Origin of the sequence: Kangiella japonica, from assembly GCF_039523535.1 — a bacterium.
Lineage (GTDB): Bacteria > Pseudomonadota > Gammaproteobacteria > Enterobacterales > Kangiellaceae > Kangiella > Kangiella japonica.
The window spans coordinates 461,372-519,042 of record NZ_BAAAFM010000001.1; the positions used below are offsets into that span (position 1 = coordinate 461,372).

Consider the following 57,671-nt stretch of genomic DNA (forward strand, 5'->3'; position numbering starts at 1 on the left):
TTCGTTGATGCCTTCTTCCAAGATTTGACCTTTCTTATCTTCGCGGTAGTACATGATTTGATCGGAGTCTACCGGATCATATAACTGACCTACTGAAGAATAAATTCCGATTTGACGGAATAGACCTTCCATACCGAAAGTACGCGCTTCATCAGGGATAATAGGTACGATTCGATCTTTCAACGCCTTGTTCTTTAACAAAATGTTCAAGAAGCGCACAAAGGCCATAGTAGTTGAGATCTCACGATCGCCACTCGACTTTAGTAATGGCTCAAAAGCGTCTAATGAAGGAACATCAAGGCTTTCACACTCGACACGACGTGACGGCAAGTAACCACCAAGTTTTTCACGACGCTCCTTTAGATACTTTATTTCTTCACTATCTTCACCTGGGTGATAAAGAGGTACATCTTCTAGCTTATCGTCAGGAATCGGTACATTGAAACGATCACGGAAGTGTTTCAAGGCTTCCAAATTCATATTCTTAACTTGGTGCGCTGCGTTCTTACCCTCGCCAGAGCTACCCATGCCGTAGCCTTTGACAGTTTTCGCTAAAATAACTGTCGGTTGGCCTTCGGTATTAACCGCTCTGTGGTAAGCCGCATAGACTTTGTGTGGATCATGACCACCACGGTTAAGACGCCAGATATCTTCATCTGACATATTCGCGACCATTTCTTTTAACTTAGGATCTTTGCCGAAGAAATGTTCACGAGTATAAGCACCACCTTTAGCCTTACAGTTCTGGTACTCACCATCAACGGTTTCTTCCATCACTTTACGCAAACGACCTTCGGTATCACGAGCAATAAGTGGGTCCCAATAACGACCCCAGATGACTTTTAATACATTCCAGCCGTTACCACGGAATTCGCCCTCAAGTTCTTGGATAATTTTACCGTTACCACGAACAGGGCCATCTAGGCGCTGCAAGTTACAGTTAACAACAAAGATCAGGTTATCCAGTTTTTCACGACCGGCTAAACTAATAGCACCCATCGATTCTGGCTCGTCCATCTCACCATCACCAAGGAAGGCCCAAACCTTACGGCCTTTAGTATCCGCTAAGCCACGGTTTTCTAAATACTTTAAGAATCGTGCTTGGTAAATTGCTTGGATTGGACCTAAGCCCATCGAAACCGTCGGGAACTGCCAGAAGTCAGGCATAAGCCATGGGTGTGGGTATGACGAAAGACCTTTACCATCAACTTCTTGACGGAAGTTGCTCATCTGCTCTTCACTGATGCGACCTTCTAAGAAAGCGCGCGCATAAATACCCGGCGAAGAGTGGCCTTGGTAATAAATCAAGTCGCCTTTATCGTCGTCGTTACCTTTAAAGAAGTGGTTAAAACCTACATCGTACAAGGTAGCGCTCGAGGCGAAGCTTGATAAGTGGCCACCAAGCTCTAATTTTTTGTTAGATGCTTGTAGTACAATCGCAATCGCATTCCAGCGAATGATGGCACGCAAGCGTCGCTCCATTTCCTGATCGCCAGGCATATGAGCTTCTTGTGATGGTGGAATGGTATTGAGGTACGCCGTAGTTAAATCGAATGGCAAGTTTGCGCCAGCACGACGTGCTTTAGCGACGAGTTTTTCAAGTAAGAAGTGTGCGCGCTCCACACCTTCTTCAGCCATAACCGCGTCTAGTGCGTCGATCCACTCTTGAGTTTCTATCGGATCCACGTCTGATGCTAGCGCATTATTGGTTACATCGTTTTCAGACCTATCTTTTGACATAATTATCGCCTTATGACAGCCAAACGCATTTATTTAACAGGTGTTAAATAGCAATGCTAGAATTCATAAAGCCAATATCTTAGTCAAAAAAGCATTAAAAAGATACCGTTTTGCCAATTTCTGGGCGAAAACACACATCTGGTCTGACCATAATGCAAAACGATTTATTGGTTAACATATGTTAATTATATGCTACACAAAACTCCAACCTAATAATGAGGCTACAGCAACAAGTGCAAATAATATCACACCAGAGCGTTGCGACAAACTAATAGCACAGCGGTTGGCAGCACACGGACTGTTTTTATCATCTACATTTAATCCCATGCTTGCTGTGGCTACGGTATTAAGCAGATCTTTGCCACTCACCTCCAGATCAAAAAATTGACCTTTGCCTTGCTCTATACCACTAGCCATATCCCCTGCTAGCAAATACGTTAGTGCTGAGATTCTAAATGCCAACCATTCCATGGCATAGTGAAGCTTTTTTCCTAGCGCGCCGAGCCTATTCTCTTGTTGTTGCCACAATAACATTCGATACAGTAACGCGCCTGCAGGACCTAACAACACAAACCAGATAGCGACGCTAAAGTATTGGCTCTCAACCTTATAGAAAATGGATTCAGTGACGTCTTTAACCATTGTCGCTTCGTTCTCTGACTCCTTGCCAGTAAAAATCATGGCATACTCGTAGGCAGCTTGCTTTTCACCATTTTCTACGGCTCTGAAATAACCCTCGAGTTGCTTGCTTGGAAGTTGCGGGCCAAAGGTGTGAACCAAAATTAGAACCATCAAAGCCAATACGGTAAAAGATGCAACAAAACCATCATCAAAAAATTTGAATAGTACAAACGCTAGAAGCGCAGGAAGCACCGCTTCAACAGCATCTTTTACCCAGCCCTGATACCATTTCTTATCTGCGAAGGACTTATCGCAAAATCTTAAATATGAAAAGTACCAGTTATCACTGCTCAGTTTATCCCGCGCTGCGGACTGATTGCCGTGATAATAACGTTCGATTAATATTGCAATGACTAGTGCCAATAACGCCATACTTTGTTCCAATTCTTGGTTGAATCATTCAATACTTGTAGTTATACCATAAGCCTAGAAAGTTAAACACGTTTCTCCAGTGACTCACTAAATTACCTAGCCAAAAGGCTTCGGTAATACTCCCAGTCGAAAGCAGGTCCTGGGTCAGTTTTCCTCCCCGGAGCAATATCCGAATGTCCCGTGATTCTGTCTTGAGACATTTTTGGATAAGCCTTCAATAAGAGCATCGTAATTTTTGCTAATGCCTGATACTGGTCTTCTTCGTAAGGTATCTCGTCCGCGCCCTCAAGTTCAATTCCTATGGAAAAGTCATTACACTTTTCTCGCCCCTGAAAACTCGATACCCCAGCGTGCCATGCCCGCTTGTTCAAAGGGACGTATTGAACAACTTCACCGGTGCGCCGAATTAGCAGATGGCTCGATACTTTTATATCAGCAATTTCCTCGAAAAAAGGATGCTCTTGTGGATTCAATTCACCGCCAAAGAACTGATCGATATAAGGTCCACCAAACTGATTAGGTGGCAGGCTAATATTGTGAATTACGAGTAAATTAATTTCATCAGACTCACGATCATCGAAGTGACAACAGGTAGATAAACGCGCACCTTCAACGAAACCAGTGTGTAAATTCAAACAAAAATTGAACTCGGCAGTGCTCATGCTATTCCTAAAGTACTTTTTTGAGATTACAATAGCACAGATTAATCACAAATAGTGTACGACCTAAACTCATCAATCTTCTTACGGAACACAACATGATCGATATTCCTTATCAAGCCAAGCTACAACAAACCATTGAATTCCAAGTGAAAAAAGCTCTTGAAGAAGATCTTGATGGAATTGATGGTGTCGATGTGACGGCTGAGCTCATTGAACAAGATAAGATTGCCAAAGGTCGATTAATCACAAGAGAAGATGCCGTTGTCTGCGGAATTGCTTGGTTTAATGGCGTATTTAAGGCGCTTGACCCTAGCATAAAACTCGATTGGAAATGTGCAGACGGCGATAAAGTTTCAGCAAACGACACTCTTTGCGAAATTGAAGGCAACGCGCGAAACATTTTGACTGCAGAACGCAGCGCCATGAATTTCCTGCAAACCCTATCAGGTACAGCCACCATCACGGCACGTTATGTTCGTGAGTTAAAAGGAACTGACTGCCAACTATTAGATACTCGTAAAACCATCCCTTTGATGCGCCTAGCTCAAAAGTATGCCGTATATTGCGGTGGCGGTAAAAACCATCGTATGGGGCTGTACGACGCTTTCTTGATTAAAGAAAACCACATCATCTCAACCGGCTCGATTAAAAATGCTGTTGCCGTAGCCCGACAAAATCACCCTAATACTCTGGTCGAAGTCGAAGTCGAAAACTTTGCGCAGCTGGATGAAGCCTTAGACGCCGGCGCAGACGTGATTATGCTCGACAACTTTAGTGTTGATGAGTTACGCACCGGTGTTGCGATTAATCAAGTGCACTCGCACACTGCTAAAATTGAAGCTTCTGGTAACGTCACCATCGAAACCTTGCGTGACATTGCCGAAACAGGTGTTGATTTTATTTCTGTAGGCGCCTTAACCAAACACGTAAAAGCCATCGACTTATCGCTTCGTTTAGAAATGTAAGTGAGTGAGACCGTAACGAGTCCCTGTCATAGCAAGCGAAGGCAATCCCTCCTAGCGTCGTTGCGAGGCCTTTAGGTTGCGGTAACCCCTAACCCTATCTCGTTATTGCGAGCGACATGAAGTGCGTAGCAACACCTTAACCCTATCTCGTCATTGCGAGCGAAGGAACTGAGCGCGGCAATCTCATAAAGGCGCCCGTGCACTAATTCTTGCAACCATAACGGCTTAGCAACATACACCTTAAAGTAATCCTTCACAAACTCGACTTTCACAGTAAACGAATAGGGATTACCACGTCGTCCTTCGGACTCCACGGCAATAGCTCCTGCATTGCTCTAACCCCTATACCTGACCTGCAAGGACGCAGGGAATGCAATAGCAATGCTGGGAGCATTGCTTGCCATGCAGTCGTCGTAATGACACACTATTCCTCATTGAGAATGTAGGAACCAGACACTTCAACACCAACTAGCGTCGTTACGAGGCCTTTAGGCCGTGGCAATCTCGCTTTTAAAATCATCGATATAGAATAAAGAACGCGACCACTTTAGCCTTAACTATCAACAGATAGCCAACTCAAATGAAATATCATCGGCTACTGGCCTAATGTCGTCCTCTACCTGTTCCATAAATCGGATACTAAAGTAGTGTTTCGAGCCACTAATTCCAGGAAAGTAACATGAATCTTTAGGTAGCCTAACTCGTAATAGTTGCGGGTTACCTTTATTGGATAAGCTAGTTTGAAAAACTCCCTTCTTACACTGTACGACTTCGAACTCACCGTTTTCGCGGAATAGCCTTAATAGAATCTTGATACACTGGGCCAAACCCTCTAAATGTGAAAACCAGCCTTTTAGACTATCAAGGCGATGCTCAAAGGGACGATTTAAGAATTGATGCAGTTCGGGCAAATCAAAACTACAAGTTCCACCAGGCATTCGAATACGGTTTTTAAGCATATCGATAAAACGAATTGAACGTAAGCGCGCGCCAAATTTTCCGCGATAACCGCCGACCCATTCTAATAATTGATCTAACTGCTCTAGGAAACGTTTTAGCTTGAAGTCATCAATGTAAGGACTTTCCTGTAATTGTTGAAAGTAGGCTCTTTGTACCTCCAGCTCCTTGATAATTTCTCCCTTAATATCACCGCGATCAAGGCAATCTAATATCTCCCAAAGATTTCTGAGCGCACTGACGTGACAAGCTGTAGAGTCTTGCTCGCGTAAATGTAGCTGGGTCGCGAAAAGCTGCTCTAATCTGAGGTATGTTCTGACCTGTTCACTTAAAGGGTGCTCATACAGTATTGTCTCAACCGCCTTGCTCATTCCGCCCATTCCTTGCTAAATCACGATAATGACTGTCTAAACTTATAACTTGTTGTTTTAATGAATGCAAATCTGAATTATTGTTTATGATGTCGTCGGCTATTGATAAACGCTTTTGGCGTTTAGCCTGACTAGACATTAATGACTGCGCTAATTGCAAATTATCACCATCTCTTTTCATTAAACGTTCTAACTGAGTTTCTTCACTGCTATCAACTACCAATACCCTGTGATAGTTTTGAGCTTCAGCAGTTCCGTGAATGGTTTCAAAATATAAAGGGATAACGCTAACGGTGTAGAGCTCATCACACTTTTCTGCTTCGGTTCTAAGCTCGGTCATCCGATTGCGAATCATAGGATGAAGTAAACCATTCAGCCACTCTCGCTTTGCATCGTCATTAAAAACAATTTTTCTAAGAGCTTGTCGATTTAAAGCGCCGTTATCCAAAAGAACAGTGTCACCAAAATGCTCAGAAATTTGTTTTAAACCTGATGAACCAGGTTCAACAACTTCTCTAGCAATAATATCGGCATCAATGACCTTAACACCTAACTCCTCGAAAAATCGACTAACAGCGGTTTTACCACTGGCTATACCGCCTGTTAAAACAATATGAAGAGTCATAGAGCACCTAGTTTGCTAAAAGGGCTATTCTAACTTTAAGGTCAACAATATAAAAGAAGGAGAGTGAATGGTTTATCGAAGAAACAGAGCGTGGTAATACTAGCCATCGCCTTTTTGAACGACGCAAGCAGCGCGGCAATCTCGCTCTTAACAACCATCGTCGTTGCGAGTGATCATATATTCTCGTCATTGCGAGCGAACACAGTGAGCGCGGCAACCTCGCTTTGCACAGACAAACAGAGATTACCACGTCGTGCTCCGCACTCCTCGTAATGACGAGCTATTTGTCATTGCGAGTGAAGGAACTGAGCGCGGCAACCCCAACCAGTGTCGTTGCGAGCCACATAAGGGACTTGCTACTTAATCCTATCTCGTCATTGCGAACGAAGGAAATGAGCGTGGCAATCTCATAAAGGCCCCGCGCACTAATTCTCGCAAAAAAACACAACGGTCAACTGACATACTCGATGAGCAATCCTTGCAAACTCGACTTTCACAGTAAATGAAAAGGGATTACCACGTCGTCCTTCGGACTCCTCGTAATGACGATCTAAGAACATTACAAGCAAGGAACTGAACACCGCCTCCCAACCAGCGTCGATGCGAGCGAACATATATACTCGTCTTTGCGAGCGAATGCAGTGAGCGCGGCAACCTCGCTTTGAGCAGACGAACGGAGATTAGCACGTCGTGCTTCGCACTCCTCGGCAATAGCTCCTGCACTGCTCTAACTCCTGCATCTGACCTGCACGAATGCAGGGAATACAATAGCAATGCCGGGAGCATTGCTTGTCCTGCAGTCGTCGTAATGACGAGCTATTTGTCATTGCGAGTGAAGGAACTGAGCACCACCCCACCAACCATCGTCGTTGCGAGCAAAGTAACCTTGCACGCACTGCACCCTACCAACCATCGTCGTTGCGAGGCCTTTAGGCCGCGTCAATCTCGCTTTTAGAACTAGGGCTGCAACCAGCTCAAATAAAGCTCTGTCAAAGGCTCACCCCAAATCAAGGTAATCCAGCCAGCTATGGCCAGAAATGGCCCAAAGGGAATAGTATGATCACGACCTTTCTTAGTCACTATCATAGAAATAATTCCAAGAACAGCGCCAGTAACTGTAGATAAAATAATCACCAACGGCAGCATTTTCACCCCAACAAAAGCTCCTATTGCCGCAAGTAGCTTAAAATCACCATGCCCCATACCTTCCTTGCCAGTTACTAACTTAAAAAGCCAATAGATTGACCAAAGCACAAGGTAACCACACAGCGCACCTATTACTGCCGACTCTAGACTGGGCGCAAAACTTAGCTGTAAAGTTTCCGGCTTGATAAACAGGTAAACGCTCAAACCAATCCAAACCAATGGTAACGTCATTTGATCGGGTAGAATTTTATGATCATAGTCGATAAAGCTAGCAATTATTAAAAAGCTGGTAAAAATAATGCCAAATAACAATAACCAACTAAAGCCAAAATAATAAGCACATACAGCAAATGTTGTAGCGGTTAAAAGCTCAACGAAGGGATAACGAATTGATATAGGTGTTTTACAGGAACGACACTTACCCCGAAGAAATAACCAACTAATTACAGGGATATTTTCTAATGCCGTAATATTATGCCCACATTTAGGACAAGCTGAACGAGGCGTAATTAAGTTATATTTCTCACCTTGCTTAGTCTCAGGGAAGCTTACCGTACAGTTAGCTTCTTTGAGTATTTCTGTTGCTGTAGCCTGCCACTCACGATTAAGCATTTTTGGTAGGCGATGAATAACAACATTAAAAAAGCTACCAAAAAGTAACCCTAACACAAAAACAAAACCTGCTAATAAAGGCAGGTTATTTGATAATAATTCAATCATATTTATTCTAATTAAATTTTAGGGAGATTATTTTCTTAGAATGCATTACCCATCTGGAAGATTGGTAAGTACATTGCAACAACAAGGCCACCAACAACAACACCTAAGAAAACAATGACGAATGGCTCAATGAGGGAGCTGATACCGTCAACTGCATCGTCCACTTCTCCTTCATAGATATCTGCTACTTTAGAAAGCATAGTATCCACAGCACCGGATTCTTCACCTATAGCTACCATCTGATTGACCATATTTGGGAACACGCCGGTCGAGGTCATCGCCATATTGATTTGCAATCCACTGGTAACATCTTCTTTAATTTTCATGATTGCCTCTTTATAAACCGCATTACCGGAAGCTCCTGCAGCGGAGTCTAAAGCATCAACTAACGGTACACCAGCCGCGAATGTAGTCGCCAGTGTGCGAGAATAGCGAGCAACTGCAGCTTTTTGAACTAAAGGACCAAATATTGGAAATTTCAGGAGCAGTCTATCTTTAGCTGCTCTAAACCCTGGAGATTTTTCATTAAGCTGAGAGTAAGTAATTACAGTTCCAACCATGACAATTAAATATAACCACCAGTACTCCTGGACATTCTCAGACATCCCAACAACCATCTGAGTAAAAGCAGGAAGATCAGCTCCAGCACCTTGGAAAAGGCTGGCAAACATGGGAACCACATAAATCAATAAGATGGCTGTAACTGCGATAGACACAACTACAACTGCTGCAGGGTACATGAGAGCCTTTTTAATTTTTGACTTTAAAGCTTCCGACTTTTCTTTATAAGTGGCAATTCTGTCTAGCATTTGTTCGAGCGTACCAGACTGTTCACCCGCGTGAATCAAATCACACACCAAATCATCGAAGTGCTTAGGGTGTCTTCGCAGTGCAGTTGCGAAAGGATTACCCGCCTCAACTTCTTCTTTTATTTTCATGACAAGCTCTTGCATACTAGCATTTTCATGACCTTTGCCTATAATATCAAAGGATTGTACTAGAGGTACGCCAGCCTTCATCATAGTAGCTAATTGTCGCAAGAATACTGCAATATCAACAGGCTTAATTGCTTTTTTTCCACCACCAACTGATCCGAGTAAATCAGCATTCACTGATTTGGGTGTAATCCCTTGTTTTCTCAAAGCAGCCTTTACTTCTTCCGCATCAATAGCGGGCATTGAGCCTTTAACTTTTTGCCCCTGTTTGTTAACCCCTTTATACTGAAAGACTTTTTGCTTCTTCTTTTTTGGTGAAGCTTTTCTTTTTCTAACTGCAGTCGCCATCTTGCTGTACCCTATCGCTCATAGTTCTACCAACCAATATAGCAAATAAAGGCGTATTTACTCAATAAATAATAAAAACAGTGACTTATTGCTAATAGTTATTACTATTCTTGAGTTACGCGGTTTACTTCTTCTAAGCTGGTAGCCCCTAATTTAACTTTGTTTAAGCCAGTGCGTCGTAAATCTGGAATATTTTCTTTTCTCGCTTGATCGGCAATATCAATCGCATTACCGCCCTCCATTATTATTCGCCCCATTGCATCAGACACTGGCATTACTTGGAATAAACCCACACGACCTTTATAGCCTAATGTACACTTATCGCAACCAACAGGCTCATAAACTGTGAGCTCGTTCAGTTCTTCTTTAGTAAAACCTTCCTCTAATAAGGCTTCGTCAGGTAATTGAGATGGCTTTTTACAATGTTCACACAGCCTTCTAGCTAAACGCTGAGCCACAACTAGGTTAACGGTGGTCGCAATATTAAATGGTGCAACCCCCATATTAACTAGACGAGTTAGCGTTTCAGGAGCAGAGTTAGTATGTAGCGTAGATAACACTAGGTGACCCGTTTGCGAGGCTTTAATGGCAATTTCAGCAGTTTCCAAATCTCGAATCTCACCAACCAGTACAATATCCGGATCCTGACGCAAGAATGCACGCAGCGCAGAAGCAAACGTTAAACCTGCTTTTACGTTCACGTTAACCTGGTTAACCCCTGTCAGGTTAATTTCCACAGGGTCTTCAGCAGTCGAAATATTCTTATGTTCATCATTTAAGATATTTACGCCGGTATAAAGCGTTACCGTTTTACCAGAACCCGTAGGACCTGTAACTAATACCATACCTTGTGGCTTGCTTATCGCCTCCATAAAATGTTTTTTCTGCTGCGCTTCAAAGCCTAAAGCATCAACCCCGAGCATGGCGCTAGTCGGATCCAAAATACGCATTACAATTTTTTCGCCAAACAAAGTCGGCAGGGTATTTACACGGAAATCAATAGCTTTAGTCTTAGATAATTTTAACTTTACACGACCATCCTGAGGTACACGACGTTCTGAGATATCCAGATTTGATAAAACTTTTAAGCGTGCTGAAATACGTGAGGATAGTTGAATTGGAGGACTAGCAACCTCGTGTAACAAACCATCGATACGAAAGCGTACTCGATACTTTTTTTCATAGGGCTCAAAGTGCAAATCCGAAGCGCCCTTACGAATTGCATCGACCAACATTTTCTTAACGAATTTCACAACTGGAGCATCGTCGCGCTCCGCCCCTTCCTCTATATCACCAGCTTGACTTTCATCGACGGCATCAAGATCAATGTTATCAAGATCGGCATCATCAAAGTCAGATAAAGACTCGCTTTCCTTTTCGTCAATTAACTTATCGACAAGAGAGTCTAGTTTTGAGGGCTCTACTAAAACCGCTTCAACGGAGCAGTTAGTTTGAAACCGGATCTCTTCTAAACTTTTGAGATTTGTCGCATCAGCCACCCCAACAAAAAGCCGAGTGCCACGCATATAAAGAGGAATAACCCGATGCTTACGCATCATTTTAAGGTCGATTATATCTTTTGGTAAATTATCAGAGTTAATGGCATTAGCATCGAAGTAAGGTGCTCCAAAGTTCACACCTTGCGCTTTAACTGCATCCGCCCCCTTTACCCAACCAGCATTAACCAACCAATCAATCAGGCCTACCTTTTCTTCTTTTGCACGCTCTATAGCTTCTTTAACCTTATCTTTTTCTATCAATCCTTCAGCCACTAACATGTGAGCAAGACCTGTTAATCCAGTTTCAATTAATGCCATAACTTAACTACTCATTTAATATATTTTTTAAGATATATTAATATACTTGATTAAATTTCTTCTGTTGTCAATTAGTCAAAATTAAAATAAAAAAAGCGGGCTAAGCCCGCTTTTTCTTTTCAATATTTAATTATCTACAGTTAGCTGGACGGTACTTATCTGGGAACGTACCACCTGTACAATCCCAACTAACACCATTGTCTGTTGCCGTAGGTGCAAAGATAAACGTACCTATCGCGTCCGCTGATCCCAAATTACCAAGAGTATATGTCACTGTTCCGCCTGCTACAGCTGTATCGGCTGTTAAGTAATCACTTTGTGCAGCAGATACGTTTATACCAGCTTCCGCAGCGTCAGCAGGTAAAGCACCTGTTGAAATATAAAACTCTGATACTGACGTCTTGTCTTTACCAGCGATTACTAGTGCTTCAGATACTTTTGAGCGAATTGTAAAATCTTGGTAAGCTGGAATAGCGATTGCTGCCAAGATACCGATGATCGCAATTACGATCATTAATTCAATAAGGGTAAAACCCGCTTGTTTTTTAGTTTGCATGAGACTCTCTCCTATACATTTTCAATAAAATCGTTTGGAACTGTGTTTACATATATCTTCTTGTGATGCTTTGCTGTCCCTCAAAGGTCTATGTAAGCTTGGCTTCATAAGTCGTTTTCAATATTAGAATCGTTAACTGATATATGTGAACAAATTCTGTTAATCAATATAACTTTGGCAAAGCAAGATAGCAACAAGGGATTGTAAAATATCTCGACATACCAACTAAAACAATGACTTAAATCACACTTATATGCAAAATCGCATCAGCAAAAGGTTAAAATGCGGTTAAATAACAACCAAAACGAGAGGCTATTGACATTTTTTGTCACTTTAAAGGTGGCTATTAATGTTCATTAATATCTGTTTTTTCAATTAAAAGTAAGAACATCTAACTAAAGTATTGATTTAAAGAACTTTTACAGCTTATTAGTAGATGAAGATTATGCAATTTAAAGTTTAGACTTTAAAACCATACTCTAATTCTCGATTTTTATTTATTCAACGAGTATCCTGTCGCTAATTCTTTTAATTTATTTTTTACTATGTCGAATACGATGATTGTTAAGTGTCCGACTTGCTCTGAGTCCGTTGCTTGGAATAAGTCTAGCGAATATAAACCGTTTTGCAGTAAACGCTGTAAATTGATTGATTTAGGCGAGTGGGCAAGCGAAGGGCACAAGATCGCCGGTCAACAGTTAGATCCTCATACCGTTGAGGAGCTGGCAAAGTTGAAAGATAAATAAGAGTAGTTGCTTTCCGGTTTGGTATTAAGAGCGAGATTGCCGCGCTCACTATGTTCGCTCGCAACGACGTAGGGTAGGATTATCGCATTCCTTTCGTCACTCGCAATAACAAATGTCCGTCATTACGACGACTGAATGACGAACAATGCTCCCGGCATTGCTATTGCATTCCCTGCATCCGTGCAGGTCAGATACAGGAGTTAGAGCAATGCAGGAGCTATTACCGTGGAGTGCGAAGCACGACGTGGTAATCTCGCTTTATTAATACGTTATGTACTCTTTAATGCGTCACAGGCGTTTTCTAGGGATTGCCGCGCTCCTTTCATCGCTCGCAATGACGATGGTTGAGGATTGCCGCTCTCACTATGATCGCTCGCAACGACGTAGGGTAGGATTGTCGCATTCCTCTCGTCACTCACAATGACAATTGTTCCGTCATTACGAGGGAGTGGAGCGACCGAAGTAATCTCGCTGTATTAGTTCGCTCAGTGCACATCAATAGGTCACAGGCGCCTTCTAGGGATTGCCGCGCTCCTTTCGTCGCTCGCAATGACGATGGTAGGATTGTCGCATTCCTTTCGTCGTTCGTAATGACGACTAAAAGCAGTCTTAGTTAGCTACCACGCCAAAAGCCCATCGCAATGACGGTGAGATAGTCTTAAGTTAAGCTGTAATAAAGGTCTTTCCAGCTTGGGTTCATACTATTAATGAGTTTTTCTTTGTTGGCGCGTGAGCCAGCTTTAATTTGCTTTTCCCGCTGTATGGCAGCTTCAATGCCGTCAATGACTTCGTAATAGACAAGAAGGTTACAGTTATATTTGTTTGAAAATCCGCTGCTTCGTTTAGATTTGTGTTGGTGGACTCTTTGAATTAAGTCGCTGGTGACTCCAGTGTAGAGTACTGTTTTAGCCTTGTTGGTTAAGATATAGACGTATCCTTGTAGCATTGTTACTCCATTTTGTAATTCATACGGCAAAGGCAGGCGTTACTATAATGCTGAGGTTGTCGGCATTCAGTGTTTGCTTTCACAGTTTGCAAATCTGCATTACGATTAGTTTTGACTTAATAATTCCATTAGCATCTTTCAAATAAAGAAATACCGATTGTTATTGATAGTTTTTAGCTAACTAGTTCACTCTAGCTCTTGATAATTAAAAGCGAGATTGCCGCGACCTAAGGGCCTCGCAACGACGCATAGTCCGTCATTACGCGGAGTCTGAAGGACGACGTGTTAATCCCCTATTCGTTTACTGTAAAAGTCGAGTTTGAGTTGAATTACTTTAATGAATATGTTGCTTGACTGTTCTCTTCTTTTTGCAAGAATTTGTCCACGGGTGCCTTTATGGGATTGCCGCGCTCCTTTCGTCCCTCGCAATGACGAGGTTTGGGGTTGCCGCGCTCCTTTCGTCGCTCGCAATGACGAGGTTCGGGATTGCTACGCTCAATACCTACGTTCGTAATGACGGAAGAGGCTGTAAATAATACTGAGTTATAAAAGGCTAGGGATTTCTATATTGGCCGCGGGGAACTGGTAGTTATTTAATTCGGTTTTATGTGCCCAAGTTATTGGCTGACCTTCTTTGCCGTAGGGAACGCCGAGGTAGTCTCTGACTAGGCAGACATGGAGTGATACTGACTTATCGGGATATTGATGGTGAATTGTTGTAAGAGGCGTTATTGATATTGGGAGGATATCAAGCTCTTCGTGGCACTCTCTTTGTAGCGCATTAAGAAGCTCTTCACCCTCTTCAATCTTACCGCCAGGAAACTCCCACAAGCCTCCTTGGTGCTGATGATTAGCTCTTTTTGCGATAAGGACGCGGTCGGCAATTTTTATTACTGCGACCGCGACATTAACTGTTTTCATTGCTTTTAGAAGTTAAGAAGCTTTACCGTGACAGTGCTTAAACTTCTTGCCAGAGCCGCATGGGCAAGGTTCGTTACGCCCTACTTTAGGCTGTTCGCGCACAAAAGTTTCAGCTTGGCGTTGTGTTTGGCTTTGCTGTTCTTGTGGTAAAGCAGACGCTGACTCATGTTGAGCGTTCATCTTAGAAGCATCTTGTTGCGGACGCTCCATCGCTTCAACTTCTTCCGGTAAACGGAATTTAACTTTAGACAACACCGTCACCACGTCATGCTTCAAGTTATCAAGCAAGCCTGAGAATAGCTCAAAAGCTTCACGCTTATACTCTTGCTTCGGGTTTTTCTGTGCATAACTTCTAAGGTGGATACTTTGGCGTAGGTGATCCATATTGCCCAAATGTTCTTTCCAGTGCATATCCAAGTGTTGCAGCATTACTTGTTTCTCAAGCTGTCGCATCATGCTTGGCTCAGGTAGCGCCGCTTCTTTTTCAGCGTAAGCAGCTTGAATTTCGTTATAAACTTTCTCCCGAATTTCTTCCTCGGCAAATTTATCGTCTTCGTCTAACCATTTTTGTACTGGCAATTCTATGGCAAAATCTTGCTCAAGGCGTTGCTCAAGACCTTTTATGTCCCACATTTCTTCAATAGACTGTGGTAGAACATATTGACTGATCACGTCTTGTACTACGTCATAACGCATATCTTCGATAGTTTCTTGGATATCGTCAGACTCCATCAATTCATTACGCTGCTCGTAAATCACTCGACGCTGATCGTTAGCCACATCATCATACTCAAGCAGGTTTTTACGCATATCAAAGTTGCGTTGCTCAACTTTACGTTGTGCATTCTCGATAGCTCGAGAAACCATTTTGTGCTCAAGCGCTTCGCCTTCTTCCCAACCAAGACGCTGCATCATCATACCAAGACGCTCAGAGGCAAAGATACGCATTAAGTCATCTTCAAGCGATAAGTAGAAACGGCTAAGACCTGGGTCACCCTGACGGCCAGCACGACCACGAAGCTGATTGTCAATACGACGCGATTCATGACGCTCTGTACCGATAATGGCTAAACCACCGGCAGCCAGAACTTCGTCATGCCGTTTCTGCCACTCTTCTTTTGCTTTGGCGATCTGTGCTTCGCTTGGATTTTCACCGAGTGCATCAATGTCGGACTGTAGGTTACCGCCCAAGACAATATCCGTACCACGCCCCGCCATATTGGTAGCAATAGTTACCGAACCAGCACGACCTGCCTGAGCGATAATATCCGCTTCTTTTGCGTGGAATTTTGCATTTAAGACCTGGTGCTTGATCTTAGCTTTTTTAAGAGCATTAGAAATTAACTCTGATGACTCAATCGAAACGGTGCCGACTAATATTGGCTGCCCCTTCGACTGTAGTTCTTTAATTTCCTCAATAATCGCCGCGTATTTTTCTTCTTTACTGAGGTAAATAAGATCTGGCATATCTTGACGCTGCATCGGCTTATTGGTTGGGATAACCACAACCTCAAGGCCATAAATCATGTGTAATTCAGTAGCTTCCGTATCGGCGGTACCCGTCATACCAGACAATTTATTGTAAAGACGGAAGTAATTCTGGAAAGTAATCGAAGCAAGCGTTTGGTTTTCATTTTGGATATTAACGCCTTCTTTAGCTTCAACCGCTTGGTGTAAGCCATCTGACCAACGACGACCCGGCATAGTACGGCCCGTATGCTCATCAACAATAACTACTTCATTGTCTTTAACCACATAGTCGACGTCTTTTTTGAATAAAGTATGAGCACGCAACGCGGCATTCACATGGTGCAACAGCATAATGCTTGCTGGGCTGTATAGGCTTTGGCCTTCTGGCAGTAAGCCCGACTGACGTAGTAATTCCTCTACGCGCTCTTGACCTAATTCCGTTAAGTTTGCCTGCTTCCCTTTTTCATCGATGGTGTAATCACCAGTGTCTTCAACACCTTCTTCAGATTCTTTTTCTTGAATCGTTAGCTTTGGGATAAGCTGGTTAATCGCACGGTACATTTCCGAGCTATCTTCAGCCTGTCCTGAAATGATAAGCGGAGTTCTTGCTTCATCGATAAGAATCGAGTCGACCTCATCGATAACGGCAAAGTTTAGTTCACGCTGAACACGTTGCTCTTTTTCAAAAGCCATGTTGTCGCGCAGATAATCAAAGCCGTATTCATTGTTTGTGCCATAAGTGATGTCGGATGCATAAGCAGCTTTCTTTTCCTCATGCGACTGCCCCGAAAGTATCACCCCCACTGACATTCCAAGGAAGTTATAGACTGGTGTCATCCACTCGGCATCACGCTTAGCTAGATAATCGTTAACGGTAATAACGTGGACACCCTGCCCAGTTAATGCGTTGAGGTAAACAGGGAGAGTCGCCACAAGGGTTTTACCCTCACCTGTACGCATTTCCCCAATCTTACCTTGGTGTAGAGTCATACCACCGATAAGCTGCACATCAAAATGACGCATGCCAAGAGTACGTTTACTGGCTTCACGAACCGCAGCAAAAGCTTCTGGCAGTAGATTGTCTAGCGTTTCACCCTTTTCAAGTCTCGCTTTAAATTCTGACGTTTTATTTTTTACTTCTTCGTCACTTAATGCTTCAAACTCAGGCTCAAGTTGATTAACTTGCTCCACAACTTTACTGAATCGTTTGATGATACGCTGATTTCGACTACCGAAAATTTTGCTAAGAAAACTCATGCTATTAGTTCTTCTATCAAGTTATTAAACAATTGCTGTCTATTTTTTAGGCAATAGGCTGTTTGTTTTAACGCAACAATTGCTTAGGGAATTATGATTAAGCACTCGATTGTACCGATATTACAGAAGCTGTAAACGCCTGATCGGGATTTTCTAGTGAGTACTTGAAACAAATTGGGGCTTTAGAAGGATATTTCAATGGTCTAAGCCATATTAAGCAAGCTCTAACTATTAGCCGGAGACATAGCTTACTAGGACATAAGCTTTGCCCCATAGATATTCGATGGTGTATTTAGATAACAATCATAAAAAAGCCGAGCTACGTGCTCGGCTTTATTGAATAGTAAAAGTCTTTCCTTTACGACTCTTTAAGGTAGCGCCAAGGATTTACACGTTTACCGTTACGAGTTACTTCGTAGTGAACGTGTGGTCCTGTCGAGCGGCCTGTACTACCGACTTTTGCAATAACTTGACCTTTCTTAACGAGATCACCTTTTTTCACCACCACAGTTTTATTATGACCGTAACGAGTGGTGTAACCGTCGCCATGGCTTACTTCTACGAAGATGCCATAACCAGCTTTACGCTCTACTGTGGTAACGACACCTGCGGCTGTAGCGACAACGTCAGAGCCTGCTAACGCAGAAAAGTCAATCCCCGCATGCCAAGCTCGCTTACCTGTGAAAGGATCTGAGCGGTATCCGTATGGCGATGAAAGCCAACCGGTATTAACAGGGCGACCAGTAATTTTTTGCTCAGCACTGATATTTTTATCGAGTAATAAGGATTCTAAAGCGAACAACTGCTGTTCTTTTGCTTCTATTGAGCTTTGGATACTGTCTAAAGAAGATACTACGTCTTGGTAGCTCGCTTTGTCAGTATCTTCTTCCTCAGAAGGGCCACCCATAGCTGGAGCAGCTCCAAAACCGAATTCATCACTGATACCGGCTTCTTCAGCTAGACGTGATCCTGTAGCGTCTAAGCGTAGGATATGCGCCTGCATAGAAGCAAGACGACTGGACAAGGCCTGAACCTTATCTTCAGATTCTTTTTTAGCTTTCTCGAGCTCTTCTTTTTGCTGGGCGAGCTCCATTTGCCATTTTTGGATCGCAGTTTCACTGACTAAGTCTTGCTGTAACACCCACTTAGTAGTGTAAAAAGTAGCACCAACAATCATGAATATGCTGAACATACCCAGTGCAATTGTCATTGCTAATTTTGTCTTTCCTAACTCTAAAGCTTTGATTCCTTTCTGATCGCTTTTAATAATCGTAATACGCATAATTAACCAAAAGTACACAGGTCATATATTTATAAGAACCGAATTCTTACAAACTTTAACGATATTCAGTACCGATAAAGATGACAATTTAAACTCTGTCGGCTTACAATAGTAAACTAACACCAACTAAGCCCAAAACCTTGAGCATATGAAGCGTCCCTCTCGCGCCAAATCCGTGGCAGATATTTTGAACAAGCCTGCTGGCAAGTTACAAAGTCTATTGAAGCAATCCAATAGCTTAAAGTCTATAAACGAAAGCGTGCAAAAACTCCTACCCGAGGAGTTAAAGGGGCACTGTACTGTATCGGAATACAATCAAACAAGCCTAATAATTACTGCTGAATCTGCAGTTTGGGGCACTCGCCTTCGTTATATCACATCGGATTTACTGGCCGACTTACGTCAAGCAGGCCATTATTCACTGGCTAATATTCAAATAAAAGTTAAACCAAGTCAATCCCGATAAAACGCTTCTTACTCCTGCGTTACTTATTATTTGCTTGTCTTTTATACTGACAACGCAGGGTTCATAATATACGAAATTGGTGCAGCTTTTGCATCTTCATAAGTCGCCAGCTCCCAAGTTGATTCGTCAGCCATAAGGGTACGAATTAACTGATTGTTTAAAGCATGACCTGACTTATAACCAATGAATGAACCAATTAAGCTATGGCCTAATAAGAACAAATCACCAATCGCGTCTAATATTTTATGTTTCACGAACTCGTCATCGTAACGTAGACCATCTTCATTTAAAACCCGAAAATCATCCATAACAATCGCGTTATCTTGGCTTCCGCCTAACGCTAAGTTATTTGCTCGTAAAAACTCAATATCTTTCATAAAGCCAAAAGTACGGGCACGACTCACTTCTTTCACAAACGATGTGGTCGAAAAGTCGATAACCGATGTTTGACTACTTTTCTTAAATACTGGGTGATCAAAATCAATCGTAAAGGCAACCTTGAAGCCATCAAAAGGCTCAAACGTTGCTTTCTTATCACCGTCTTCAACGGTAACTTTCTTTTTGATTTTAATGAATTTTTTTGGTGCATTCTGCTCGGTAACACCAGCAGATTGCAACAGGAATACAAATGGGCTCGCACTGCCGTCCATAATAGGAACTTCAGGTGCTGAGACATCAATATAAGCATTATCCAGACCTAAACCAGCCATTGCTGACAGTAGGTGTTCTACGGTTGAAATACGCACATCGTCTTTCACCAAACAGGTGGAAAGCGTGGTATCTCCAACGTTTTCTGGTTTTGCATCTATTTCTACAATTGGGTCTAGATCAACGCGACGGAACACAATCCCTGTATCCACTGGAGCTGGTCGTAGGGTTAAATACACTTTATCTCCAGTGTGCAAACCTACGCCAGTGGCGCGAATGGTTGTTTTCAACGTACGTTGTCGTATCATTCGGTGTTTCTCCAACTTCTTGATATTTCAAGAATTTAGGGTGAAAGATGGCATAATTTTAGCGCATATTACCACAATATATCTGTGGTTTGAACATTTTTTGAACGTTTTTGGAACATTTGTTTGAATTATTCTTCCACACAAATCCTCACATTTCCCTAATTCTGCCGTCTGACTCCTTAATCCACACTGAATGCAAAGTAAGGAAAACTAAGGAGGCTCGAAGGGATGGCCTCCTTAATTCTATGAACGCAACTTCTCTGCGTTTAGTTCTCAATATCAGAACATATCATTGCAATAAACTTGCATTCCTCTCCATAGTCACTGTTCAACTGTTCTATGACTGGTTATTAATCCGCCTGTTTTCTTAAAAATGCAGGGATGTCTAGGAAGTTATCAACATCACTTCCAACCGCCATCTTTTGCGCAGTTTCCGAGTCATCAACGCCGGCTTGCTTACGTGCCGCTGGTGGAACATCTAGCTTGTTAAAGTCTAACTCACCACTTGGCTTACGCACCTGTTGCTCTTTGTTGTCTGAAACAAGGCGCATACCCGCTTCTTGTCCCAAACCAGTCGCAACCACAGTGACACGCATTTCATCACCCATTGAATCATCAATGGCTGTACCAACAACAACGATGGCATCTTCGTGAGCAATGTCTTCGATAACTTCACAAACTTCCGAAAACTCATCAATTGTGAACTCTTCGTTCGCAGTGACATTAACCAAAATACCACGTGCGCCAGATAGGTCGACGTCTTCTAGCAATGGACTCGCCACAGCCATGTCAGCGGCAACTTGCGCACGACCTTCACCAGAAGCAATACCAGTACCCATCATTGCTTGGCCTTGCTCAGCCATCACTGTGCGTACGTCTGCAAAGTCAACGTTGATTAAACCTGGGCATGTGATTAACTCGGCGATACCTTGCACCGCGCCGTGAAGCACTGAGTTCGCTGAAGCAAAGGCTTCAGTTAGACGTAAACCTGCGAACTGAGCAACCAGCTTATCGTTAGGAATGATGATTAACGAGTCAACCGCATTACGCAATTCGTCAATACCGGCTTCCGCAAGTTTCATACGCTTTTTGCGCTCGAACTTAAACGGCTTAGTCACTACCGCTACCGTTAGGATACCCATCTCTTTAGCGATCTCAGCAATTACAGGAGCCGCACCCGTACCGGTACCACCGCCCATGCCGGCAGTAATGAATACCATATCAGAGCCCTGTAAAGACTCCATAATGCGCTCACGATCTTCTAGAGCAGCCTGACGACCAACATCAGGATTAGCGCCCGCGCCAAGTCCGCGAGTAATGTTTTGACCAATTTGTAGCGTGGTCTTAGCGGTAGATGACTCTAACGCTTGCGCATCTGTATTCGCACAAATGAATTCAACACCATCGATGTTAGCGCGCACCATGTGCTCAACAGCGTTACCACCGCCGCCGCCAACTCCGATTACTTTAATGACTGCGCTGTTCTGGCAGTTATCTACTAGTTCAAACATATTAGGCATAACTATATCCCCTTCGATTGTTTAGCCAATTTTTCACTTAATTGCTTAAATAAATGTGTGTTAAGCATGGTATTAAGTGATTTCTCCAATTTAACCATTCCTATAAAAGTAACGATTAAAATCCACCGAACCAGCTTTTCATGCGCTCCCAGAGCCCATTAAAACCAGTTACATTTCTATCACGGTGATGACCTATGTCTTGCTTGCCATAAATTAATAGGCCAACTCCCGTTGCATAAATTGGGTTGCGTACGACATCCACCAAGCCCTTGATGTGCTGTGGCATACCTTGGCGAACTGGCATGTGGAAGACTTCTTCTGCCAACTCCATCAACCCTTCCATCTTCGAGCCACCGCCTGTAATGACCATGCCCGAAGCTATTAAATTCTCAAAACCACTGCGACGAATTTCCGCCTGCACTAGCTCAAATAATTCGCTGTAACGCGGTTCGACAACTTCCGCTAAAATTTGACGTGAAACACGGCGTGGCTGACGCTCACCAACTCCTGGAACCTCGATTGTTTCTTCAAGATTAGTTAGCTGGCGTAAAGCACAAGCGTATTTCACCTTGATGTCTTCTGCGTGTTGAGTCGGCGTACGTAGCGCTACTGCGATATCGTTCGTAACCTGATCTCCTGCAATCGGGATAACCGAGGTATGACGGATCGCACCGCCGGTGAATATCGCGATATCCGTGGTACCGCCACCGATGTCGATTAAACAAACGCCTAGCTCTTTTTCATCTTCAGTTAGAACTGAGTAACTCGACGCTAGTTGTTCTAAAATCACGTCCTCGGTTTCTAAGCCACAACGCGCAACACACTTGGTGATGTTCTGCGCCGCGCTGACTGCGCCTGTGACCATATGTACTTTGGCTTCTAAACGAACACCAGACATACCAATCGGTTCACGAATGCCTTCTTGGTTATCAATCACAAACTCTTGCGGCAATACGTGCATAATTTTTTGATCCGCAGGAATCGCCACCGCTTTAGCCGCATCAATCACGCGGTCGACATCGCTTTGCGCAACCTCGTTATCCTTAATCGCAACGATACCGTGCGAGTTAAGGCTTTTAATGTGACTGCCAGCGATACCGGTGTAGACCGAATGGATCTGACAGCCCGCCATCAACTCAGCCTCTTCAACCGCGCGCTGGATCGAAGCCACCGTTGATTCAATGTTAACCACCACGCCTTTTTTCATGCCTCGTGAAGGGTGTGAGCCAATACCAATAATATCGACAGTATCGTCTGCACCTACTTCTCCAACAATGGCCACCACTTTGGATGTTCCAATGTCTAGCCCCACAATTAATCGTTTATCGACTGATTTCGACATAGCTTTATCTACTGCCTCCGTCACTAATAACTGACGCTTTATTTTGATTCCATCGCGCCGCCATACCATTTTGGTAGCGCAGATCAACGTATGCCAAAGTGGCTTCCTTTTGTTCTTTTACACTGTCAATGTATTGCAGGAAGCGTTCAATGCGCTCTTCCACGTGTACATTCCCAAGCTTCACTTCTAATCCATCGGTCAGCACTAAATTAATTGCTCCTCGCTGACTAAGTTCCATTTTTTCAATAACCATATTTTTTTGTAATAGTTGCTCTTGATACAACTGTAATAATTCCGTTAAATCTTTCGCCATCACATCTGGGCCAGATAATTTCACCCAGTTTTCCTGTGGCAATTTAGTGGGGTAAAAAACCTCACCTTCTTTTGAAACCACACCTTGTTCACCCCAGTAGGCCATCGGTTCATGCTCTACCACTGAAACCTGCAATGTGTCTGGCCAAACCTTACGAATCTGGACCGCTTTAATCCAAGGCAGCTTTACGAGCTGCTCCTCGGCCGGCTCCATCTCCATGGTGAAAAATCCACGGTCTTCAATCGAACGTAAAACTTTATAGACACCAACTGCATCCGTGAACTGATGGTTAGTGAGTTCAACTTTGTTAATCGGGAATACGTTGTCAGTATTAACACTGAACACCCAGACTCCCGCGAACACTAGCGCTATGGCAACGATTGAGCCCGCCAACAATCCAGCCACCCACTTCAAAGGTTTCGCTAGACCCTCGAGTGAACGTTCTTTTTTGTCACTTCGCGTTGCCATCTTCGCCATAATTACTTTTCTCCTTGCTCAGATGCAAATTCTGAAAACAAAGCACTTTCTCGCGCCACGCTAGTATCTAAAACCTTAAGCACCAACTCTTTAAAACTAATGCCCTTTACTTTGGCAGCTTTCGGTACAAGCGATGACTCTGTCATGCCTGGCACTGTATTAACTTCAAGTAATAACCACTCGCCTGATGCAGTGTCACGCATAAAATCGACGCGCCCCCAGCCAAAACAATCTAAAGACTGAAATGCCTTTTCACTTATCGTGGCAATCTCATTTTCGTCGTCAGCAGACAACCCGCTCGGACAGTGGTATTCAGTGGTTTTGCTGTTGTATTTCGCTGTAAAGTCATAAAACGAGTGCGGCGTCATCACGCGAATACTCGGTAACGCTTTGCCATTTAAAATCGCAACCGTGTATTCCTCGCCCTTAATCCACTGCTCCAACATGATTTCATCATCAAACTTACTCGCCTCAGCCACTGCTTGCTGTAACAGCTCTGGGCTGTCCGCACGAGCCATACCAACGCTCGAACCTTCTCGAATCGGCTTGACCATGACGCAACCGTTCAGCTCGCTTAATAATTCTTGAGCTTCGTTAAGCGCCAGCTCTCCTGTTCGAACCATACGATGCTTTGCTACTGGTAAGCCCTGCGCACTCCATAATAATTTTGTACGTAACTTATCCATGGTGATGGCTGATGCCATTACACCACTTCCGGTATAACTAATATTGTTAAGCTCAAGGAAACCTTGAATCACACCATCTTCGCCACCGCGTCCGTGTAATGCATTCCATACACGATTAAAGCCCTGGTCGGTAATGGCTTTTAGCCCGTCTACTTTTGGGTCAACTTTATGCGCATCAACACCCGCTTCGAGTAACGCTTTATGCACGGCATTGCCTGATATCAACGAGATCTCACGCTCTGCTGAAAAGCCACCGTAAACCACAGCAACTTTGCCGTAGTCTTTTGGATCATTAATGGCTTTGTTCAAACTCATTAGTCGTCCTTCTTAATTAAACTTTCAAAGTCTAAATCTGCTTCAACCCACTTAGGAGCAAGAGAACCAACATTACCTGCACCCTGCGTCACCAATACATCACCATCTTCAAGAACGTGATGTAAGGCCTCAGGTAACTCATCAATCGACTCAACAAAAATTGGCTCAATCTTTCCGCGTTGACGGATACTTCGACATAAAGCTCTACTGTCGGCCGCAGGTATTGGCTCTTCACCCGCAGAGTAAACCTCAAGCATTAAGAGCTCATCAACCTCGTTCAGCACACTGCAGAAATCCTCATACAAATCACGTGTGCGAGAATAACGATGTGGCTGATAAACCATGACTAAACGGCGGTCAGGCCAGCTTTTGCGCAACGCTTTAATGGTAGCGTTTACTTCGCTCGGGTGATGACCATAATCATCCACCAAGGTGATTTTTCTGGTACCTACTTCAAAATCACCATACATCTGAAAACGACGACCGATACCTTCAAATTCTTTTAAAGCTTTCTGGATAGCAATGTCACTGACACCATCCTCAGTCGCTACTGCAATCGCAGCTAATGCATTTTGTACGTTGTGTGCGCCAGGCAGATTCAGCTCAATATCGAGTTGACCTACACAGTCACGGCGCACTACTTTAAAGAAACTTTTAGTGCCGCGTTGCTCAAAGTCAATTGCACGGACATCGGCCTTTTTACTCAAACCGTACGTTATTGTTGGGCGTGATAGGCGAGGCACCAAATCGCACACGGTTTCATCATCAACGCACAACACTGCTAAGCCATAAAACGGTAAGTTATGTAAAAACTCTAGGAAGTTACTTTCTAGGTTCTTAAAATCACCGCCATAAGTATCCATGTGATCAGCTTCAATATTTGTGACGACAGAAACCATCGGTTGTAAGTGCAAAAACGAGGCATCACTTTCGTCAGCTTCCGCGATAAAGTAGCGACTTTTACCTAGCTTGGCGTTTGAACCGGCGCTGTTTAATAGGCCTCCGATAACAAATGTAGGGTCGTAGCCCCCTTCCGCATAAATGCTCGCTAACAAGCTAGTTGTCGTTGTTTTACCATGAGTTCCCGCTACCGCGATGCCGTGCCTAAAGCGCATTAGCTCAGCTAACATTTCAGCGCGGCGAACAATCGGCACTCGACGCTCTCTGGCAGCTTCAATTTCAGGGTTTTGCTTAGGAATTGCTGTCGAGCAAACCACCACATCTACATTTAAAATATTATTACTTCTATGGCCTAAGAATATCTCAGCACCTAGCTTTTCAAGTCTTTCAGTCACTTGGCTTTGACGCAGATCAGAACCACTGACGCTGTAGCCTAAATTCAGTAAAACCTCAGCGATACCACTCATACCAGCACCGCCAATTCCTACAAAGTGGATTCGCTTAATACGGCGCATTTCTGGGACTATTTGTTGTGTGTTATTTTGTTTCATTAGTATCCTCCGCATCTTCTTTAGCGGTAGCGTCTTCTTTTTCAACTGTCCCTTCTTCGTTGTGTTTCGTTGTGCTCATAATCTCAAACTGACCAACCGCCGCCCGCTTACAGTATTCTGCAACTTGCTCCGTGGCTTGCGGCTTTGCCAGACTTTTAGCAATGGTAGCCATCTCTATAATTCGACTTTTGTCATTGGCTAATGCGGTAATTAACTCAGCGAGTTTTTTTACTTCCAAATCATGTTGCTGAATAATGATGGCGCCACCTTGATTCGCTAAATAACGTGCATTATGCGTTTGGTGGTCATCGACAGCATGTGGGTATGGTACAAATATTGCTGCAGCACCAGCCATTGCTATTTCAGCGACAGTTAAAGCGCCCGCACGACAAATCACCAAATCTGCCCACTCGTAAGCTGCGGCCATATCGTCAATAAACTCAGTCACATCATGCTCAACTAAATCATTCTTCAGTTCTTTATAGCGCGCCGCGACATCACCTAAATTGCCACCGCCACATTGATGACGTACTTCAATATTCAAGCCATCATTAATGATATCCAGCATAGCTGGGATCTTTTGATTTAAGACCAAAGCACCACGACTGCCACCAATCACTAAAATTTTAATCGAACCTTCTTCTGTTTTAATGCGCTCTTTTACTGGCTTAATATTCATTAAATCCGTTCGCACCGGATTACCCACGGTTGTTAACTTTGTACTTTCGACAAAAGCACCAGGGTAAGCTTGCAATGTAATGTTGCTGAATCGATTTAGTTGCTGATTGGTCATTCCTGTAATTGCGTTTTGCTCATGCAGCACCAATGGCACGCCACACAGCTTTGATGCGATACCGCCAGGACCACTAGCAAAACCGCCCATGCCTAAAGCCACATCCGGCTGTATTTTCTTAATGGTTTTACGCGCCAACCAAATACTTTTTAGCAATTGGAATGGCGCCTTGATTACAGACGCAAGGCCTTTTTTACGAATGCCTTTTACCGGTAATAGAGTCATCTTAATGTTGTGCTTAGGTACTAACTCTTCTTCCAAGCCACCTTCTGAACCTAACCAGTGTAACTTCCAGCCTTGCTGTTGCAATTCTTTGCCTACTGCTAACGCAGGGAAGATATGACCGCCGGTACCACCCGCCATCAGCAAAATTGTTTTATTTACTGATTTTTTCGGCATGTTTTTTCGTTCCAAAGATTGACTCATTACGCCTCCCCCTGGCTTCTGCCACGATAAGATTTTTTCGCCGCTGAGTACTCGTGCTCTTTACGACGAACCTCAAAATCTACGCGTAATAAGACGGCCATGGCGACACAGCTAACAATTAACGAATTACCGCCGTAACTAATGAATGGCAACGTTAAGCCTTTTGTTGGCAGTGAACCACTGGCGACACCAATATTAATCAGTGCCTGTAAACTCAACCAGAAACCAAATCCATAAGACATATAGGCTGCAAAGTAATGTTCCATTTTTAGTGCGCGACGACCGATATGTAAGCTCTTCATAAAGATAATGGCGAACAAGCAAATCACTAAAGCAACACCAATAAATCCGAATTCTTCGGCGAATACTGCAAACACGAAGTCCGTATGCGCTTCTGGTAAGTACGACAATTTCTGCACGCTATTACCTAAGCCAGCGCCAAACCAATCGCCACGACCAAATGCAATTAGCGACTGTACTAACTGATAACCACTGCCAAACTGATCTGCCCAAGGATCTAAGAAACTAGTCAATCGTTTCATTCGATAAGGTTCCTGCCATGCGACTAACCCCATGACAATACCGACAAAGGCAGTCAAGGTAATAAACTGCCATAAACGTGCTCCGGCCAAGAACATCATCGCTAATGCTGTAGCAACGATGACTACCGACGAACCAAAGTCAGGCTGTAGTAGTAGGAAAGCAACAACCAATCCAATAACAACCAACGGCTTAATGAAGCCACGGATTTGCGTTTGTAGCTCGTCACTTCGACGCACTAAATAACCCGCTAAATAAATCACGATAAAGAACTTCATTAACTCAGCAGGTTGTAAGGTTAATGGTCCAAGACCAATCCAGCGTTTACTTCCGTTCACTTCTCGGCCAACGATTAACACTGCGACCAGTAATAAAATCCCCAATAGCAAGAATATAGGGCCTTTCTCTTGCCAGAAACGGCTATCTAATTGCAACGCTAGAACCGATGCGACTATAGCAATTGCTAAGTAAATACAATGTCTTACTAAAAAGTGATACTCGTTACCATTCATGTGGTCTTCAGCGTAAGGCATAGAGCTTGACGCCACCATCACTACACCAATAGCTAGCAATATAATTACAGGTCCTAATAACCATGGATCTAAGCGAGTACGTGGATCTGACAGCTTAAGCTGCTCAACAAAGTCTCCGAGGCGTAAGGCTTGAGTAATATTCATCATAATGCCTCCACCTGCTGCTCAAACTTCTGACCACGTTCGATATAATTTTTAAACATATCCCAACTGGCACACGCAGGTGACAGCAATATGCAATCGCCAGATTCACTAAAGGCAACAGCTTGCTCAATAGCTTCTTCAAGGTTCGCAACCAAGACAGATTTACTGGAGTCCAGTTTGGCAATATCAGCACCGTCTTTACCAAAGCACACCGCTTTTTTCACATGTCTACGGATGCTATCCTCTAAGCTTGATAAATCAGCGCCCTTAGCGTCACCGCCTGCTATAAGAATAATTCTTTGATCAAACTGCGGTGCGAAGCTATTAATAGCCGCTACGGTAGCGCCAACATTGGTCGCTTTAGAGTCGTTTATAAAAGTCACACCGTTTTTCACGGCGACTAGCTGACTGCGATGTGGCATTCCACTGTATTGTTTAGCACAAGCAACCACGGCATCATCAATGAGCACACCAGCCGCTTCGAGTAATGCAAACGCTGCTGCGACATTTAGTGCGTTGTGCGCGCCTTGTAAAGTTAGCTCTTGTAGTTTTAGTACGACTCGTTCACCGCGACGTAATACGCCAGACTTCACATCGACCTGCCAATCGCTAGCTTTGCTTAATCCAAAAGACAACCGTGTCGCTTTTGTGTTTTCGGGTTGAGTCAACTCGTCTTCTGTGTTTTCGATAATGCATTGAGCATTCTTAAAAATACGTTGCTTAGCCTCGACATAAGCCTTGTAATCCGCATAACGATCCAGATGATCTTCACACACATTAAGGATTGTTGCCGCCACAGGCTTCAGAGAATAGGTGGTTTCTAACTGGAAGCTTGATAATTCCAAAACAACGACTGCATCGTCGCTAGCACTTTTAAGTAAATCCAAAGCAGGCAGGCCAATATTGCCTCCCACTAGCGCCTTAAGTCCGCTTGCTTTTAATAACTCCCCTACTAGCTCTGTCACAGTGCTTTTACCGTTTGAACCAGTGATAGCAATAACCGGCAATCGATTAGCCTGGGCAAAGAGCTCGATATCACCCACAACCTCTACGCCGTAGTCATGAGCTTGGGCTATATCAGGCTGAGTAATGGCAATTCCTGGGCTAACCACTAACTGGTCATAACCTAGCATTTTCGTGCCACTCCAAGGAATCAGGGCATTGCTTTTAATCGCCGCTAACTGATCTGCACCAGGAGCCTCTGCACGAGTATCCATGACATCGAAGGGCTGGTTGTTTTCAGCTAAATAACGCGCAACTGAAAGCCCGGTCTGTCCAAGACCGATAATCAAACGATTTTTTTGTTCAATTGCGTGCATTAACTTTAATTACCTTTCTCTTAGTGTCTTTCTCTTAACGAATCTTTAGTGTCGCCAAACCAATCAACACAAGAATCAACGATATAATCCAGAAGCGAACAATCACTCGTGGTTCTGGCCAACCTTTTAATTCGTAATGATGGTGTAACGGTGCCATACGGAAAATACGCTTCCCGGTTAGCTTGTAAGAGCCAACTTGCAAAATCACCGAGACTGTTTCGATTACGAAAACACCACCCATAATAAACAGGACTAATTCTTGACGAACGAGCACGGCAATGGTGCCAAGCGCCGCGCCTAAACCTAGAGCTCCTACGTCACCCATGAAAACCTGTGCTGGGTAAGTGTTAAACCATAAGAAACCCAATCCGGCGCCTACAATTGCGGCACAGAAAATGACTAGCTCACCGACACCTTGTATATATGGAATCGATAGGTATTCAGAGAACACTTGGTTACCCGTAAGGTATGCGAAGATACCTAAACCGCCGGCGACTAATACTGTTGGCAAAATCGCTAGGCCATCCAAACCATCAGTTAAGTTGACTGCATTACTGGTGCCAACAATCACGAAATAGGTCATGAAGATAAACATAAGCCCTAGCTGCGGCATCACGTCCTTAACAAACGGTATTAATAACTGGGTTTCTTGAGGGCTAGCCGTGTAAAACAGGTAAATGGCGATGCCAGCACCAATCAGTGACTGCCATAAGTATTTCCAGCGCGCGATTAATCCTTTAGGATCTTTACGCACAAGCTTAATGTAATCATCCGCTAGGCCAATTAAACCGAAGCCAACAATCGCAACCAGGCAAACCCACAAGTAGCGATTTTCTAATTCGCCCCAAAGCAAACACGCCAATACAATGGCAACAATAATTAAGGCACCGCCCATGGTCGGCGTACCAGCTTTGCTTAGGTGTGTTTTTGGGCCATCGTCGCGAACAGTTTGCCCTATCTGATAGGTGCTCAAGCGGCGAATCATTGGAGGTCCTACTATCAACGAAATACCCAGCGCCGTTAACACACTCAATATCGATCTAAAGGTTAAGTATTGGAATACGTTAAAACCTGAGTAAAATTGTGATAGATATTCTGCCAAACAGGTTAGCATGGTTAACCTCCCCTCTTTTCTGTTTGTTGTGACTCTTGTAACGCCTGTACTACTTGTTCCATGCGAGCACTGCGCGAGCCTTTTACTAAAATAATTTGTGTTGAATTTAATTCACTCAGTAAGGTTGCAATCAACGCCTCTTTATCTGCGAAATATTTTGCACCTTGCCCAAATGATTCAACTGTATGTGCGACTTCTTTTCCGGTCGCATAAAGTTTAGAAACCCCTTTCTTTTTGGCGTAATGTCCAATTTCTTTATGGTAGTGAGCGCTTTCTGATCCCAACTCCCCCATATCGCCAAAGACAAACACATGTTCACCTGCTTTGCTGACTAATACGTCGATAGCTGCTTTGACAGAACCAACGCTAGCATTATAAGTGTCATCAATAATCAGAGTGCCTTGCTGGCCCGCAATAAGGTTTAATCGCCCCTTTACCGCGCCGGCTTCTTCTAGGCCTCGTTTAATCGTGTCCAAATCCACATCAAGCTGACTGCAAATTGCAGCAGCGACCAAAGCGTTCGAAACATTATGGAAGCCAGCCAGCTGCAAACTGATTGTGGTGCTTTCTTTACCAGTAAGATGTCGTTTAATCAATTCAAATGTCACCAAACCTTCTGAGTTTAGGTGCACATTATTAGCGCTAAAGTGGGCATCTTTATGGCGAGAGACTGTAACTTTATGACAGTCAATAAACTCTTCCTGCCACTGTGAGGCAAACTCACAATCAAGGTTAATAATGGCGGTACCATTGACGCCAAGTGCTTGATAAATCTCTGATTTAGCTTTAGCTACGCCCTCGATCGAGCCGAAGCCTTCGAGATGTGCGGGTTCTACATTATTAATCACACTAACATCGGGCATGGCTAAGCTCGCACAATATGCAATCTCACCTTGATGATTCGCGCCCATTTCAATCACTGCGTATTCGTGTTCTTTTTTTAGCTCTAACAATGTTAGTGGGACACCAATATGATTATTAAAGTTACCTTTTGTCGCTAGTACATTCTCTTTAAGATCATTCTCTCTAAGATCATTGCCTTTAAGGTCAGTGCCTTTTAGGTGCAAAACCGATGCTACTAATTCTTTAACCGTTGTCTTGCCCGCGCTACCTGTGATCCCAACAACTTTTGGGTTCACTTCTTGACGCACTAATCTCGCTAATTGGCCTAGGGACTTTTCGGTATCATCAACAATGATTTGTGGTAGAGCAGTCTCTACTTTTTTGCTGACCATTAAAGCTGCGGCGCCTTGGTTCTCCGCCACGTCAATAAACTCATGAGCATCAAAGCGCTCACCCACCAAAGCGATAAACAATGCGCCTGTACAGTCAGCACGACTGTCGGTAAGCACTTTTTCAACGGTTAAGTCAGCACCGACTAACTCTCCAGCACAGAATTTAGCAATCTCCGATAGCTTCAACGGGATCATACTAAGTCCTCCATCAAAGCTTTGACTGACTCAAGATCGCTGTAATCAATTTTTTCATTGCCGATGACCTGATAGTCTTCATGGCCTTTACCAGCAACTAATATCATGTCCTGCGGCTTTGCGTGATCAAGTGCATACTTTATGGCTTCGAAACGACTGCTTATATACGGCGTTTCTTGATTTACCATGCCTTGACGAATCATGTCGACAATTGCTTCACGCTCTTCCGTACGAGGATTATCGTCAGTAATAATTACCTTGTCTGCTGTCGATTCAGCTACTTTGCCCATAATGGCACGCTTAGAGTTATCACGATCCCCACCGCAACCAAAAATCGTCCATACCTCACCTTCGTCACAATGCGCTTTTAATGCTTGGATAGCTTTTTCGAGAGCATCAGGGGTATGCGCATAGTCCACTACAACCGTTGCTTTGTCTTTAGCGTTGAACTGATGCATTCTTCCTGGGACTGAGCGTGCTGAGTTAAGCGCTACAATCCATTTATTACTATCGCCAAGCATTGCGCCCAAAGCACCTGCCACAGCCATTAAGTTCGACAAATTAAATTGCCCAAGCAACTCTGAGTGCAACTTTGCATTCCCCCAAGGAGTATGCAAATCTGCTTTTAAGCCATTTAAGCTTAGCTCAACATGATCGCTAGTGATCCAGTTCTCGACATTTAGCTCAGCTTTTTTACCGGTCTGGCTGTAAGCAACTTTTTTGCATTTAATTGAGTCGTCTAGCAATAAACGGCGGCCATATTCATCGTCAGCATTGATCACTGCTGCTTTTAAATCTTTCTTCAGGAATAACTCACGCTTCGCGAGGAAGTAAGACTCCATATCGCCGTGATAATCAAGGTGATCAACCGACAAATTGGTAAATAACGCAATGCTAAACTCAACACCATTGATGCGCCCTTGCTGTAGACCATGCGAAGATACTTCCATCGTCATGTAATGATTTTTTTGCTGCAAATACTCGGCACAAATGCGCTGTAAAGATACAGGGTCTGGCGTAGTGTTAGTGGTCGCCTTTAAAGCAGTAGGGTTGCCGTTACCGATTGTGCTAAGCATTAAGGTTGGGTAGTTTAAGAACTCCAATGCTTGCGCTAATAAGTAGCAGCAACTGGTTTTGCCATTGGTTCCAGTAATTCCCGTCACAGACATTTTTCGCGTCGGATTACCGTAAAAGCGGGCAGCTATGTCACCACTCGCTTGAACTAAATCTCTCACTGCGACAAGTGGTACCCCTTCAAAGCTTGAAATATCGCTATCTATGTCAGCAAATTGTTCAAGCCCATCTTTTTCAGCAACTATCACTGCTGCACCAGCTTTTACAGCTTGTGACATATAGCCTCGGCCATCAGTCTCTACGCCTGGATAAGCTATAAACAGAGCTCCATCAGTAATAAGGCGACTGTCTAAGCTAACGCTTCTAATCTCAACGGCAGCCAAGTCTCCCAGTTGCTCTTTACTGATGACTTTTTTCAGTATTTTTGACAACGCTTGAGGCTTGAAGCTGTTTGCTTTGACGTTAGTCATGACTGCCTCCTAGCTGCCCCATACCACCAGTGACGGTCGCAATGGCTGGTCTTTTCAACTCACCATCAGGTGCCACGTTGAGTAAATGTAATGCAGTATCCGCAACTTTTGAGAACACAGGTGCCGATACCGTTCCTCCATAGTAGCTATCGCCTGCAGGCTCATCGACCATCACAACAATCGCAAACTTTGGATCCGTTGCAGGTACTAAGCCAGCAAAATAAGTAACATACTCATCGCCATAACCACCACGAACGGCTTTGCGCGAAGTACCAGTTTTACCCGCTACGCGATATCCATCCACCCGAGCGCGAGTTCCAGTACCACCTTTTTGCGTGACCTGCTCCATCATGTCTACCACAGCAGTTGCTATTTCTGGCTTGATCACTCGCTCGCCAGAGATCTCTTCGCCCTGTGCGCGCTTTAATAATGTTGGATTACGCTTGATGCCACCCGAGCCTAGAATTGCATAGGCTTGCGCTAATTGAATCGGCGTGACCATAAAGCCGTAACCGTAAGACCAAGTGGCTATTTCATGACGCGACCAGTTCGCTCGAGGCATTAACTTGCCATCGGCTTCGCCTTGAATCCCTAGGCCAGTCTCGACGCCAAAGCCGACACTGTATAAAGTGCTCAAGAATTCTTCATCGGTAAGCTCTAAAGCAATTTTTGCAACACCCATATTACTCGACTTTTTGATAATGCCATCAAGCGTTAAAACACCGTAATTACGGTGGTCCCTGACGTAGGCATAATCTAAAAACATGCGTCCTGGCGAGGTATCTATGGTCGAATTGACGTTGAATTTTCCACTGGTTAAACCGCTAACCACGGTTAATGGCTTAACCGTTGAGCCTGGCTCGAACATATCGGTTATCGAGCGATTACGCGTTAGTTCTGGCAGTCGGCTGTCCGAACGGTTTGGATTAAAAGATGGCTGACTAGCCATTGCCAACACTTCGCCGGTATCCACATCCAACACGACTACTGAGCCGCCTTTAGCGCCATTCGATAACACAGCACTTTTTAGTTCTTTATAAGCTGCTGCTTGAATTCGAGAATCAATACTCAACTGTAAGTCGTTCCCTTGTTCCGCTTGCGCTAAGACGCCACGCTCTTCAACCACTCGGCGATATAGATCAACGACAACTTTCTCTTTACCAGGCTTCCCCGTTAGAAAGGTATCAAATGCTTTCTCTACGCCCTCAAGTCCTTTATCATCAACACCTGTAAACCCAACTACGTGAGCGGTGACCTCTGCGCTGGGGTAATAACGACGGTATTCGGTTTTAAAATTCACGCCTTTAATGTCTAAACGCTTAATATACAACGAAACATTAGGGTCAACTTGGCGCTCTAGCCAAACGTCACGACGCTGCGAACGATTCATAACCCATTGATTTAATTCATCTTCGTCGCGCTTTAGCGCTGCAGCAAAAGCTTTCCACTCTTTGCTTTGCAGAATATTTGGTGTTTCCAATAGTCGCTTAATGTCTAACGTGATGGACTCCGAAGGTACTGAGCGCGCTAATTCAACACCATTACGATCTACAATCAGTCCGCGATGGCTAGAAATACCTTTCACGCGCATTGAGCGTGAGTCACCGGCTTTGGCTAAATCATCAGCATTGACCACTTGCAAATAGGCCGCGCGTCCCATCAGAGCAAAAAAACCGCACAGCAATACTACGATCATGACGTAATAACGCCATGTGCATAGTGGTACTGTTTTTACTTTACGGTTTCTTACTTTTTTCATGCTTTTTATATACCGTTCCTTTATAACTCTTTGCCCCTAAGGGATGGCTTCATAATTATTTCGTCTTCTGTATCTGTGTGCTTCATTTGCAGCTTTTCCTGCGCTAGCTTCTCGACTCGACTGTGATCAGCTAAAGCGCTTTGCTCTAAACGAAGTTTTTGCCACTGCAAATCCAACGCTGTTTGTTCGTCTTGCAACTTTTTAAATTCTATCGTTGCCTGACGTAACTGGTGTGTTTGATGGGCCACTGTAACCGCTGAAATGACCACAACTACCCCTAATAACATCACACCAAAGCGTCGACCAAAAACTGCAACTAAACTATAAAAAGGCCATAAACTATTGGTTTCTTTAACCTTTTTCTTAGCGGAGCTGTTTTTGCCTGCGCTCAAGAAATCTTCTCCGCTACACGCATAACCGCGCTTCTCGCGCGGTTATTTCTTTCTAACTCTTCGTCACCAGCCTTGGTGAACTTGCCGACTTTTTTCATCCGGCGATTTATCATGTCCTCTGTTACCGGTAAGCCAGGCGGAAAGTCCTGGCCTTTTTCCTGCTTCTGTATAAATCGTTTAACCATTCGATCTTCTAGCGAATGGAAACTGATGGCCACTAAACGGCCACCGACTTTCAAGCAATTCAGCGATTGCTCCAAAGTATCTTTTAAGTCATCCAACTCGCGGTTCACGGCAATACGAATTGCTTGAAAACAACGAGTTGCTGGGTGCTTATGTCTTTCCCAGCGTGGATGTGCCTCTTTTATAATGGCCGCTAATTCTAAAGTGCGGGTAATCGAGGCTTTTTGTCGCTTCTCAATGATCGCTCTCGCGATTCGTTTGGCATAACGCTCTTCGCCAAAGGTTTTAAATGCCCAAACCATGTCTTCTTCGTCGGTTTGCGCGATCCATTCTGCTGCCGTTTGTCCACGAGTGGTGTCCATGCGCATGTCCAAAGGTCCGTCTTGCATAAAACTAAAGCCACGCTCAGCTTGGTCTAGCTGAGGCGATGAAACACCAAGATCCATCATAATTCCGTCGATTTCACCAACCAGCTCTTTTTCGCTAACCTTCTGTTCTAAAAGGGAAAAGCTCTCATGGATAATTTCAAACCTTGAATCTTCTTGCTCTAAGGTCTGCCCTTCTTTTATCGCTTGAGGGTCTTTATCAAAAGCCATTAGGCGACCTTTTTCTGAAAGCATAGACAACACTGCTCGACTATGGCCACCACGGCCAAAGGTACAGTCAATGTATATACCGTCAGGGTTGATCACTAGAGCCTCCACTGCCTCACCAAGCAGAACTGAATCGTGCGCAGTCTTTTCATGATTAGAGTTCATGATTAAAACGCCAGGTCCGGTAAATTCTCAGTATCTAATGGACCCTCACCTAACGCGGCCACATCTTCCTCAATTTTCTTGTGCCAGTTGCTCTCGTTCCAGATCTGGAAGGTTTTGCCTTGGCCCGCTAACAACACTTCTTTTTCAAGATGCGCGTATTCACGAAGAACAGGAGGTAGTAAAATACGGCCATTGCCATCGATTTCATGCTCAGAAGCATGGCCAAGTAACATCCGCTTAATACGACGTTGGTTAGGATCAGTATTGGAAAAAGTATCTAAAGTGGTTTCGAGTTGTTCCCATTGGGGAAGCGGGAAAAGCAATAAACACGGGTCAAACAGGTCAATAGTCACCACGATTTGATTAGCGCAAGCATCATGAAAACGCGAACGGTACTTCGCCGGTATGGCGATTCGACCTTTCGCGTCCATATTAATTGCTGTTGCGCCTCTAAACATTTGGCTTCTTTTAACCCCAGTTAACTCGACTGTTGCATCATTAAGGGCTACTTTAGGTAAGAATCTTGAAAGAGAGGTGCTAGGAGAGAGTATTAGCAAGACTCTTTCAAGGGTCTTAGTTTAAAGCTCGCCATCAGTAATGATGGTTTGTTACCACGCTCAGTAAATCGTTTTGATCGTCACTGATCCTCTACGATCCACTTTGCGACACTTTTCTCCACTTATCTACACTATATGAAGTTTAGGTGTTTTTTGCAAGGCAAATATGCATGGAAAATGTGAGAAATGTCCTTATTTGACAAACACTTAGCGTCAGTTAGTTAGCACTAACAAACACGCAAAAATAAAAGCGAGATTTTTCATTGCATTAGCGTTATAAGTTAGAAACTACTTTAAGTTATAGACAGCCATTACCTTTTTTACGAACAATAAATTGACTAAAATTACGCGAGTTTTGACCAAATGTGAGTATAAATTTACATTTCACAGGGGGCGGTTGGCTCCCCTTCGGGGAAAATATCTCATTATTAAAGCCCATATTATGAAGTGCTGAATGGGGAGAATTGTATTCTTTTGTATAAAAGTCCAAGCCTCGCAGCTCTATACCTAGCAATCTAGTCTAGAGTTGCTTAGACTGATGACAACGCTTATCAAAACTTAACGCTATGAATTACAAAGAGATTTTTGAACAAATCAGCAAGGAACTGAGAGACTTTGATGAAATTGGACAGGTCGCGACCTATATCCCTGCTCTCGCCAAAGCAAATCCCAATAAGTTTGGTATGTACTTAGTAACAGAAGAAGGTCATGAGTATGATCATGGCGATATCCATGAAAACTTTTCTATTCAAAGTATCTCTAAAGTTCTTTCGCTAGTATACGCTTTCAAGTTAGTGGGTACTGACTTATGGAGGCGTGTTGGTGTGGAGCCGTCGGGTAGCCCCTTTAACTCACTGGTCCAGCTTGAATACGAGCAAGGCATCCCTCGAAACCCTTTGATCAACGCTGGAGCGATTGTCGTCTGTGACATTCTAGTCAGTCAGCTTAAAAATCCATACCACGACTTTATCGAGTTTGTGCGCAAGCTATCTGGTAACCCATCAATCGACTACTGCAAAGAAACTGCACAGTCCGAAAAAGAGTGTGGTTTTAAAAATAATGCTCACATCAACCTCATGAAATCCTATGGCAACATAGAAAATGATGTTGATGAAGTTTTAGATTTATATTTTCACCTATGCTCGATTGAAATGAGCTGCAAAGATCTGGCGCAAACTTTTATGTTCCTAGCCCGTAGCGGAAAGAATCCACTCAATAATGAACGCATACTAACCGCGCAAGAAACTAAACGTATTAATGCCATCATGTTGCTATGTGGCTTTTACGACGAAGCTGGAGAGTTTGCGTTCAAAGTAGGTCTACCCGGTAAAAGCGGTGTGGGCGGTGGCATCGTCGCCATTTACCCTGATCAATACAGTATTGCTGTATGGAGCCCTGGCCTTAATAGCAAAGGAAACTCAAGCAAGGGCATCAAAGCACTGGAACTTTTCACCACCATCACCCAATCCAACGTTTTTGGGCCAACACCATTATTCGATGAGCTCGAATACGAGTAATCGTAATACAACTATAGTCAATGTCTCACAAAAGCTTCATCGTTCACCTCTTTAGAATCAAAACGGCTTATAGTTAAATAATGACTAAGCCAAAGGACAGGCTGAGCTCACAAGGAAGCGAGCGCTGGGATGATGTTAATGCCTAAGGACGCGGTAATATGGAAATTACTCAGGACAAAGTCTCTAAGGAAAGAGCCCTAAGGATGGAAAAGCTCGGTAGAGCATGTTGATAAATTAGGGAGTTGTGCTGGATTCACGACTCCCTATCAACATCCCCAGAGCTTTAGGGAATATGGATACAAACTAACCTAAAAGGAATTTGCTATGGCGATTAAACTAATCAATAAGTATCAAGGATGGTGGGATTCTAGCCGAAATCGTGGCCACTTCTGGTTTACCTATTACGACAACACCCGCGAAAAAAGTATTTCCGTTAATGGTCAAGACTTTCAAATCATGATGGATATGCTCCGAAATGAAAAACCTGTCTACGGCGACCATACCCGCGCCCTAGTCACTACCCAATCTGAAGATGTTGGTGAAGAAGAGTCATAAATTAAGTTTATGGCTAACATAGCCAACGTCACTTCAGTGCTACAGCCAGCGCAGCCTTAATTGGCAACAATTTACCCCCTATAGTTATTGCGCTGGCTGCTTTTTGCAGCTAAATTTTCAATCTATACCTACATACCTACAATCGATCTTTGCCAAATCTCGCACCCTAGTGCAAACTATATAAATTACAAAAAACCAAAACAAAGCATGAGCACAAACCGTCAGTTAGAGCATACCGATCACATCAAGCGCAAACATAGTCCAAACACAACGGAAAGAACCATTTGCTTACTGGCTCACAACATCACTGTGCCCATGAACGTCGGCAGTCTTTTTCGCATCAGCGACGCACTTGGTGTCGATAAAATCTACCTCTCCGGAGACACCGCTACACCACCCAACAACAAAATCCGCAAAACCTCACGTAGCACCGAAAAATACGTTGCCCACGACGCGATAGAATCGCCACTGGAGCTGGTTAATAGATTAAAGAAAGAAAACTACACCATCATCGCCCTAGAAATCACCAGCGACAGTATTCCACTACAAGAATTAAATCTAGAAAATGACCAGAATGTTTGCCTAATACTTGGTTCTGAAAACACAGGCGTTAGTAAAGAATTACTAGACCTAGCAGACATCACCACCCACATCCCCATGCTCGGCCACAACTCCTCCATGAATGTCGCAACAGCATGTGGAATAGCGGTTTATGGATTATCTAATAACTTGCGAACTAAATAACAAAATCAGGTTATTTAATTTGTAAAAACAGCGAGTTACTCTAAAATACTTCGAAAGAAAAATTATTGGAATCAAGACAATATGGATATATTCAACCCCAGTTTACCAGTCTGGAAGCTATTTAAAGCTTCAAAATTCAAACGCAACCAAATAAAGCAATCACTATTCATTGCTTTATTAACTTTGCTCGTTCTAGCAACTGGTTACTTCATCGCTCCTAGCGTTTTTGGTACTGTTATATTAGCTTTCTGCTTACTGTTTTTTGTATTTTATTCATTATTTTTCGGAAGTGATAACTCAAACTCCACATTCAAAGTTTATAAATTAGGCATTTTGCTTGGTTCAATTCTAACTTTAGGGACATTTACTCTAAAGTAGAGATACCAAATATCGGTTCTTGGTTCATTTTTGACTTCTTTACATCAACATCCAGCTCGTATTTATCTTTGACAAGTGTACTAACCAATTCGAAAAACCAGTTAGGCGCATCTTTAGCAACCCTAACCTCAGATATTAACCGAGACAAATCAACGTCAATTAATGTACCATTATCGTGAATATCTCTTTCCTCCATCAGATTAGCTTCTGGATCATAAGCTACTAATCGAACCTCATTTTCAAAGCTATAAAACTTAGACTTATGTAGCAATGGCGCTAAAGGGTGATCCATAAAAAACTGTTCGTTTTCATGATTTATATAGCTTACTTTTGATAAAGCCAGTTTTTTATTTTGTGGCGGACTTACAGAATTAATTATTCTAGAAATATCGCTAACTATAATATGGAGTTAGTCTCTCCTCCATAAACTTTCCACATTGCCATACTTTCCGACTCATTCGAGTGCCAACAGCTTACATCAACCCACTCTTTATGTTGTTTATATAGTGTAGGAAAATCAATATCAATCGCTGGTATATCACCAAAAACAGTTACAACCTTCCTTTTTTTAGCTTTCTCTTGAAACCTCTTGGTGTCTTGTTCTTTTTGTTTGATTTCACTTTCTGTCTGAGGAGTTACAGAAGGCCAAATACTATTTATTGCGTGGTCCAAAGCTTCTGCCATACCACTTTTCATTAAATAATAATACGGAGTTAACCCCCCTTCCAGCTTGTCCTCAAAACTCGAGACCCTCGATAAAAATAACTGCTGACTTTCTAGTAAGTGTATAAATTTAGAAAAATCCATATACCTTTGAACTTCTGCCTTTCTATTAAGAGGCTCTATGACTTCCATTATTCCTCGATAACTTACTTATAATTTTTTATATCCTACCGTAATATATAAAACTATGTAAAACACCTAATCAAAAAGCACTGTTCATTTTCTTTGCATGCCCAAAGAAAACGAACCAAAAGAAAAGGCACCCCAGATCGTTAGGTCCTTCGGACTTCCCTCGCTCATCAAAGTTACTTACGCGCCGCTAAACGAAACTTCCTTGTTTCGTCTTAGCTAAATTAGGCTCCTTGCCTAATTTACGCTATAACTTTTCCTTGCTCGGCTAACTTTAAGGGGGTATTAAGAGCACAATCCTGCACAAATTTCCCCTTATATTGAGCTGTGCTATTCACAAAATATAGCAAACCAAAATCGTGGATGATTTTGGTAAGAGTTTTCAGCACAAGGAAGTGCAGTAAACTCTGGTGTGTTAAGTATTTTAGAAATAGAGCAGGAGGTCATGTTCACATGACCTCAATATTAGGGCGTGTTTCTTCTGGTTACTTTTTCTTGCTCGCACAAGAAAAAGTGACTCGCCGAGTGGCGAAATTGAATGCTAATGATAAACCTGGGTTTATAAAACCCTAGCTCCCAAGTTACCTAAAGGCATTCCCTGTGGTCATCATTTGGAATGACAAATCGTATGCAATGTTGGGTTACACCTAAGGGCTAAACCAACCAACGATCTAACAAACGAAAGACTAGATTCCGCATCTAGTACGGAATGACAAGCTTGGCTGAGATTGCCGCGTCGCCGTGGAGACGGCTCCTCGCAATGACGAAGGGGGCTAAAGTAAAAAAGAAGAGTTGGGCTATAAGCCGCTTCTCTTGTAGAAAAGTCCGTCGTGAACAGTCACTCAGTGAATGACAAAGGATTAATACTGACTTAATGATGAAATAAAGTAAAAGCTGGCCGATAAGCCGGATTCTGTCGTGGACAGTCATTCGTCTAGGCCATCAATCGCTCGATGGCTCCAGCAACCTACCCGGTTCCAACGCGAGCAACGCCGTACGGAACCCTATTTGGTCTTGCTTCGGGTGGGGTTTACCTTGCCGCTAACTGTTACCAGTAGCGCGGTGCGCTCTTACCGCACCCTTTCGCCCTTACCTGTGAACTTAGCGAACTAAGAACCATCGGCGGTCTTCTTTCTGCTGCACTTGCCGTCGGCTTGCGCCGCCCAGGCGTTACCTGGCACCCTGCTCTGTGAAGTCCGGACTTTCCTCTCCTCGCTCAAACGAGCAAGCAGCGACTGTCTGGCCAGCTTTGCAGCAAGTTTAGTCTTCATACAAAAAAAGGCAAGAAAAACTTAGTTTCCTTGCCCTTTAGGGGTAACAAATGATTAGTGAGTATTAACCTTTCTCTAATGTATCTTCAAACCATTCACGGAACATGCGTTTCTCATAGTAGAAGCCCTCTCTGTAACGCTTCCAAGTTTTCTCATGATACAGATAGTTCATGTCTTTTAACTTGGCCTCACCTTCTTTCAAAACTTTGCCATCAGCTCCTGTTAAGGTGTAACTGAAGTTCATTCGTGGAAAGTGGATATCTTTCATAACACGGATATCACGCGTCGAACCAAGTTCTACATGTCCAGCCAAATCTAAATCTAGGATCTTAATACTCAATGTTTGACCTTCGGGGAGCTCTTTACTGTATTCCTTAAAAAACTTCTCAAAGCTTTTTTTGACACGCTTATGGAAAGTGCCTCTCGGTTCTGAAGCGGCACGCACATCCCGATAATCGTTAAAATCGCTCCACTCTACCTGAATCCTCTCTTGGGACTGTTTAGAGTCTTTACCCGGGTTAGCGATGCTTGCGCTTCCCCAGCCAAGCGCTAACACACCGATAGCACTCACTAAAATACGTTTGCAGTTCTTCATAAAACCTCCGATTAATCTGATTTTTGCTGAAGCGCCCATTGATACAGATCTTTCTTTTTAACACCTGTAATTTGTGCGGTCAGCTTAGCCGCTTTATTCGGCGGTAGTTCGGTTAACAGTTGCGTCATTATAGACCTTGCTTCTATGCTTAAACCTTCATTTACTTTGCTTAAGCCTTCGACCATCACAACAAACTCACCTTTTTGCTGGTTTGAGTCATTATTAACCTGCTCTAGTACTATAGACGCAGGACCCGAGAGAATTGTTTCAAAGTTTTTGGTTAACTCGCGAGCTATGACGATATGCCTCTCACCAAAAACATCAACTAAATCCTTTAAACTATCAGCAATACGGTGCGAAGATTCATAAAACACCAAAGTTTCTTTATGCTCACACAGTTCTTTATATCGCTCTTTTCGAGCATTGGTTTTCGAAGGGAGGAACCCCCAGAAACTGAAACTATCGGTGGCTAAACCGGCAACTGATAAAGCACTGATTAAAGCGCTAGCGCCAGGGATTGGACTAATGGCGTAATCCCGTTGACGCAATTCTCGCACCAGTTTAAAGCCCGGATCGCTAATTAACGGCGTCCCCGCATCGGAAATCAGCGCCACCGACTGGCCATCATCGAGCTTGCTCGCGATCTGCTCGATTCGAGCTTCTTCGTTATGCTCGTGCAGCGACATCATGGGCGTGCGAATATCATAGTGCGTCATTAACCGCTGACTGTGTCGCGTGTCTTCAGCAAGAATTAAGCTAACCTGCTGTAAAGTTTTAATGGCTCGAAAAGACATGTCATCAATATTACCAATCGGCGTGGCTACCACGTATAAAGTGCCCTTCTCGTCGAACTGGTTGATTTGCGGTGAATTTTTGTTGTGAGAATCTGTCAAATCTGTCATTGGTACTTTGCCTTGTTGCGCCCTAAAGCTTAGAATAGCATTAACTCTTTATTGAGATTGGAATTATGACAAAAAAGTCTTTCAACAAGAACCTATCATTAGCAATCTTTAGCTTATTATTGGTTTCTTGTGTCACTACGCAACCACGCCAATCGTCTAGCGACGAGGGGATCCGTGATCGCGTTGCACAGTCACCAGAATATTACTTACAACAAGCTGAGAAACACCAAGGAACGGCCCAAGCGCCCTTCAAACTGCAAGCGGCTATCGCCTACCACAACATGGGAAGTTCTAAAGAGTCTTATGATTTATTGCGTAGCTTCCAACCGACTGAATTGCCGCTTGATGATCGCGATGCTTACTACCTATTATTGGGTGAAGTGGCCTTAACGCAGGATAAACCTTTCGAGTCTATTCGTGCGCTACAGTCTATTGGTAATCCACAGGATCATAGTGATAATTGGCAGGCTCACTTCGCCGCAACATTGGCTGACAGCTTAGTCGCTAATAACCGCTTAGCGGATGCTGCAGTAGTACGCCTTGAAGCCGAGCACTTATTTGGTTCTTATGGAAACTTAGAGCAGCAACGCGACAAAGCTTGGCAGGAACTTATGAGCTCACCGGTGGGTGCCATTGAGCTCAAACGCTCCAGAGCTTCAGACCATAATGTGCTAGGTTGGCTCGACATGGCCATCGTGCGCCACCGTTATATGCGTAACGCCAAAAATATGGCGACGGCTATGGATGAGTGGTCACAAATATACCCAGAACACCCAGCCTACGACTATATTGATATTAGCCAAATCGGCTCTTTTGAGTTTACAGCAAGTGTGCCACAGAAAATTGGTTTGATGGTCCCGATGAGTGGTAACCTAGCACCAGTAGGTAAGCTCATTCGCGATGGCTTTATGGCCAGCTATTACGAACAAGCTAATCGTTCCGAAGCGGCTGATGTTGTTGTTTATGACACCAACGGTATTGATATTCAGACTTTATATCAAAATGCTTTTGAAGACGGTGTCGACTTTATCGTAGGTCCCTTATTAAAACCAAACATTGATAACTTAGCAGCGCAAGCCAGTCTGCCAATCCCTACCCTAGCCTTAAATCGGTTAGACCAAAGCTATCTGCCAAGTAATTTCTTCCAGTTTGGCTTACCGATAGAAGATGAAGCTCGTCAAATCGCACGCCACGCGATCCAGCAGGGCCAAAACAGAGCATTCATCATTAATGCTGACTCATCGTTAGGCAAGCGTGCGGTAGAAGCCTTTACCGATGAGTTTCAACAACTGGGTGGCTTTGTTGTCAAAACGGCTAATATTTCGCACAATCAAAATGTAAAAGCTGCCGTGATGGCCATGCTTGGTGCTGATCAAGCCGAAAAGCGGGCTAAAGATCTACAAAATTTTCTTAATGTACCGATTGAAGCCAGCGGCCAAGGATCTGCCACCGCAGACTTTATCTTTATGATTTCAAAAGTTGATAAAGCACGGATAATCAAACCGTACCTTAACTACTATTATGCTTATAATTTACCGGTCTACTCGACCTCAACCATCTACGAAGGTCGCACTAGCCCTACTCGTGACAATGATTTAGATGGGATTTCTTTTACCGACGCGCCTTGGATGCTAGGTAGTACCGAGTCAATAAATAACAGTCGCCAAAAAATGAATCAGTTAGTACCAAACGCGACTAATAGCTTGGCACGTTTTTTCGCTTTAGGGCATGATGCCTATTTGGTTATCCCGGAGCTTAAACAATTTACAGAAGATACTCACCATAGTGTGCAAGGCCTTTCAGGGCATTTGAGTATGGATTCTTATGGCCGCATCGTGCGCCAATTATCTTGGGGAAAGTTTAAAGGTGGTAAAGTGATTCCCTTAAACCAAATGAGTAGAAGCGAATATTAAAATACTTAGCGTTACTTGCTATGACTTTGACTGATACTTTAACTATCAGCTTTGTCTAAAAATTGATATTCATAAGCACAGTTATTAAAACTAGGATGATAATGTATGCTTTCACGGATGAAAGGTGACAAGGTTGAGCGCTTTGTAGAAGGTTACCTTCAAAGCAAAGGGCTCAAAACGATTAAACGTAATTACTACTCACGCTACGGCGAGATTGACCTTATCATGAAGGACAACGACTATCTCGTGTTCATTGAGGTGCGATTTCGAGCAAACACTTCCTATGGAAGTGGCGCGGAAAGCGTGAATTACGTAAAACAACAGAAAATTATTAAAACGGCTAATTTATTTTTGCAACAGGCAAAAAAATTTCAACAACTTAATTGTCGTTTTGATGTGGTTTCCGTAACATTAACCAATAAATCCTTATCGGCTGATTGGCTTAAGAACGCGTTTCAACTGCCAGGCTGGTAATACAAATCAGGCTATCCATGATAGAACGTATACGCGATATATTTACAGAAAGTATTCAAACCAAAATTGCGGCCGCTGACTCTTTACCTGAGTCTATCGCCAAGGCCGGTCAAATTATGGTTAATTCTTTATTGGCTGGTAACAAAATTCTAACCTGTGGTAATGGTGGCTCCGCCGGCGACGCACAGCACTTCTCTTCCGAAATGCTTAACCGCTTCGAGCGTGAACGCCCTAGCTTACCTGCTATTGCGCTTACCACTGACACAGGCACTTTAACCTCAATTTCTAATGATTACAGCTATAATGAAGTATTCTCAAAGCAGCTTAGAGCGCTAGGCCAACCTGGTGATATTTTGTTGGCTTTTTCTACTAGCGGTAATTCTCGGAATGTGATCAATGCCATGGAAACTGCGCTCAGTAAAGATATGCTGATTGTCACTTTGACAGGTAAGGACGGCGGAGAAATGGCTGGACTGGTTGGGCAGAATGATGTCGAAATCAGAGTCCCTTCAAACTCCACCGCAAGAATACAGGAAGTTCATTTAGTCGTGATCCACGCTTTATGTGATTATATTGATAACACCTTGTTTGGTACTGAGGCTTAACCATGATTGCAAAACAAACAATGCGCATAGTAACACTGGCTGCAGTTGCAGCTTTTTTCTTACCAGGCTGTACAACCTTTGGCACACTAGCTGAAGATAGTAGTATCGAGCGCCGTGTCAGCACCTTAACGAACGCCATAGAAGAAAAAAATAAACCCTCTTATATTGGCGTAGAAAGCCACAATCTTTATGTGTTGATATACGGCCAAGTTCCAAGCGAAAAAGTTAAAGCTCAAGTATCTAATGAGATCCGTGGTATCCCTGAAATACGCAAAGTGTTTAACGAGCTTCGCATTAAAGATCCAAACGAAGTCAGCGGCATGTCAGACGCCTGGATCACTACAAAAGTGAAATCTAGCTTAGCCGCCGAGAAAGGGTTGGACTCTAAGCGCATCAAAGTTACTACCGAAGACGGTGAAGTCTTTTTGATGGGACTGGTGACGCGCGAAGAAGGCGACAAAGCGGCCCTCGTTTCTAGAAATATTGCGGGCGTCAAAAAAGTCGTAAAAATCTTTGAATATATAAACTAAAGCCACTTAGAGTAGACGATAATCGAACCAGTCGAAAGCCGAAACGGGAGATGTAACGTTTCGGCTTTTTTACCTTAGCTCAAACTATTGGCAGATATCATCTTTTTGTAAAGAAATCACTTCAGTCACTTTAAATTGACCATCGTAATCCGCAGCAAAGCATTCATTGGCTTTTTCCAGTTGGTAACCTCTAAAGCTAACAAAAACCTGCTCATAAGGTTTGTTCACCATTTCTAAATAATCATTCTGTAACTCAGTTGTTATCCCTTCATCGCCAACAACCCAAAACTCACTTTCCGAGTCGCATGGCTGAAACGAGCTGACTTCGCTACCATACATATAATTTCCTTTAGTCATACTTGTCATATCCTCGGCTTGATTCTCGATTTTCTTAAAGATGCTGCATGACTGCGTCATAGCGATAATAACGCCTATCGATATAACTTTAATTGATGTTTTCATTATCGATGCTCTCTTATTATAAGTACTTACTGCTAAGACTCTTATTTAATAACAGTTGAAGGGTTTACCGAAGATCCGAAGCGGGTTTGCAAGCGCACATGCACATGATCCCTAATGTTTTTACTATAACGGTTAGACAATGTTTTAGCCCTGCCGATAATGCTCACACCCGCTTTTACGACTTGGTTTATAATATTTACACTTGGTTTTATGTACCATACCCAACATCGAGTTCCGTCGCTTGCCTCAATTTCAACACCTTCGAGCACATTAGCATCAATGCCTGAAGCATAAGGCCAAGAAATTCTTAACACACAGCCTGATATTGGGGCCACCACATTCTGCTCAGCCAGTGCGATATAGTCTACGCCATCATGAGTTCTGCGGCCTCTAGAAGCGCCGTACTCGCCACTGCCATAAGGATCCATACGTCGAATACCTTTGCCAGTTGGGTTGCTATAAGCAGTTGGCCACAATCGTTTAATGGTGTTTTTGTAGGGTGAAATAACGCCATCGGGTTGACGCATAAACCGTGACTGAAAGCCTTCTATAACTGCTGCCGTATTATTGCCATAGAGCCCGTCTACCGTAAGTAATTTCTTAGAAGAGTTACGCTGATTGGAGTTAAGAAGTGTTTGTATGACTTTCACATCCGAAGAATGATTAGTGGCATTTTTACCCACTGCATGTCTTAGCATAAATATATCCCTTTAGTCCTTTGCTTTGACGAGAGCTCTATTATATTAATGCTAAAAAAATATCCTGGGATATACTTGAGAAATGAGAAGCAGTTCGTAATGAACTGCTTCTAACTATATAACGACTTATTATTTAACAACTTTCAGGTTAGGTCTACCTTTAGGCGGTGTAGGTGGCTCATCATCAGGTCCATCACCATCGAAATCAGCCGTATTGGGTGCACTGCCATCTCCATACATATTTGGAGAGAACATGATTCCTTGATCGTTTTCACGCGCATAGATGGCAACGATTGAATTCATTGGAATATAAATGTCGAGGGATTTACCCGAAAATCGAGCACTAAAGCTTAAAAAATCATGGTTAAGCTCAAAGTTTGCCACAGCTTCAGGCGCTATGTTTAATACTATCTTGCCATCGTTTGCAAACTGTTGTGGTACATTAACCTCATTGTGCGAGCAGTCTACTAAGACCTGAGGTGTCCAACCGTTATCAATCATCCACTCGTAATAAGCGATGAGTAGATAAGGTTGTAAAGGCGAGGGACTCGCCATTACATTAGACCTAATTTCATTTCACGCTCTTCTTCAGTCAAGCTGACTTTAAAAGATTCGCGCTCAAAGATACGTTCCATATATTCGTGAATCGCTTTACTACCGCGACCACTGATTTCAATACCCAATTGCTCAGCACGCCATAGTAACGGTGCGATGACACAATCCACTAACGAAAACTCTTCGCTCATAAAGTACGGATTGCTGGCGAATACTGGCGATAAGGCCAATATGCTTTCCTGCAACTCTTTACGTGCTTTTTTCGCTTTTGCTTCAGTACCATTAACAATAATCTCGTACTGGCTATACCATTCTTTTTCGATGCGATGCATCATTAAGCGACTACGACCACGAGTTACTGGATATACCGGCATTAGTGGTGGGTGTGGGAAGCGCTCATCAAGGTACTCCATGACGATACTGGCTTCATACAGCACTAAGTCACGATCAATAAGCGTAGGAACAGAGCCATACGGATTCAGATCCATAAGGTCTTCCGGAACTTTATCAGCAGTAACTTCGACTACTTCATAATTAACACCTTTTTCAGCAAGAACGATACGCGCCTGGTGGCTGTATACATCGTTACCTGAATACAATGTCATTACCGAACGTTTGGCGACTACGGCCATGTTTTTTCTCCTAAACAGTAAGGGTCTCTAGGCTTAGAGACCCATAAAACCGAATTACTTCTTCTTGATGTCTTTCCAGAACTCTTTCTTCAAGAAGTAAGCTAACACCAATAAAATTAACAAGAACAATAGTGACCAAAGGCCAATCTCTTTACTCTTTAGTTTTACAGGGTTTGCGGTATACGCCATGAAAGCAACCAGATCACGCACTGCATGATCGTACTCTTCTGGAGTCATGCTACCTTCTTCTACAATGGTAAACATCTTGCCTTGGCGGGAAATTTCAGCGATCTCTTGCTCCGCCTCATGGATTTCATTTTCAAGTTTCGCGATAGCTTCTTGCGCTTTTTCAACCGCTCCGGCCGACGCTTCTTTATCTTTAACAGTAGCTTTAAGCTCGTCGATTCGAGCTTTACCACTCGAAATGATTTCCTCTACCGCTAAAAGATCGTCGCTCTTCATTTGCAAACCTTGTAGGTCGGCTAGGATGTGCGGCATACCAACACCTGGGAATACAGTGTTGTTGACATCAAAAGGGCGTGACTTGTCGATGTAGAAAGCTCTTAGGTAGTTATATACCCAGTCATTGCCACGCACTCGAGCAACCATCGAAAGATCCAGTGGGTTTACACCAAACCATTTCTTAGCCAAGTCGGGATCCATGGATTTATCCATAGTGTCGCCTAACTTACCTTCGCCTAAAATTAACTGCTGAGCTTGCTCTTCAGTAAGATCCAAATCCTGAGCGACACGAGAATAACGCACATACTCCATCGAGTGGCAGCCCTGACAGTAGTTAACAAATAGTTTGGCACCGTTTTGCAACGAGGCTTTATCACCATAGTTAACGTTTACCTTATCGTTTGGATAAGTAACCTCACCACCCGCAGCGAAAGCTGCAACGGGTAGCAGGAATAAAATAGCTGAAATTAACTTTTTCATTTGTCTGTTACCCTCTCTGGTACTGGCTTTGTTTTCTCGAACTTAGGTAAGAACCATAAAGCAATAAAGAAGAAGAAATAGTAAGCCGTACAGATTCGACCCAATAATGCTTTTGCTGGAGTAACCGGAACCACTCCTAAGTAGCCTAAGATGATGAACGAAACTACAAACAATGCTAATAGAATCTTGAAAGAGCCACCGCGATAGCGAATTGATTTCACCTTCTGACGATCAAGCCAAGGTAATAAGAATAAAATTACAATCGCTAATGCCATTACTAAGAAACCTAGGAACGGATGCGGAACTGCGCGTAACATCGTATAGAATGGTGTGAAATACCAAACTGGGGCAATGTGTGGCGGAGTTTTCAATGGATTCGCAGGCTCAAAGTTTGGCTTCTCTAAGAAATAACCACCAAAGTCTGGTGCGAAAAATACAATGCTTAAGAAGATCATCAAGAAAACAACCACGCCCACAATATCTTTCACCGTGTAGTACGGGTGGAAAGGAATACCGTCTAGCGGGATACCGTTTTCATCTTTCTTGTCTTTAATTTCAACACCGTCTGGGTTGTTAGAACCTACTTTGTGTAAAGCCACAATGTGTAAGAAGACCATAGCCACTAGAGCTAAAGGTACTGCTACCACGTGTAACGCAAAGAAGCGGTTCAAACTCGCCAATGACAAGGTAAAGTCACCACGGATCCACTCAACCAAGTCTGGGCCAACTACTGGAATCGTACCAAAGAGGTTAATAATTACCTGTGCACCCCAGAACGACATCTGACCCCATGGTAATAGGTAGCCCATGAAGGCTTCAGCCATTAACAATACAAAAATGATCATACCGAAAATCCACACTAGCTCGCGTGGTTTCTTGTATGAACCGTAAAGGATGCCTCGGAACATGTGCAAATAGACCACCACGAAGAACGCAGAAGCACCTGTCGAGTGTAGGTAACGAATAATCCAGCCCATGTCGACATCACGCATGATGTACTCAACCGAAGCGAATGGGTCGCTTGGGCTATAGAACATGGTTAACCAGATACCGGTTAATAATTGGTTTACTAGGACTAATAGTGCTAATGAACCGAAGAAATACCAAAAGTTAAAGTTTTTCGGTGCGTAGTATTCAGCTAGGTGCTCGTTCCAAACTTTTGTGGCAGGGAAGCGTGCATCCAACCAGGTCATAAAACTCTTAAACATTAGGCACCTCCATCTTCGCCCACAACGATAACTTTGTTTGTTGTGTCGAGTGTATAAGGTGGGATTTCTAAGTTGGCGTTAGCGGGAACACCGGCGTATACGCGACCAGCCAAGTCAAACTTCGAACCGTGACATGGGCAGTAGAAACCACCAAGCCATTCATTTTCTAGCGAACCTGGCTCCGCAAACAACTTTGGAGAGCAACCAAGGTGAGTACAGATACCCACAGCCACAAAAAACTCAGGATCGATTGAGCGATACTCGTTTTTGCAGTATTCAGGTTGTTGATCTGACTCAGAATTTGGATCGGCAACAATCTCTTCACTCTTAGAAATGCTGTTGAGCATCTTCTTATCACGGCGAATAATCCATACTGGCTTACCACGCCATTCAACAGTGATCTGTTGGCCAATTTCTAATTTGCTATATTCTTGCTCCACTGGCGCACCGGCTGACTGTGCTTTCGCACTCGGTGCCCAGGAACGCACAAAAGGTACAGCCGCACCAATCACACCAACCGCGCCTACTGCTGAAGTAGCCCCGATCAGGAGATTCCTGCGTCCTTTGTTAACGCCCTGATTACTCATTCGAATAGTCTCCCCACGAAGAAAACCCACCTGTCAAAACAACAGATGGGATAAAATCATAATGATAAACAAGCTGCTCGCAACCGCGTAAATATAGCATACGGTACAAGTGGCAGATTACTGGTGGCATATCTTATAGGAAAAGCAACCCCATTACAAAGTGGTCTGACCACAAGGAGGCGCTAGAACATGTTGACGGGTATTCTGGATTAGATTTATTAGATTCAGATACAAAAACACCCGCCGCAAGGCAGGTGTTTTGTAATCCGATAGTTCTGTGACTAAGGTTACGATTAACGCTTAGAGAACTGAGGACGTTTACGTGCTTTATGAAGACCAACTTTCTTACGCTCAACGGCACGTGCATCACGAGTAACATAACCCGCTTGACGTAGTGGCGTACGAAGTTCTTCATCATATTCCATTAAGGCACGAGTGATACCGTGGCGGATTGCACCCGCTTGACCAGTACCGCCACCGCCAGAAACAGTAACGTAAACATCGAATTTTTCTAGAAGCTCAGTCAACTCTAGTGGTTGACGAACTACCATGCGTGAAGTCTCACGACCAAAATATTGGTCTAAGCTCTTCTGGTTTACAGTAATTTCACCGCTACCAGGACGCAAGAATACGCGAGCTGTTGAGCTTTTACGACGACCTGTACCGTAATATTGTTCAGCCATAATTCTCTTCTACCTTAAATATCTAATTTAATAGGTTGCTGAGCGGCGTGATTATGCTCAGAGCCTGCGTAAACTTTCAATTTGCGGAACATATCACGACCCAGAGGGTTCTTAGGCAACATACCTTTAACCGCTTTTTCAATAATCATTTCAGGCTTCTCAGCTTGAAGTTTACTGAAGTTAGCCTCTTTGATACCACCAGGGTAACCAGTGTGACGGTAGTACATTTTCCCTTCCGCTTTGTTACCAGTAACAGTAACTTTCTCAGCATTGATAACAACGATGTAATCGCCAGTATCAACGTGAGGAGTATATTCAGCTTTATGCTTGCCTTTTAAACGGCGAGCAATTTCCGTCGCCAAGCGACCTAATGTTTTACCTTCTGCGTCAACGACATACCAGTCGCGTTTAACAGATTCAGGCTTTGCACTAAATGTTTTCATATTCGTTGAGCTCCAAAAAGCCATTTGCACCCGCATTTTTGGGCCGCTAGTGTCATAAGCGATTACGAGAGGCTTAATATAAAATAGCTCTCAGCGTCCCACAAAAAAGAGCGCAAATCATACAGAACCCGCCCCTATATTACAAGTGGCAGGCAAAGGATTTACCAAAATTATGTTTCGTCTTGGGCAAATTTACGAATTTTCAACCAAATCCTTTCAAAAAGACTTTATTTACGGGGCTGTAAACGCTATAAATAATACTGCGTTGGGAGAGTCAATTTTGCATTGCTCGCCAAGACAAGACGTTATTTTAACAGTCAAACAACCCAAGAGGCAAAGGAAAAATGGCAAATAATAAAACTCGCAAGATTACCGCAGTCAAAGAGAAGTTCACCAAGACCCAAATCTTAAACGAAATCGCAGCACAAACAGGCCTAACTAAGAAAGATGTAGGAGCGGTTATCGACGAGCTTGGAATTGTAATCGAGCGTCATATTAAGAAGCGCTCAGTTGGTGAATTTACACTGCCAGGCCTATTAAAAATTAGTACGGTAAAGAAACCAGCGGTCAAAGCACGTAAAGGCATTAACCCATTCACAGGTGAAGAAACGACATTCAAAGCTAAACCAGCTTCTACCGCGGTAAAAGTACGTCCCCTAAAAAAGCTAAAGGATATGGCAAAGTAATTCCTGAATCCATATAAGCGATTAACCACAATACAAGCCGGCTCAATGCCGGTTTTATTTTGCCTACGATGTGGGGCTTTATGCCAAGTGCTCAAGGCTTAAATAATCCGTACTTTGCATTTCTTGTAAGCGACTTAGGGTTCGCTTGAATTCAAAAGCGAGCCCCTTACCCACATATAACTCCTCCATTGGCACTTCGGCCGATAGGATTAGATTCACATGGCGCTCGTAAAACTCATCAACCATCGCAATAAAGCGACGCGCGGCATCGTTCAATGAGTCATCCATTTGTGGTACTTGTCCAACAAAAACCGTATGAAAGCCACGTGAGATCTCGATATAGTCGGCAGCCGATCGTTCTGTTTTACAAATAGCGTCAAAAGTAAACCACACCACGCTATCCGATAGTTTCACCGCATCAATCAGTCGCCCCTCTACTTTAAGCTTACAGTGATCTTGCCCTTCTGTAGCTGACAATTGCTTGAAATACTGCTGCATATTGTCGTTGGCGGCTTGATCCAAGGGGTAATGATAGATATTAGCTTGCTCTAGTGTTCGTAAGCGGTAATCGATACCAGCGTCCACATTTAAAACTTGGCAATTTTCTTGAATCAATTTAATGGCCGGTAAGAATCGTTCACGCTGCAGTCCATTCCAGTAAAGTCGCTCTGGCGGGATATTTGATGTGGCGACTAAAACCACGTGACGCTTAAAAAGCTCTTCAAACAAGCCGCCTAAAATCATCGCATCCGTAATATCGGTGACGAAAAATTCATCGAAGCAAATGATTTTGGCGCGGTCCGCGAGTTGATCGGCAATTTTCACCAGAGGGTTTTTCTCGCCAGCCAGCGCTTTTAGTTCATTATGAACCTCGTGCATAAAACGGTGAAAGTGGAGTCGGACTTTCGCTTTTATGGGCAAGACATTAAAAAAAGTGTCCATTAGGTAGGTTTTACCGCGCCCAACCCCCCCCCACATATACAACCCTTTTACAGGCTGACTGTCGCCAGACAGCCAGCGAGTAATTTTTTGCATAAAGCCGTCACGTGGCCTCGATTGCATGAGATCCTCATACACCCGTTGTAGCGCCTGGACGGCCTGCTCCTGCGCAGGATCTTTAGTAAAACCTTGTTGCAGGTCTTTATTATATTGCTCTAACGGCGTCATTATTTAGATAAGTTCCGGCAAGTTCTGTGAAAGAGCTGCTTCAAGCGATTCTCTTAGCTCTACTAAGCGACCATGGAAGAAATGACCAGCGCCAGCCATTTTTATGAGCTCAGGCTGTGGCTCGAGTTCATCAATCCAACTAAACACAGCATCGGGGTCCACCACTTCATCGGCATCACCCATCACCGTTAACCAAGGGCAGTCTGGAATAACGAACTCATCAAAACTAAAACGATTCACCGGCGGCGCAATAGAAATTAACTGCTTGGCGTCTTGCTGTCTCGCTTGCAGTGCCGCTATCCAAGAGCCAAAACTAAAACCGGCCAACCATAAAGGTCGATTAGGATACTCTTTACGCGCCCACTCAATGACTTTAATCAAATCATCTTGTTCACCGCGACCTTCATCATATTCTCCTTCAGAAGCACCAACGCCCCTGAAATTAAATCGCACCGAAGGAATGCCTAAGCCAGCAAGAGTTCGTGACACTGTATAAATCACTTTATTGGTCATGGCGCCGCCATGTACGGGATGGGGGTGGCAACAAACCGCAACCGCGTTACGTTCATCAGCCTCTGTAGCGTCTAAGATAGCTTCAATTGCGCCAGCTGCTCCATCAATAAGAAATTTATCTTTGCTCAAAATAGTTTATGGCTAGGGACTAGTGAGGCTATTTTCGCATGTTTTTCATTTGCATGGAACTCGAGTGAGGATGCTTACGGTGGATCTTTTCGGTATCCATAAAAAAGGGGCCCCGAAGGACCCCCAAGCTCTTCAAGAGAGCACCATGAAAAGTACTAATTACTTCTCATCTTCCATATGTACTTCGGCATCCGACTCGGCTTTAATGTCAGCTTTGATGCGCTCATCCATCTCTTCTTCAGAAATTTCTGCTTTTGACTTTGATTTAACTTTCGCTTTAGCTTTTGCTTCTTCAGCACGGTGCTTAGCTCGCTCTGCTCTTTCCTTAGCTTCTTCAGCGCGTTGCTTGGCAGCTTCACGCTGCTCCTGAGATTTTTCTAGCGCTTGCTCAGTTGATTCTTGCACCTCTAACTTTTTCTCAACCTCGACTTGGCTTTTTACACCAACCGCGGCAGCGCTTGCTGAAAATGCTAGTGCGAAAATTGTAGTTAATGCTAGTTGTGTTTTCATCATCAACACCTATTTGTTTAATTAAAGTGGACTTTTAGCCTATTAAAAACCAATGCTCACTGCCAGCGAATGGCTTCAAAATTGAGCACCTTTTACACTTTTTAATAGAATTCGCCTTTTCCGTGATCGGCGTCACAACAGAAACACTAATAAGTTAAAGTTTCGTTAAATAACAGGAGGTTACCTTGGTTTTTATATTTTATCCTTCTCGCCCAGAGGGTACTTATGCTTCACGCTAAGCGACTCGTTCCACTCTTGAGCAAAGTCACGTTGCCACTTGGCGTTGATAGAAGCCACTACCAACATAGTAATCAAAGCCCCAATACTGGCTAACGCCATATCTTTATGAGCATCCCAGACATCGCCCTGCGTGCCTAAATAGGCGATCCCCAGATCACCACCAAAATATTCAGCTGCGCCCCACTCTATAAGCTCAAAAAGCATCGAGCTCGACATGGTTAAATCAAGCGGTAAAAAATATCCCCAAAAGCCTTTAACGTTTGCCACTCGAATAAAGACCTCACGAATGGGATAGGCAAAGAGTAATCCGTACAAAAAGTGCACTAGGCGATCGAAGTGATTCCG

At 43.5% G+C, this 57,671-nt stretch carries 57 protein-coding genes and 1 other RNA gene (2 of these 58 running past the window's edge); 11 read left to right on the forward strand and 47 right to left on the reverse strand.

The features are described from left to right. From aceE to ampD, 3 genes are all read right to left on the reverse strand, one after another. A protein-coding gene (gene aceE, locus ABD128_RS02125; RefSeq protein ID WP_343985827.1) for a pyruvate dehydrogenase (acetyl-transferring), homodimeric type crosses the window boundary here: on the reverse strand, positions 1 to 1,740 show its 5' portion. It extends 954 nt beyond the left edge of the window; 1,740 of the gene's 2,694 nt are visible here — the first part of the coding sequence; its start codon is at positions 1,738 to 1,740; the stop codon falls past the left edge of the window. A gap of 192 nt (positions 1,741 to 1,932) precedes the next feature. Next, positions 1,933 to 2,793, reverse strand: a complete 861-nt coding sequence (gene ampE, locus ABD128_RS02130; RefSeq protein WP_343985830.1) for a regulatory signaling modulator protein AmpE — start codon at positions 2,791 to 2,793, stop codon at positions 1,933 to 1,935. Positions 2,794 to 2,885: 92 nt separating this feature from the next. Beyond that, on the reverse strand, positions 2,886 to 3,428 hold the full coding sequence (ampD, locus tag ABD128_RS02135; protein WP_343986553.1) for a 1,6-anhydro-N-acetylmuramyl-L-alanine amidase AmpD: 543 nt from the start codon (positions 3,426 to 3,428) through the stop codon (positions 2,886 to 2,888). A 122-nt stretch (positions 3,429 to 3,550) separates the two neighbouring features. Between ampD and nadC the strand changes: the two genes are divergently transcribed. Continuing rightward, a complete protein-coding gene (nadC, locus tag ABD128_RS02140) occupies positions 3,551 to 4,420 on the forward strand; it encodes a carboxylating nicotinate-nucleotide diphosphorylase (protein WP_343985833.1) in 870 nt (289 codons plus the stop codon). Positions 4,421 to 4,980: 560 nt separating this feature from the next. Here the strand turns inward: nadC and zapD are convergent. The 6 genes from zapD to ABD128_RS02170 all read right to left on the reverse strand — a co-directional run bounded on the left by zapD (position 4,981) and on the right by ABD128_RS02170 (position 11,895). Continuing rightward, entirely contained in the window at positions 4,981 to 5,748 is a 768-nt protein-coding gene (gene zapD, locus ABD128_RS02145; protein ID WP_343985836.1) for a cell division protein ZapD, read from the reverse strand. After that, on the reverse strand, positions 5,732 to 6,373 hold the full coding sequence (gene coaE / locus ABD128_RS02150; RefSeq protein WP_343985839.1) for a dephospho-CoA kinase: 642 nt from the start codon (positions 6,371 to 6,373) through the stop codon (positions 5,732 to 5,734). The genes zapD and coaE overlap by 17 nt, the downstream gene beginning before the upstream one ends. A 957-nt stretch (positions 6,374 to 7,330) precedes the next feature. Further along, on the reverse strand, positions 7,331 to 8,239 hold the full coding sequence (locus ABD128_RS02155) for a prepilin peptidase (protein WP_343985843.1): 909 nt from the start codon (positions 8,237 to 8,239) through the stop codon (positions 7,331 to 7,333). Positions 8,240 to 8,274: 35 nt separating this feature from the next. Next, entirely contained in the window at positions 8,275 to 9,522 is a 1,248-nt protein-coding gene (locus ABD128_RS02160; RefSeq protein WP_343985846.1) for a type II secretion system F family protein, read from the reverse strand. A gap of 104 nt (positions 9,523 to 9,626) precedes the next feature. After that, a complete protein-coding gene (pilB, locus tag ABD128_RS02165; protein ID WP_343985849.1) occupies positions 9,627 to 11,339 on the reverse strand; it encodes a type IV-A pilus assembly ATPase PilB in 1,713 nt (570 codons plus the stop codon). Positions 11,340 to 11,469: 130 nt separating this feature from the next. Beyond that, positions 11,470 to 11,895 carry a pilin gene (locus ABD128_RS02170; RefSeq protein ID WP_343985852.1) on the reverse strand — a complete coding sequence of 142 codons (426 nt, stop codon included), beginning with the start codon at positions 11,893 to 11,895 and terminating at the stop codon, positions 11,470 to 11,472. A 545-nt stretch (positions 11,896 to 12,440) separates the two neighbouring features. Here ABD128_RS02170 and yacG point away from each other — a divergent pair. Beyond that, positions 12,441 to 12,641: a DNA gyrase inhibitor YacG gene (yacG, locus tag ABD128_RS02175; RefSeq protein WP_343985855.1), complete on the forward strand. Its 201-nt coding sequence runs from the start codon at positions 12,441 to 12,443 to the stop codon at positions 12,639 to 12,641. Positions 12,642 to 13,299: 658 nt separating this feature from the next. Here yacG and ABD128_RS02180 read toward each other — a convergent pair. From ABD128_RS02180 to ABD128_RS02195, 4 genes are all read right to left on the reverse strand, one after another. After that, entirely contained in the window at positions 13,300 to 13,587 is a 288-nt protein-coding gene (locus ABD128_RS02180) for a GIY-YIG nuclease family protein (RefSeq protein ID WP_343985858.1), read from the reverse strand. 543 nt (positions 13,588 to 14,130) lie between these two features. Further along, positions 14,131 to 14,508, reverse strand: coding sequence for an 8-oxo-dGTP diphosphatase MutT (mutT, locus tag ABD128_RS02185; protein WP_343985861.1), 378 nt, complete (start codon positions 14,506 to 14,508; stop codon positions 14,131 to 14,133). A 12-nt stretch (positions 14,509 to 14,520) separates the two neighbouring features. Further along, entirely contained in the window at positions 14,521 to 17,235 is a 2,715-nt protein-coding gene (gene secA / locus ABD128_RS02190) for a preprotein translocase subunit SecA (RefSeq protein ID WP_343985864.1), read from the reverse strand. 358 nt (positions 17,236 to 17,593) lie between these two features. Beyond that, the gene (locus ABD128_RS02195; RefSeq protein ID WP_343985868.1) at positions 17,594 to 18,445 is read right to left on the reverse strand and encodes a M23 family metallopeptidase; all 852 of its coding nucleotides are present in this window, start codon (positions 18,443 to 18,445) and stop codon (positions 17,594 to 17,596) included. Between the two features lie 220 nt (positions 18,446 to 18,665). Between ABD128_RS02195 and ABD128_RS02200 the strand changes: the two genes are divergently transcribed. Next, on the forward strand, positions 18,666 to 18,983 hold the full coding sequence (locus tag ABD128_RS02200) for a DciA family protein (RefSeq protein WP_343985871.1): 318 nt from the start codon (positions 18,666 to 18,668) through the stop codon (positions 18,981 to 18,983). A 41-nt stretch (positions 18,984 to 19,024) separates the two neighbouring features. On the opposite strand, the gene lpxC is transcribed toward ABD128_RS02200, so the two are convergent. From lpxC to mraZ, 16 genes are all read right to left on the reverse strand, one after another. Continuing rightward, positions 19,025 to 19,939: a UDP-3-O-acyl-N-acetylglucosamine deacetylase gene (lpxC, locus tag ABD128_RS02205; protein ID WP_110201098.1), complete on the reverse strand. Its 915-nt coding sequence runs from the start codon at positions 19,937 to 19,939 to the stop codon at positions 19,025 to 19,027. 350 nt (positions 19,940 to 20,289) lie between these two features. Next, complete coding sequence (gene ftsZ, locus ABD128_RS02210; protein WP_110201099.1) at positions 20,290 to 21,459, reverse strand: cell division protein FtsZ; 1,170 nt, start codon at positions 21,457 to 21,459, stop codon at positions 20,290 to 20,292. A gap of 115 nt (positions 21,460 to 21,574) precedes the next feature. Then, positions 21,575 to 22,801, reverse strand: coding sequence for a cell division protein FtsA (ftsA, locus tag ABD128_RS02215; RefSeq protein WP_110201357.1), 1,227 nt, complete (start codon positions 22,799 to 22,801; stop codon positions 21,575 to 21,577). Positions 22,802 to 22,805: 4 nt separating this feature from the next. Then, the gene (locus ABD128_RS02220) at positions 22,806 to 23,591 is read right to left on the reverse strand and encodes a cell division protein FtsQ/DivIB (RefSeq protein WP_343985881.1); all 786 of its coding nucleotides are present in this window, start codon (positions 23,589 to 23,591) and stop codon (positions 22,806 to 22,808) included. A gap of 2 nt (positions 23,592 to 23,593) precedes the next feature. Further along, positions 23,594 to 24,592, reverse strand: coding sequence for a D-alanine--D-alanine ligase (locus tag ABD128_RS02225; protein WP_343985884.1), 999 nt, complete (start codon positions 24,590 to 24,592; stop codon positions 23,594 to 23,596). Then, positions 24,592 to 26,043 carry a UDP-N-acetylmuramate--L-alanine ligase gene (gene murC, locus ABD128_RS02230; protein ID WP_425545667.1) on the reverse strand — a complete coding sequence of 484 codons (1,452 nt, stop codon included), beginning with the start codon at positions 26,041 to 26,043 and terminating at the stop codon, positions 24,592 to 24,594. Before murC ends, ABD128_RS02225 begins: the two co-directional genes overlap by 1 nt. Beyond that, on the reverse strand, positions 26,030 to 27,262 hold the full coding sequence (gene murG, locus ABD128_RS02235; RefSeq protein ID WP_343985886.1) for an undecaprenyldiphospho-muramoylpentapeptide beta-N-acetylglucosaminyltransferase: 1,233 nt from the start codon (positions 27,260 to 27,262) through the stop codon (positions 26,030 to 26,032). The genes murC and murG overlap by 14 nt, the downstream gene beginning before the upstream one ends. Further along, positions 27,262 to 28,482, reverse strand: a complete 1,221-nt coding sequence (gene ftsW, locus ABD128_RS02240) for a putative lipid II flippase FtsW (protein WP_343985889.1) — start codon at positions 28,480 to 28,482, stop codon at positions 27,262 to 27,264. The genes murG and ftsW overlap by 1 nt, the downstream gene beginning before the upstream one ends. Further along, positions 28,479 to 29,798, reverse strand: coding sequence for a UDP-N-acetylmuramoyl-L-alanine--D-glutamate ligase (gene murD, locus ABD128_RS02245; protein ID WP_343985892.1), 1,320 nt, complete (start codon positions 29,796 to 29,798; stop codon positions 28,479 to 28,481). Before murD ends, ftsW begins: the two co-directional genes overlap by 4 nt. Before the next feature lie 34 nt (positions 29,799 to 29,832). Next, positions 29,833 to 30,912: a phospho-N-acetylmuramoyl-pentapeptide-transferase gene (mraY, locus tag ABD128_RS02250; protein WP_343985894.1), complete on the reverse strand. Its 1,080-nt coding sequence runs from the start codon at positions 30,910 to 30,912 to the stop codon at positions 29,833 to 29,835. A 2-nt stretch (positions 30,913 to 30,914) separates the two neighbouring features. Continuing rightward, positions 30,915 to 32,342: a UDP-N-acetylmuramoyl-tripeptide--D-alanyl-D-alanine ligase gene (locus tag ABD128_RS02255; protein ID WP_343985896.1), complete on the reverse strand. Its 1,428-nt coding sequence runs from the start codon at positions 32,340 to 32,342 to the stop codon at positions 30,915 to 30,917. Further along, the gene (locus tag ABD128_RS02260; protein WP_343985899.1) at positions 32,339 to 33,886 is read right to left on the reverse strand and encodes a UDP-N-acetylmuramoyl-L-alanyl-D-glutamate--2,6-diaminopimelate ligase; all 1,548 of its coding nucleotides are present in this window, start codon (positions 33,884 to 33,886) and stop codon (positions 32,339 to 32,341) included. The genes ABD128_RS02255 and ABD128_RS02260 overlap by 4 nt, the downstream gene beginning before the upstream one ends. Next, positions 33,879 to 35,645, reverse strand: coding sequence for a peptidoglycan D,D-transpeptidase FtsI family protein (locus ABD128_RS02265; RefSeq protein ID WP_343985902.1), 1,767 nt, complete (start codon positions 35,643 to 35,645; stop codon positions 33,879 to 33,881). The genes ABD128_RS02260 and ABD128_RS02265 overlap by 8 nt, the downstream gene beginning before the upstream one ends. Positions 35,646 to 35,665: 20 nt before the next feature. Further along, positions 35,666 to 36,037, reverse strand: a complete 372-nt coding sequence (gene ftsL / locus ABD128_RS02270) for a cell division protein FtsL (protein ID WP_343985905.1) — start codon at positions 36,035 to 36,037, stop codon at positions 35,666 to 35,668. Further along, on the reverse strand, positions 36,034 to 36,978 hold the full coding sequence (gene rsmH, locus ABD128_RS02275) for a 16S rRNA (cytosine(1402)-N(4))-methyltransferase RsmH (RefSeq protein WP_343985908.1): 945 nt from the start codon (positions 36,976 to 36,978) through the stop codon (positions 36,034 to 36,036). The genes ftsL and rsmH overlap by 4 nt, the downstream gene beginning before the upstream one ends. 2 nt (positions 36,979 to 36,980) lie before the next feature. Continuing rightward, positions 36,981 to 37,436: a division/cell wall cluster transcriptional repressor MraZ gene (gene mraZ, locus ABD128_RS02280; protein ID WP_343985911.1), complete on the reverse strand. Its 456-nt coding sequence runs from the start codon at positions 37,434 to 37,436 to the stop codon at positions 36,981 to 36,983. A 665-nt stretch (positions 37,437 to 38,101) separates the two neighbouring features. Between mraZ and ABD128_RS02285 the strand changes: the two genes are divergently transcribed. The 3 genes from ABD128_RS02285 (at position 38,102) to ABD128_RS02295 (ending at position 40,351) form a co-directional block, all read left to right on the forward strand. Beyond that, the gene (locus ABD128_RS02285) at positions 38,102 to 39,052 is read left to right on the forward strand and encodes a glutaminase (protein WP_343985914.1); all 951 of its coding nucleotides are present in this window, start codon (positions 38,102 to 38,104) and stop codon (positions 39,050 to 39,052) included. 324 nt (positions 39,053 to 39,376) lie between these two features. Beyond that, entirely contained in the window at positions 39,377 to 39,607 is a 231-nt protein-coding gene (locus ABD128_RS02290) for a hypothetical protein (protein WP_343985917.1), read from the forward strand. Between the two features lie 207 nt (positions 39,608 to 39,814). Continuing rightward, entirely contained in the window at positions 39,815 to 40,351 is a 537-nt protein-coding gene (locus ABD128_RS02295) for a TrmH family RNA methyltransferase (RefSeq protein WP_343985920.1), read from the forward strand. A gap of 364 nt (positions 40,352 to 40,715) precedes the next feature. On the opposite strand, the gene ABD128_RS02300 is transcribed toward ABD128_RS02295, so the two are convergent. The 5 genes from ABD128_RS02300 to rsmI all read right to left on the reverse strand — a co-directional run bounded on the left by ABD128_RS02300 (position 40,716) and on the right by rsmI (position 44,349). After that, positions 40,716 to 41,021 (reverse strand): hypothetical protein, encoded by a 306-nt coding sequence (locus tag ABD128_RS02300; protein ID WP_343985923.1) that lies wholly within the window; start codon positions 41,019 to 41,021, stop codon positions 40,716 to 40,718. Positions 41,022 to 41,125: 104 nt separating this feature from the next. Then, positions 41,126 to 41,584 (reverse strand): hypothetical protein, encoded by a 459-nt coding sequence (locus ABD128_RS02305; protein ID WP_343985925.1) that lies wholly within the window; start codon positions 41,582 to 41,584, stop codon positions 41,126 to 41,128. Between the two features lie 883 nt (positions 41,585 to 42,467). Next, an RNA gene (gene rnpB / locus ABD128_RS02310) (RNase P RNA component class A) lies at positions 42,468 to 42,832 on the reverse strand. An 84-nt stretch (positions 42,833 to 42,916) separates the two neighbouring features. Continuing rightward, entirely contained in the window at positions 42,917 to 43,447 is a 531-nt protein-coding gene (locus ABD128_RS02315; RefSeq protein WP_343985928.1) for a DUF3016 domain-containing protein, read from the reverse strand. 11 nt (positions 43,448 to 43,458) lie between these two features. After that, on the reverse strand, positions 43,459 to 44,349 hold the full coding sequence (rsmI, locus tag ABD128_RS02320) for a 16S rRNA (cytidine(1402)-2'-O)-methyltransferase (RefSeq protein ID WP_343985931.1): 891 nt from the start codon (positions 44,347 to 44,349) through the stop codon (positions 43,459 to 43,461). 65 nt (positions 44,350 to 44,414) lie between these two features. Between rsmI and ABD128_RS02325 the strand changes: the two genes are divergently transcribed. The 4 genes from ABD128_RS02325 to ABD128_RS02340 all read left to right on the forward strand — a co-directional run bounded on the left by ABD128_RS02325 (position 44,415) and on the right by ABD128_RS02340 (position 47,871). Then, positions 44,415 to 46,262, forward strand: coding sequence for a penicillin-binding protein activator (locus ABD128_RS02325; RefSeq protein WP_343985934.1), 1,848 nt, complete (start codon positions 44,415 to 44,417; stop codon positions 46,260 to 46,262). Between the two features lie 105 nt (positions 46,263 to 46,367). Further along, on the forward strand, positions 46,368 to 46,736 hold the full coding sequence (locus ABD128_RS02330; protein WP_343985937.1) for a YraN family protein: 369 nt from the start codon (positions 46,368 to 46,370) through the stop codon (positions 46,734 to 46,736). A gap of 17 nt (positions 46,737 to 46,753) precedes the next feature. Next, complete coding sequence (locus tag ABD128_RS02335) at positions 46,754 to 47,341, forward strand: phosphoheptose isomerase (protein ID WP_343985940.1); 588 nt, start codon at positions 46,754 to 46,756, stop codon at positions 47,339 to 47,341. Positions 47,342 to 47,343: 2 nt separating this feature from the next. Continuing rightward, positions 47,344 to 47,871: a BON domain-containing protein gene (locus ABD128_RS02340; RefSeq protein WP_343985943.1), complete on the forward strand. Its 528-nt coding sequence runs from the start codon at positions 47,344 to 47,346 to the stop codon at positions 47,869 to 47,871. 84 nt (positions 47,872 to 47,955) lie between these two features. On the opposite strand, the gene ABD128_RS02345 is transcribed toward ABD128_RS02340, so the two are convergent. The 9 genes from ABD128_RS02345 to rplM form a co-directional block, all read right to left on the reverse strand. Further along, positions 47,956 to 48,333, reverse strand: coding sequence for a hypothetical protein (locus ABD128_RS02345; protein WP_343985946.1), 378 nt, complete (start codon positions 48,331 to 48,333; stop codon positions 47,956 to 47,958). 41 nt (positions 48,334 to 48,374) lie between these two features. Then, a complete protein-coding gene (locus ABD128_RS02350) occupies positions 48,375 to 49,031 on the reverse strand; it encodes a peptidoglycan-binding protein (RefSeq protein WP_343985949.1) in 657 nt (218 codons plus the stop codon). A gap of 129 nt (positions 49,032 to 49,160) precedes the next feature. Further along, complete coding sequence (locus ABD128_RS02355; protein WP_343985951.1) at positions 49,161 to 49,586, reverse strand: ClpXP protease specificity-enhancing factor; 426 nt, start codon at positions 49,584 to 49,586, stop codon at positions 49,161 to 49,163. Then, positions 49,586 to 50,218 carry a stringent starvation protein SspA gene (gene sspA / locus ABD128_RS02360; protein ID WP_343985954.1) on the reverse strand — a complete coding sequence of 211 codons (633 nt, stop codon included), beginning with the start codon at positions 50,216 to 50,218 and terminating at the stop codon, positions 49,586 to 49,588. The genes ABD128_RS02355 and sspA overlap by 1 nt, the downstream gene beginning before the upstream one ends. A gap of 54 nt (positions 50,219 to 50,272) precedes the next feature. Continuing rightward, positions 50,273 to 51,160, reverse strand: a complete 888-nt coding sequence (locus ABD128_RS02365) for a cytochrome c1 (protein WP_343985957.1) — start codon at positions 51,158 to 51,160, stop codon at positions 50,273 to 50,275. Continuing rightward, positions 51,157 to 52,368: a cytochrome b gene (locus tag ABD128_RS02370; RefSeq protein WP_343985960.1), complete on the reverse strand. Its 1,212-nt coding sequence runs from the start codon at positions 52,366 to 52,368 to the stop codon at positions 51,157 to 51,159. Before ABD128_RS02370 ends, ABD128_RS02365 begins: the two co-directional genes overlap by 4 nt. After that, on the reverse strand, positions 52,368 to 52,955 hold the full coding sequence (gene petA / locus ABD128_RS02375) for a ubiquinol-cytochrome c reductase iron-sulfur subunit (RefSeq protein WP_343985963.1): 588 nt from the start codon (positions 52,953 to 52,955) through the stop codon (positions 52,368 to 52,370). Before petA ends, ABD128_RS02370 begins: the two co-directional genes overlap by 1 nt. Before the next feature lie 293 nt (positions 52,956 to 53,248). After that, entirely contained in the window at positions 53,249 to 53,638 is a 390-nt protein-coding gene (gene rpsI, locus ABD128_RS02380) for a 30S ribosomal protein S9 (protein ID WP_110201127.1), read from the reverse strand. 14 nt (positions 53,639 to 53,652) lie between these two features. Further along, a complete protein-coding gene (gene rplM, locus ABD128_RS02385; protein WP_110201128.1) occupies positions 53,653 to 54,081 on the reverse strand; it encodes a 50S ribosomal protein L13 in 429 nt (142 codons plus the stop codon). Between the two features lie 344 nt (positions 54,082 to 54,425). On the opposite strand from rplM, the gene ABD128_RS02390 reads away from it, so the two are divergent. Then, positions 54,426 to 54,767, forward strand: a complete 342-nt coding sequence (locus ABD128_RS02390; protein ID WP_110201130.1) for an HU family DNA-binding protein — start codon at positions 54,426 to 54,428, stop codon at positions 54,765 to 54,767. Positions 54,768 to 54,845: 78 nt separating this feature from the next. Here the strand turns inward: ABD128_RS02390 and zapE are convergent, their stop codons facing one another. From zapE to ABD128_RS02410, 4 genes are all read right to left on the reverse strand, one after another. Beyond that, complete coding sequence (gene zapE, locus ABD128_RS02395; RefSeq protein ID WP_343985971.1) at positions 54,846 to 55,934, reverse strand: cell division protein ZapE; 1,089 nt, start codon at positions 55,932 to 55,934, stop codon at positions 54,846 to 54,848. Between the two features lie 3 nt (positions 55,935 to 55,937). Then, a complete protein-coding gene (locus tag ABD128_RS02400) occupies positions 55,938 to 56,576 on the reverse strand; it encodes an alpha/beta hydrolase (protein WP_343985974.1) in 639 nt (212 codons plus the stop codon). A gap of 159 nt (positions 56,577 to 56,735) precedes the next feature. Further along, positions 56,736 to 57,089, reverse strand: coding sequence for a hypothetical protein (locus tag ABD128_RS02405; protein ID WP_343985977.1), 354 nt, complete (start codon positions 57,087 to 57,089; stop codon positions 56,736 to 56,738). Between the two features lie 189 nt (positions 57,090 to 57,278). Continuing rightward, on the reverse strand, positions 57,279 to 57,671 hold the 3' portion of the coding sequence (locus ABD128_RS02410; protein ID WP_343985980.1) for a DUF2238 domain-containing protein. The gene runs 306 nt beyond the window's last position; the window shows 393 of its 699 coding nt (coding positions 307-699); its start codon lies beyond the right edge, outside the window — the gene reads right to left on this strand; the stop codon is at positions 57,279 to 57,281.

Coding starts and splice junctions, on each gene's coding strand:
- ABD128_RS02315 (WP_343985928.1), bottom strand. CDS start 43,447: ATGAAGAACTGCAAACGTATTTTAGTGAGTGCTATCGGTGTGTTAGCG.
- rsmH (WP_343985908.1), bottom strand. CDS start 36,978: ATGAACTCTAATCATGAAAAGACTGCGCACGATTCAGTTCTGCTTGGT.
- ABD128_RS02390 (WP_110201130.1), top strand. CDS start 54,426: ATGGCAAATAATAAAACTCGCAAGATTACCGCAGTCAAAGAGAAGTTC.
- sspA (WP_343985954.1), bottom strand. CDS start 50,218: ATGGCCGTAGTCGCCAAACGTTCGGTAATGACATTGTATTCAGGTAAC.
- ftsA (WP_110201357.1), bottom strand. CDS start 22,801: ATGTCGAAATCAGTCGATAAACGATTAATTGTGGGGCTAGACATTGGA.
- ABD128_RS02350 (WP_343985949.1), bottom strand. CDS start 49,031: ATGCTAAGACATGCAGTGGGTAAAAATGCCACTAATCATTCTTCGGAT.
- ABD128_RS02300 (WP_343985923.1), bottom strand. CDS start 41,021: ATGGATCACCCTTTAGCGCCATTGCTACATAAGTCTAAGTTTTATAGC.
- coaE (WP_343985839.1), bottom strand. CDS start 6,373: ATGACTCTTCATATTGTTTTAACAGGCGGTATAGCCAGTGGTAAAACC.
- pilB (WP_343985849.1), bottom strand. CDS start 11,339: ATGGCATTAATTGAAACTGGATTAACAGGTCTTGCTCACATGTTAGTG.
- ABD128_RS02305 (WP_343985925.1), bottom strand. CDS start 41,584: ATGGAAGTCATAGAGCCTCTTAATAGAAAGGCAGAAGTTCAAAGGTAT.
- ABD128_RS02260 (WP_343985899.1), bottom strand. CDS start 33,886: ATGACTAACGTCAAAGCAAACAGCTTCAAGCCTCAAGCGTTGTCAAAA.
- ABD128_RS02295 (WP_343985920.1), top strand. CDS start 39,815: ATGAGCACAAACCGTCAGTTAGAGCATACCGATCACATCAAGCGCAAA.
- ampE (WP_343985830.1), bottom strand. CDS start 2,793: ATGGCGTTATTGGCACTAGTCATTGCAATATTAATCGAACGTTATTAT.
- lpxC (WP_110201098.1), bottom strand. CDS start 19,939: ATGATACGACAACGTACGTTGAAAACAACCATTCGCGCCACTGGCGTA.
- murC (WP_425545667.1), bottom strand. CDS start 26,043: ATGAAACAAAATAACACACAACAAATAGTCCCAGAAATGCGCCGTATT.
- murG (WP_343985886.1), bottom strand. CDS start 27,262: ATGAGTCAATCTTTGGAACGAAAAAACATGCCGAAAAAATCAGTAAAT.
- ABD128_RS02290 (WP_343985917.1), top strand. CDS start 39,377: ATGGCGATTAAACTAATCAATAAGTATCAAGGATGGTGGGATTCTAGC.
- ABD128_RS02265 (WP_343985902.1), bottom strand. CDS start 35,645: ATGAAAAAAGTAAGAAACCGTAAAGTAAAAACAGTACCACTATGCACA.
- ABD128_RS02365 (WP_343985957.1), bottom strand. CDS start 51,160: ATGAAAAAGTTAATTTCAGCTATTTTATTCCTGCTACCCGTTGCAGCT.
- ABD128_RS02330 (WP_343985937.1), top strand. CDS start 46,368: ATGCTTTCACGGATGAAAGGTGACAAGGTTGAGCGCTTTGTAGAAGGT.
- rpsI (WP_110201127.1), bottom strand. CDS start 53,638: ATGGCTGAACAATATTACGGTACAGGTCGTCGTAAAAGCTCAACAGCT.
- mraY (WP_343985894.1), bottom strand. CDS start 30,912: ATGCTAACCTGTTTGGCAGAATATCTATCACAATTTTACTCAGGTTTT.
- ABD128_RS02355 (WP_343985951.1), bottom strand. CDS start 49,586: ATGGCGAGTCCCTCGCCTTTACAACCTTATCTACTCATCGCTTATTAC.
- mutT (WP_343985861.1), bottom strand. CDS start 14,508: ATGAAAACAGTTAATGTCGCGGTCGCAGTAATAAAAATTGCCGACCGC.
- ABD128_RS02220 (WP_343985881.1), bottom strand. CDS start 23,591: ATGGCGAAGATGGCAACGCGAAGTGACAAAAAAGAACGTTCACTCGAG.
- yacG (WP_343985855.1), top strand. CDS start 12,441: ATGTCGAATACGATGATTGTTAAGTGTCCGACTTGCTCTGAGTCCGTT.
- nadC (WP_343985833.1), top strand. CDS start 3,551: ATGATCGATATTCCTTATCAAGCCAAGCTACAACAAACCATTGAATTC.
- ABD128_RS02195 (WP_343985868.1), bottom strand. CDS start 18,445: ATGACAATTGCACTGGGTATGTTCAGCATATTCATGATTGTTGGTGCT.
- ABD128_RS02180 (WP_343985858.1), bottom strand. CDS start 13,587: ATGCTACAAGGATACGTCTATATCTTAACCAACAAGGCTAAAACAGTA.
- petA (WP_343985963.1), bottom strand. CDS start 52,955: ATGAGTAATCAGGGCGTTAACAAAGGACGCAGGAATCTCCTGATCGGG.
- ABD128_RS02345 (WP_343985946.1), bottom strand. CDS start 48,333: ATGAAAACATCAATTAAAGTTATATCGATAGGCGTTATTATCGCTATG.
- ABD128_RS02325 (WP_343985934.1), top strand. CDS start 44,415: ATGACAAAAAAGTCTTTCAACAAGAACCTATCATTAGCAATCTTTAGC.
- ABD128_RS02335 (WP_343985940.1), top strand. CDS start 46,754: ATGATAGAACGTATACGCGATATATTTACAGAAAGTATTCAAACCAAA.
- ABD128_RS02285 (WP_343985914.1), top strand. CDS start 38,102: ATGAATTACAAAGAGATTTTTGAACAAATCAGCAAGGAACTGAGAGAC.
- ABD128_RS02160 (WP_343985846.1), bottom strand. CDS start 9,522: ATGGCGACTGCAGTTAGAAAAAGAAAAGCTTCACCAAAAAAGAAGAAG.
- zapD (WP_343985836.1), bottom strand. CDS start 5,748: ATGAGCAAGGCGGTTGAGACAATACTGTATGAGCACCCTTTAAGTGAA.
- ABD128_RS02255 (WP_343985896.1), bottom strand. CDS start 32,342: ATGATCCCGTTGAAGCTATCGGAGATTGCTAAATTCTGTGCTGGAGAG.
- ABD128_RS02225 (WP_343985884.1), bottom strand. CDS start 24,592: ATGAGTTTGAACAAAGCCATTAATGATCCAAAAGACTACGGCAAAGTT.
- murD (WP_343985892.1), bottom strand. CDS start 29,798: ATGCACGCAATTGAACAAAAAAATCGTTTGATTATCGGTCTTGGACAG.
- ftsW (WP_343985889.1), bottom strand. CDS start 28,482: ATGATGAATATTACTCAAGCCTTACGCCTCGGAGACTTTGTTGAGCAG.
- rsmI (WP_343985931.1), bottom strand. CDS start 44,349: ATGACAGATTTGACAGATTCTCACAACAAAAATTCACCGCAAATCAAC.
- ABD128_RS02405 (WP_343985977.1), bottom strand. CDS start 57,089: ATGATGAAAACACAACTAGCATTAACTACAATTTTCGCACTAGCATTT.
- ABD128_RS02200 (WP_343985871.1), top strand. CDS start 18,666: ATGAAGCGTCCCTCTCGCGCCAAATCCGTGGCAGATATTTTGAACAAG.
- zapE (WP_343985971.1), bottom strand. CDS start 55,934: ATGACGCCGTTAGAGCAATATAATAAAGACCTGCAACAAGGTTTTACT.
- ABD128_RS02155 (WP_343985843.1), bottom strand. CDS start 8,239: ATGATTGAATTATTATCAAATAACCTGCCTTTATTAGCAGGTTTTGTT.
- mraZ (WP_343985911.1), bottom strand. CDS start 37,436: ATGTTTAGAGGCGCAACAGCAATTAATATGGACGCGAAAGGTCGAATC.
- ABD128_RS02340 (WP_343985943.1), top strand. CDS start 47,344: ATGATTGCAAAACAAACAATGCGCATAGTAACACTGGCTGCAGTTGCA.
- rplM (WP_110201128.1), bottom strand. CDS start 54,081: ATGAAAACATTTAGTGCAAAGCCTGAATCTGTTAAACGCGACTGGTAT.
- ABD128_RS02370 (WP_343985960.1), bottom strand. CDS start 52,368: ATGTTTAAGAGTTTTATGACCTGGTTGGATGCACGCTTCCCTGCCACA.
- ftsZ (WP_110201099.1), bottom strand. CDS start 21,459: ATGCCTAATATGTTTGAACTAGTAGATAACTGCCAGAACAGCGCAGTC.
- ABD128_RS02170 (WP_343985852.1), bottom strand. CDS start 11,895: ATGCAAACTAAAAAACAAGCGGGTTTTACCCTTATTGAATTAATGATC.
- secA (WP_343985864.1), bottom strand. CDS start 17,235: ATGAGTTTTCTTAGCAAAATTTTCGGTAGTCGAAATCAGCGTATCATC.